This window comes from Acinetobacter sp. 826659 (assembly GCF_000588515.1).
GTDB classification, from domain to species: domain Bacteria; phylum Pseudomonadota; class Gammaproteobacteria; order Pseudomonadales; family Moraxellaceae; genus Acinetobacter; species Acinetobacter pittii.
Window position 1 is genome coordinate 1 of the sequence record NZ_JFYD01000009.1, and the last position, 57,671, is coordinate 57,671.

48 protein-coding genes (1 of these 48 running past the window's edge) are annotated in these 57,671 nt (G+C 40.1%); 22 read left to right on the forward strand and 26 right to left on the reverse strand.

Annotation, left to right across the window (positions count from 1 at the left end; translation table 11 throughout):
* On the reverse strand, positions 1-4,634 hold a 4,634-nt coding region (locus tag J663_RS16570; RefSeq protein ID WP_033851052.1), incomplete at its 3' end, for an RHS repeat protein.
* 503 nt (positions 4,635-5,137) lie between these two features.
* Here J663_RS16570 and J663_RS16575 point away from each other — a divergent pair.
* The gene (locus J663_RS16575; protein ID WP_033851053.1) at positions 5,138-5,764 is read left to right on the forward strand and encodes a glutathione S-transferase family protein; all 627 of its coding nucleotides are present in this window, start codon (positions 5,138-5,140) and stop codon (positions 5,762-5,764) included.
* 14 nt (positions 5,765-5,778) lie between these two features.
* Here the strand turns inward: J663_RS16575 and J663_RS16580 are convergent, their stop codons facing one another.
* The 5 genes from J663_RS16580 to J663_RS16600 form a co-directional block, all read right to left on the reverse strand.
* Positions 5,779-6,558 (reverse strand): Rossmann-like and DUF2520 domain-containing protein, encoded by a 780-nt coding sequence (locus J663_RS16580; RefSeq protein WP_033851055.1) that lies wholly within the window; start codon positions 6,556-6,558, stop codon positions 5,779-5,781.
* A 93-nt stretch (positions 6,559-6,651) separates the two neighbouring features.
* Positions 6,652-8,079: an OmpA family protein gene (locus J663_RS16585; protein ID WP_033851057.1), complete on the reverse strand. Its 1,428-nt coding sequence runs from the start codon at positions 8,077-8,079 to the stop codon at positions 6,652-6,654.
* 213 nt (positions 8,080-8,292) lie between these two features.
* The gene (locus tag J663_RS16590) at positions 8,293-9,528 is read right to left on the reverse strand and encodes a dihydroorotase (protein WP_005076972.1); all 1,236 of its coding nucleotides are present in this window, start codon (positions 9,526-9,528) and stop codon (positions 8,293-8,295) included.
* A 12-nt stretch (positions 9,529-9,540) separates the two neighbouring features.
* The gene (locus tag J663_RS16595) at positions 9,541-10,557 is read right to left on the reverse strand and encodes an aspartate carbamoyltransferase catalytic subunit (RefSeq protein ID WP_002121555.1); all 1,017 of its coding nucleotides are present in this window, start codon (positions 10,555-10,557) and stop codon (positions 9,541-9,543) included.
* 124 nt (positions 10,558-10,681) lie between these two features.
* Positions 10,682-11,029: a hypothetical protein gene (locus tag J663_RS16600; RefSeq protein ID WP_032056740.1), complete on the reverse strand. Its 348-nt coding sequence runs from the start codon at positions 11,027-11,029 to the stop codon at positions 10,682-10,684.
* Positions 11,030-11,268: 239 nt separating this feature from the next.
* On the opposite strand from J663_RS16600, the gene rlmKL reads away from it, so the two are divergent.
* On the forward strand, positions 11,269-13,479 hold the full coding sequence (gene rlmKL, locus J663_RS16605) for a bifunctional 23S rRNA (guanine(2069)-N(7))-methyltransferase RlmK/23S rRNA (guanine(2445)-N(2))-methyltransferase RlmL (protein WP_033851060.1): 2,211 nt from the start codon (positions 11,269-11,271) through the stop codon (positions 13,477-13,479).
* A gap of 18 nt (positions 13,480-13,497) precedes the next feature.
* Here the strand turns inward: rlmKL and J663_RS16610 are convergent, their stop codons facing one another.
* On the reverse strand, positions 13,498-13,914 hold the full coding sequence (locus tag J663_RS16610; protein ID WP_033851061.1) for a hypothetical protein: 417 nt from the start codon (positions 13,912-13,914) through the stop codon (positions 13,498-13,500).
* Positions 13,915-14,182: 268 nt separating this feature from the next.
* Between J663_RS16610 and J663_RS16615 the strand changes: the two genes are divergently transcribed.
* A complete protein-coding gene (locus tag J663_RS16615) occupies positions 14,183-14,677 on the forward strand; it encodes a CinA family protein (RefSeq protein WP_033851062.1) in 495 nt (164 codons plus the stop codon).
* Between the two features lie 50 nt (positions 14,678-14,727).
* On the opposite strand, the gene clpB is transcribed toward J663_RS16615, so the two are convergent.
* Positions 14,728-17,307, reverse strand: a complete 2,580-nt coding sequence (gene clpB / locus J663_RS16620) for an ATP-dependent chaperone ClpB (RefSeq protein ID WP_033851064.1) — start codon at positions 17,305-17,307, stop codon at positions 14,728-14,730.
* A 300-nt stretch (positions 17,308-17,607) separates the two neighbouring features.
* Between clpB and J663_RS16625 the strand changes: the two genes are divergently transcribed.
* Entirely contained in the window at positions 17,608-18,417 is an 810-nt protein-coding gene (locus tag J663_RS16625) for a M23 family metallopeptidase (protein ID WP_033851066.1), read from the forward strand.
* Here the strand turns inward: J663_RS16625 and J663_RS16630 are convergent.
* The 3 genes from J663_RS16630 to J663_RS19215 all read right to left on the reverse strand — a co-directional run bounded on the left by J663_RS16630 (position 18,414) and on the right by J663_RS19215 (position 19,555).
* Complete coding sequence (locus J663_RS16630) at positions 18,414-18,839, reverse strand: GNAT family N-acetyltransferase (RefSeq protein WP_033851068.1); 426 nt, start codon at positions 18,837-18,839, stop codon at positions 18,414-18,416. The genes J663_RS16625 and J663_RS16630 overlap by 4 nt on opposite strands.
* A 95-nt stretch (positions 18,840-18,934) precedes the next feature.
* Complete coding sequence (locus tag J663_RS16635) at positions 18,935-19,357, reverse strand: OsmC family protein (protein WP_002121528.1); 423 nt, start codon at positions 19,355-19,357, stop codon at positions 18,935-18,937.
* A 78-nt stretch (positions 19,358-19,435) separates the two neighbouring features.
* Complete coding sequence (locus J663_RS19215; RefSeq protein ID WP_002121587.1) at positions 19,436-19,555, reverse strand: hypothetical protein; 120 nt, start codon at positions 19,553-19,555, stop codon at positions 19,436-19,438.
* A gap of 240 nt (positions 19,556-19,795) precedes the next feature.
* Between J663_RS19215 and crp the strand changes: the two genes are divergently transcribed.
* Together crp and J663_RS16645 are read left to right on the forward strand one after the other, a co-directional pair.
* A complete protein-coding gene (crp, locus tag J663_RS16640) occupies positions 19,796-20,503 on the forward strand; it encodes a cAMP-activated global transcriptional regulator CRP (RefSeq protein ID WP_005070320.1) in 708 nt (235 codons plus the stop codon).
* 159 nt (positions 20,504-20,662) lie between these two features.
* Entirely contained in the window at positions 20,663-21,712 is a 1,050-nt protein-coding gene (locus tag J663_RS16645) for an NADP(H)-dependent aldo-keto reductase (protein ID WP_033851071.1), read from the forward strand.
* 54 nt (positions 21,713-21,766) lie between these two features.
* Here J663_RS16645 and J663_RS16650 read toward each other — a convergent pair whose 3' ends face one another.
* The 5 genes from J663_RS16650 to J663_RS16670 all read right to left on the reverse strand — a co-directional run bounded on the left by J663_RS16650 (position 21,767) and on the right by J663_RS16670 (position 26,982).
* On the reverse strand, positions 21,767-22,546 hold the full coding sequence (locus tag J663_RS16650) for a M48 family metallopeptidase (protein WP_002121572.1): 780 nt from the start codon (positions 22,544-22,546) through the stop codon (positions 21,767-21,769).
* Positions 22,547-22,661: 115 nt separating this feature from the next.
* Positions 22,662-22,979 carry a hypothetical protein gene (locus J663_RS16655; protein WP_033851074.1) on the reverse strand — a complete coding sequence of 106 codons (318 nt, stop codon included), beginning with the start codon at positions 22,977-22,979 and terminating at the stop codon, positions 22,662-22,664.
* Positions 22,980-23,101: 122 nt separating this feature from the next.
* On the reverse strand, positions 23,102-24,421 hold the full coding sequence (locus J663_RS16660) for an adenylosuccinate synthase (protein ID WP_002121613.1): 1,320 nt from the start codon (positions 24,419-24,421) through the stop codon (positions 23,102-23,104).
* Positions 24,422-24,484: 63 nt separating this feature from the next.
* Positions 24,485-25,651 carry an ATP phosphoribosyltransferase regulatory subunit gene (locus tag J663_RS16665; protein WP_014206187.1) on the reverse strand — a complete coding sequence of 389 codons (1,167 nt, stop codon included), beginning with the start codon at positions 25,649-25,651 and terminating at the stop codon, positions 24,485-24,487.
* A gap of 311 nt (positions 25,652-25,962) precedes the next feature.
* Positions 25,963-26,982, reverse strand: a complete 1,020-nt coding sequence (locus tag J663_RS16670; RefSeq protein WP_014206186.1) for a type I glyceraldehyde-3-phosphate dehydrogenase — start codon at positions 26,980-26,982, stop codon at positions 25,963-25,965.
* A 269-nt stretch (positions 26,983-27,251) separates the two neighbouring features.
* Here J663_RS16670 and alaS point away from each other — a divergent pair, with 269 nt between their 5' ends.
* The 3 genes from alaS to csrA all read left to right on the forward strand — a co-directional run bounded on the left by alaS (position 27,252) and on the right by csrA (position 31,735).
* Entirely contained in the window at positions 27,252-29,888 is a 2,637-nt protein-coding gene (gene alaS / locus J663_RS16675) for an alanine--tRNA ligase (RefSeq protein ID WP_033851076.1), read from the forward strand.
* Between the two features lie 65 nt (positions 29,889-29,953).
* Positions 29,954-31,234: an aspartate kinase gene (locus J663_RS16680; protein ID WP_002115333.1), complete on the forward strand. Its 1,281-nt coding sequence runs from the start codon at positions 29,954-29,956 to the stop codon at positions 31,232-31,234.
* A 246-nt stretch (positions 31,235-31,480) separates the two neighbouring features.
* Entirely contained in the window at positions 31,481-31,735 is a 255-nt protein-coding gene (csrA, locus tag J663_RS16685) for a carbon storage regulator CsrA (protein ID WP_031950299.1), read from the forward strand.
* Positions 31,736-31,802: 67 nt separating this feature from the next.
* Here csrA and rnhB read toward each other — a convergent pair whose 3' ends face one another.
* Together rnhB and J663_RS16695 are read right to left on the reverse strand one after the other, a co-directional pair.
* Positions 31,803-32,369: a ribonuclease HII gene (gene rnhB, locus J663_RS16690; protein WP_033851079.1), complete on the reverse strand. Its 567-nt coding sequence runs from the start codon at positions 32,367-32,369 to the stop codon at positions 31,803-31,805.
* Positions 32,370-32,439: 70 nt separating this feature from the next.
* Positions 32,440-32,829 (reverse strand): hypothetical protein, encoded by a 390-nt coding sequence (locus J663_RS16695; protein ID WP_033851081.1) that lies wholly within the window; start codon positions 32,827-32,829, stop codon positions 32,440-32,442.
* Positions 32,830-33,068: 239 nt separating this feature from the next.
* On the opposite strand from J663_RS16695, the gene J663_RS16700 reads away from it, so the two are divergent.
* The gene (locus J663_RS16700; RefSeq protein WP_005076999.1) at positions 33,069-33,626 is read left to right on the forward strand and encodes a cytochrome b; all 558 of its coding nucleotides are present in this window, start codon (positions 33,069-33,071) and stop codon (positions 33,624-33,626) included.
* 45 nt (positions 33,627-33,671) lie between these two features.
* Here the strand turns inward: J663_RS16700 and J663_RS16705 are convergent, their stop codons facing one another.
* From J663_RS16705 to J663_RS16715, 3 genes are all read right to left on the reverse strand, one after another.
* A complete protein-coding gene (locus tag J663_RS16705) occupies positions 33,672-34,670 on the reverse strand; it encodes an adenosine deaminase (RefSeq protein ID WP_017403116.1) in 999 nt (332 codons plus the stop codon).
* A 116-nt stretch (positions 34,671-34,786) separates the two neighbouring features.
* Positions 34,787-36,106, reverse strand: a complete 1,320-nt coding sequence (locus tag J663_RS16710; RefSeq protein ID WP_005070381.1) for an NCS2 family permease — start codon at positions 36,104-36,106, stop codon at positions 34,787-34,789.
* Positions 36,107-36,428: 322 nt separating this feature from the next.
* Positions 36,429-36,656: a hypothetical protein gene (locus tag J663_RS16715; RefSeq protein ID WP_002163179.1), complete on the reverse strand. Its 228-nt coding sequence runs from the start codon at positions 36,654-36,656 to the stop codon at positions 36,429-36,431.
* Between the two features lie 605 nt (positions 36,657-37,261).
* Between J663_RS16715 and J663_RS16720 the strand changes: the two genes are divergently transcribed.
* Positions 37,262-37,984, forward strand: coding sequence for a pirin family protein (locus J663_RS16720; RefSeq protein WP_033851083.1), 723 nt, complete (start codon positions 37,262-37,264; stop codon positions 37,982-37,984).
* A 78-nt stretch (positions 37,985-38,062) separates the two neighbouring features.
* On the opposite strand, the gene J663_RS16725 is transcribed toward J663_RS16720, so the two are convergent.
* Entirely contained in the window at positions 38,063-38,683 is a 621-nt protein-coding gene (locus J663_RS16725; protein WP_033851086.1) for a TetR/AcrR family transcriptional regulator, read from the reverse strand.
* 524 nt (positions 38,684-39,207) lie between these two features.
* Here J663_RS16725 and J663_RS16730 point away from each other — a divergent pair.
* The 4 genes from J663_RS16730 to J663_RS16745 all read left to right on the forward strand — a co-directional run bounded on the left by J663_RS16730 (position 39,208) and on the right by J663_RS16745 (position 43,604).
* Positions 39,208-40,167, forward strand: a complete 960-nt coding sequence (locus J663_RS16730; protein ID WP_033851088.1) for a metal-dependent hydrolase — start codon at positions 39,208-39,210, stop codon at positions 40,165-40,167.
* Between the two features lie 65 nt (positions 40,168-40,232).
* Positions 40,233-41,066 carry an SDR family NAD(P)-dependent oxidoreductase gene (locus J663_RS16735; protein ID WP_017386375.1) on the forward strand — a complete coding sequence of 278 codons (834 nt, stop codon included), beginning with the start codon at positions 40,233-40,235 and terminating at the stop codon, positions 41,064-41,066.
* A gap of 22 nt (positions 41,067-41,088) precedes the next feature.
* A complete protein-coding gene (locus J663_RS16740) occupies positions 41,089-42,612 on the forward strand; it encodes a flavin-containing monooxygenase (protein WP_033851090.1) in 1,524 nt (507 codons plus the stop codon).
* A 113-nt stretch (positions 42,613-42,725) separates the two neighbouring features.
* Positions 42,726-43,604, forward strand: coding sequence for a class I SAM-dependent methyltransferase (locus J663_RS16745; protein ID WP_033851092.1), 879 nt, complete (start codon positions 42,726-42,728; stop codon positions 43,602-43,604).
* A 57-nt stretch (positions 43,605-43,661) separates the two neighbouring features.
* Here the strand turns inward: J663_RS16745 and J663_RS16750 are convergent, their stop codons facing one another.
* Positions 43,662-44,582: a LysR family transcriptional regulator gene (locus J663_RS16750; protein ID WP_033851093.1), complete on the reverse strand. Its 921-nt coding sequence runs from the start codon at positions 44,580-44,582 to the stop codon at positions 43,662-43,664.
* A 238-nt stretch (positions 44,583-44,820) separates the two neighbouring features.
* Here J663_RS16750 and J663_RS16755 point away from each other — a divergent pair, with 238 nt between their 5' ends.
* From J663_RS16755 to ttdB, 3 genes are read left to right on the forward strand one after another with little or no spacing between them, the layout of a single operon-like run.
* On the forward strand, positions 44,821-46,119 hold the full coding sequence (locus J663_RS16755) for an MFS transporter (protein WP_033851095.1): 1,299 nt from the start codon (positions 44,821-44,823) through the stop codon (positions 46,117-46,119).
* 49 nt (positions 46,120-46,168) lie between these two features.
* The gene (gene ttdA / locus J663_RS16760; protein WP_000356537.1) at positions 46,169-47,068 is read left to right on the forward strand and encodes a L(+)-tartrate dehydratase subunit alpha; all 900 of its coding nucleotides are present in this window, start codon (positions 46,169-46,171) and stop codon (positions 47,066-47,068) included.
* Entirely contained in the window at positions 47,065-47,673 is a 609-nt protein-coding gene (gene ttdB, locus J663_RS16765) for a L(+)-tartrate dehydratase subunit beta (protein WP_000722967.1), read from the forward strand. Before ttdA ends, ttdB begins: the two co-directional genes overlap by 4 nt.
* 42 nt (positions 47,674-47,715) lie before the next feature.
* Here the strand turns inward: ttdB and J663_RS16770 are convergent, their stop codons facing one another.
* Entirely contained in the window at positions 47,716-48,729 is a 1,014-nt protein-coding gene (locus J663_RS16770) for an AraC family transcriptional regulator (RefSeq protein ID WP_033851098.1), read from the reverse strand.
* A 135-nt stretch (positions 48,730-48,864) separates the two neighbouring features.
* Here J663_RS16770 and J663_RS16775 point away from each other — a divergent pair, with 135 nt between their 5' ends.
* The 4 genes from J663_RS16775 to J663_RS16790 all read left to right on the forward strand — a co-directional run bounded on the left by J663_RS16775 (position 48,865) and on the right by J663_RS16790 (position 53,915).
* Complete coding sequence (locus J663_RS16775) at positions 48,865-50,352, forward strand: flavin-containing monooxygenase (protein ID WP_033851101.1); 1,488 nt, start codon at positions 48,865-48,867, stop codon at positions 50,350-50,352.
* 44 nt (positions 50,353-50,396) lie between these two features.
* The gene (locus tag J663_RS16780) at positions 50,397-51,251 is read left to right on the forward strand and encodes an SDR family NAD(P)-dependent oxidoreductase (protein ID WP_033851102.1); all 855 of its coding nucleotides are present in this window, start codon (positions 50,397-50,399) and stop codon (positions 51,249-51,251) included.
* Between the two features lie 72 nt (positions 51,252-51,323).
* Complete coding sequence (locus tag J663_RS16785) at positions 51,324-52,217, forward strand: alpha/beta hydrolase (protein ID WP_033851104.1); 894 nt, start codon at positions 51,324-51,326, stop codon at positions 52,215-52,217.
* 27 nt (positions 52,218-52,244) lie between these two features.
* Positions 52,245-53,915: a GMC family oxidoreductase gene (locus J663_RS16790; RefSeq protein ID WP_033851106.1), complete on the forward strand. Its 1,671-nt coding sequence runs from the start codon at positions 52,245-52,247 to the stop codon at positions 53,913-53,915.
* Positions 53,916-53,980: 65 nt separating this feature from the next.
* Here the strand turns inward: J663_RS16790 and J663_RS16795 are convergent, their stop codons facing one another.
* Positions 53,981-56,179 carry an OsmC domain/YcaO domain-containing protein gene (locus J663_RS16795; protein WP_033851107.1) on the reverse strand — a complete coding sequence of 733 codons (2,199 nt, stop codon included), beginning with the start codon at positions 56,177-56,179 and terminating at the stop codon, positions 53,981-53,983.
* A 252-nt stretch (positions 56,180-56,431) separates the two neighbouring features.
* A protein-coding gene (locus J663_RS16800) for an OprD family outer membrane porin (protein WP_033851108.1) crosses the window boundary here: on the reverse strand, positions 56,432-57,671 show its 3' portion. 41 nt of this gene lie beyond the right edge of the window; 1,240 of the gene's 1,281 nt are visible here — the last part of the coding sequence; its start codon lies beyond the right edge, outside the window; it ends in the stop codon at positions 56,432-56,434.

The window sequence follows — 57,671 nt, forward strand, 5'->3', positions numbered from 1 at the left end:
TTATATTGGGTTTCAGTCACTGCACCTTCGGCATCAACCCGGTAGATTTCCAGCCCATCTTTATTGTAAACAAAGCGGCTCAGGTTGGCCGTGGTTTTACTGACCGTTACATTGGCAGCAGTCACGATATCTTTGCTCGCCCAGCTACTGACATCTTGTAAGGCGGTATATTGATATTGGGCAATCACCTTGCCATTGAGATCATAAACCGATCCGCTGACAACGCCCAGGCTATTAATGGTATAGACCAGCTGGTTCATCGCGTTATAGACATACCAGCTGCTATTGCCCGCCTCATCAATCTTACGTGTGACATTACCATTGGCATCGTAACGATACTCAACCTTTAAGGCCAGTCCACCCGGGTCTTTCACCTCGGAAATCCGTCGTCCCAGCGCATCATAAGTATACACCGTGGTCAGGCCCTTATCGGTTACCTTGACCTGACGTCCGGTCTCATCATAGCTATAGCTGGTCAACAGTTTAAGGCCCTTGGCATCCTGAGTGACTGAGATCAGGTTCCCGGCCTTGTCATAGCCATACTGGGTTACCCGCTCATTGGCACTGCCTTTGGCCTCTATCACTTCAAGACGCTGGCCTAAACCATCATAGCTATAGCTGGTTTCCTGGCTCTCGGTCGCAGATAATGTAACAATCTGCGAGATGACCCGGTTGGCATTGTCATAGTAATAGCTGGTCTTTACTCCGACCGCATCGGTGCTTTCGCTTAATAACCCTGTTTTCTTGTCATATACATAATTGGTGGTCGCCGCTACCGCATTGGTCTCTTTGGTCTTTTGTCCATCATCATTATATAAATAAGTGCTTTTACCCTGATTGGCCTGTGTAACCTGCACCACATCACCAAACTCATTATATTGAGTGGTGGTCTGCAAACCTTCCGGGCTTTTAACCGTTAGGGTCTTCGCCTGATCATTATAGGTATAACTGGTCAGGTTATTGTTGCGATTAACAATAAGCTGACGCCCCCAGGCATCATAAGTGGTTTTGGTGACCCCTTGATCTGCTGAGGTCACTTGGATGATACGACCCTGATCCTGGCTGTAATCAAAGCGGGTAACATTACCATTGGCATCGGTTTCCGTGATCACACGGCCATAGGCATCGTACTGCTTAAGTGTGGTGTTTTTTAAGCCGGTGCTGTCTAAAATGGTACTCGTCAGCTCGCCTCGTTTGCTATAGGCATAGCTGCTTTGTAGTGTGGTTTTGGTGGCTCCTAACGTCACCTGCTGGGTCTGTTGTTCCAGCTCACCATACAGGTTATAAACTGATGCAATGCTATTAGAAAGCCCATCGGTCTTTTTACTGACTTTGCCCAGCTTGTCATATTCAAGTTTTTCAATGCGGTCCCTGGTCGCATCTTTAATCGCTGTCACTAAACTGCTAAAGGTCGTGGTCAGCTCACCCCCTTTGAGGTTCTTGCCGACACCCACCGCATTCGCCAACGCACTCGGGGCTGTAGTACCTGTAGCCAGATCGGTGGCTGTAGCCGCCAGGCTCTTGCTATATTGCGTGCTGCTGGCAACTTCACCAAACAGACTATAACCGGTTTCAACCACATTGCCTTCGGCATTGATCTGATGAGTCAGACGGCCTGCTTTGTCATAATAAAATGTGGTCAGTTGCCCTGCCGCACTCATGACCTGGGTTTTTCTGCCTGCTGCATCATAGAAGGATTTAACCGCATACTGGTTATAGACCTGTTCAACCTGATCAGCCGTCATCCCGCTCGTTAACTGATTGGCCGCTTCCCCCCTTAACACCTGGGTGACTTCACCAAAGGCGTTATAGCGGGTATAGGCAACACGTTCATTGGTTGTGTTCGCAGCCAGCGTCTCCTTAATGAGACGCCCCGCCTCATCATAGACATAGCTGGTAGTTCCCTGACGGGGATCAACCACTTTGATCAAACGCCCTTGCAGATCGTAAGATTTAGTGCTGTCTTGATAGGTGTTATCTGCAGGTAACTTAATAATATCTGCCCACACGCTGGTACTGCTCACAGTCGCGGTGGTGGCCAAGGCATACTGACGTGTGGTTACGCTATTGGTTTTTTGGTTATATAAATAGGCCGTGACGAATTTCTTTTCATCCACTGTCCCAATCAACTGGCCTTGCGCATCGTAAAAATAGAAACTGCTCAGTATCGTGTTATCTGTACCGGTTGGTTTGAGCTGTGCCAACGTCCCGGTCGCACGCAAGCTCTCGGTCGTGACTTTACTGTGACGGTTAACTAGGATTTTTTGGCCAGCACTGTTGTAAACCGTTTCAACCAGATAGCCCTCAGCATCTAGGGCAGCCACCTGCAGGTTGTCTTTATTATAGAAATAGCGGCTGATCCGGTCGCCAGCTTTAGTTTGAGTGATATTGCCATAGCTGTCATAGCTATATTCAGTGATTAAGCCATTGGCCTGTTTAACACTGATCAGCCGGCTACTGCTGTCATAACTCTTCTCCACCACCCGGTCCAGACCGGCAACTGCAGGACGGATCTCTTCGATGCGTTTTTTACTCACCACCCCATTGGCAAGCCATCCTGCACTACTCACCCCAGTGGCATAACGGATTTCTTTGGTCTGTAAATCATTCTTGTTATAGACATATTCAGTCAACAGACCTGAGCTGTCGACCACACCAGTTAAACGACCTTTCTTGTCGTAGAAATTAAATTGCTCATAACCGCTCGACTGCTTGCTATAAATCAGACGTCCCGCTTCATTATACAGATAACTAGTGGTACGATCCGGTAGATTGGTGGCGGTCTGTACAGTGCTGGTTAAACGACCATAACTGTCAAAGCTTTGAACCGTACTTAAACCCGCTGCGTTCGTTACGGTAATTTTACTAGATCCATAACTATAGCTGGTGGTGCCTGTACTTCCCACTTCTGAAAGCACACGCCCCATCCCGTCATAGGCAAACGACTGTACGCTCGATGCTGCCGTTACCCCGGCAGTGGTTCGGTCCGCACCACGACGGGTGATCTTCTGCAATAATAAACCACGCGCATCATAGACATAGTCGATCAGCTCGGCGGCATCATCCACAATCCCCAGGTTCTTGATTACCCCTGTCGTGGCATCTGCTGTAGCATCAATTGAACTGTAATGGATCTCTTTTTTTAAGTTGCCATAGACATCATATTCATAGCTGCTCAACTCTTTTTTTAGCTGTTTTTTTACCCAGGTATCTACAGCCGCATAGGTCATGGTACTGGTATATTTGGCCTGATAGTTGCCGCCTTTACTGACCAGCTGGCCTTTATCATTATAGATATATTCTACGACCGCACCTTCAGCGCTAATCACAAAGCGTAGGCGTTGGGCATCATACAGATACTGCGTGCTCTTGATCTCGCCTGTCGTTGGTAAGACCCAGTTCCCGCTGGCATCTTTCACCGCGAGCGTGAGATATTCGGTGACAGTGGCAAGCTGGGTATTATTGGTATAGCTATATTTAATCGCTTTACCGGTCGGGCCGTATTCTTCGGTTAAGTTGCCATTACTGTCATAGCGGTAAGTGAGCTTATTACTTTCATTATCCGTAATGGTCAGTACATTGCCATCTGCATCATAGCTAAAGCTTGATACCTCGGCATTGGCATTCTTGATGCTGGTTAACTGCCGATTGGCATCGTAACTATATTCCCATACCTCTTGTAAGCTATTGGTCACCGTGGTCTTGTTAGCAGTATAGCTAAAGGTGGTCGTTCCCTGGCTGTCCTTGACGCTTGTTACCCGGTAAACATTGTTTGCCGTATCCAGCTCATAGCCAAACTGTACACTACTGCCATCACTTTGCGTGATACTTGCAATACGCGAAGAGCTGCCATCATAAGCATAGGTAGTGGTATACACCTTTTGATCGGTAATCAGGTTATCACTTGGTGTGAGGTCAGTAATGACCTTAGTCAGGCGATTGGCCGTGTCATATTCATAATAGACATTCTGGCTGACTACCTCGCCGACTTTAGTATCAATTCTTTTAATACGATTACTGGTTCCATCATATTGATAGATCAGCTCATTTAAACTGGTATTATCCCGAATGGAAATCAGGCGGTCTGTGCTGTCATAGCTATATACCAGGTTGGTGCCCTTGTTATCCTGAATACCGGTCAAACGGCCTGTCTTTTTGACCGCATCATACGTATAGATTTCTCGAGCAAGCGTTTTTCCATCGGTGACGGTCCAGGTCGTGCCTGAAATGCCAAGCTTATCGTATGCCCCATCACCTTCTTTAGAAATATAATTATTGGCAGAGGAAAAGTTAAACGTTGTTTCATGACCATCTTCAGCAGTGACAATAATTTTACTGCCCGCTTCATTTAAGTTACCGACTAAAGTCAGTCGTCTGCTCCACTCCCCGCTCCACTGGGCATTATTATTTAATAAACCTTTAGAATTATAGGTCTGGACGGATTGAATATCCTGTCCTGTGGCTGACAGATTATAGCCCTGCTGGCGAATCACCAGATTCCCTTCGGCAATATTAATATAATCTTCTATCCGGGACTGCCCAAAGCTTGCATTTCCTTGTACCCCTCGTTTTCCAAGCTGGTTTAATGAGCTATTAAATAAACCTAAACCATTACCTGATACAATCGCAACCATGATGCAGCCTCTTCTTATTTTTTAAGTATTAAATTAAGAAAGTATTTAATATATGTAAGTTCTTCTAAAGAATTAATATTACAACTTGATTCTAATTTAGTTAAACCCCACATAAGTTCCATAGTCTAATGATTTTTAATAGCTTTTTAAATATATAATTAATATATTTTTTTATAGTCTATTTGATAGCTAATTTTTATAAAAAATATTAATATAACCTAATTTTTTTCTTTAATATTTATTCAATAAAGGAATTAAGTTTCTAAACTTTATCTCCAAACTCATTTATTAAAAGAGCAAACTTTCATTTAAAGACAACTGTTCTTTAATTAGTATGAAATATGAATTAAGGTATCAATCAGAAATAAAACTTTTAAGATTACTTTTTACTAAAAATTAAGATAAAACGTAAATACTGCCAAGTTAATAATTGCCAATCGAGCCAAATCTAGCTATTTATAGAAACTGATACTTGCCATACTAAAAATTGCTAAGGACAACACATGTTAAAAATTTTAGGACGTAATAATTCCATTAATGTTCGCAAAGTCTTATGGCTGTGTGAAGAACTAAATCTTGAATATGAAAGAGAAGATTGGGGTCGCGGCTTTCGCTCTGCTCAATCACCTGAATATTTACAATTAAACCCAAACGGGCAAATACCTGTTGTTATAGATGGTGATTTAGTGCTTTGGCAGTCCAACAGTATTATCCGTTATTTGGCAAATGCTTACGATAAAGAACATCAGCTTTACCCTACTCAAGCAAAAGAAAGATTTTTTGTTGACCAATGGATTGATTGGCAAGCGATCGAGCTGAATAACAGCTGGACTTATACAATTATGTCTCTGTTGAGACATTCACCAGATCATCAAGATCCAAACTTATTACAACAAGGTATTGATGACTGGAATCATCATATGCAGATTCTCGATCAACAACTCGAAAAAACTCAGGCCTATGTTGCAGGTACTGAGTTCACTCTAGCGGATATTCCAATTGGTCTATCGGTACAGCGCTGGAAAGCTACACCTTTTGACCATCCAACGCTTAAAAATGTCGACCAATATTTTGAACGTTTAAATCAACGTGCGGGCTTCTTAAAATGGGGTAATAACGGCGAACCTTAATTTTTGAATAAACTTTAATCCGAGTGATGGCGTTTCAAAATGCCATCACTTAAAAGTTGATACACCTGTTTTAAATCAACTCGATTTGCTTGAGCCAATAAGCCTTGATGCATTGCCAAGATATTCTGATCTCCCCTTACCGCAGGCCCAGTTTGCATTTGCTTTGGATCATTTTCAGTCGCTTTTTTTGCTGTTTCTATAATTAAAGGATAGAGCAAACTAAAGTCGACCTGCTCTTTATCTACTACCTGCTTTGCCATATCAAAACAATAGTTACTAAAATTACAAGCAAATACTGCTGCTAAATGCAAAGTTAAACGTTGTTTTGAGGTGTATTGATACACTCGACTGCTTAGGCTATTTGCTAAATCTGAAAGTAGTTCTTGATCAGTATCTGTTACCGCTTCAACAAATAATGGTGTGGCTTGCCAATCGACGTCTCTTTCAAGACTGAAAGTTTGCAAAGGATAAAATACCCCTGCTTTTTCATGCACATAACTGATGACTTCAATATCTGTACTACCAGAGGTGTGAACTATAAGTGTTTCAGGAAAGAATTCATGAACTTGTTTTACAAGATCTGCAATTGCACTGTCTGAAACCGCTAAAATGATAAGATCAGTTGATTGGAATTGTTGAAGTGACTGACATGCTTTTACCTGAAACTGCTCTGCAAACTTTTGAGTCTTCTCAAAATCACGCGCATAGACTTGTATGATGTGATGACCTTGAGCCAACAATACCTTTGCTAAATGAAAGGCAACTCGCCCACTTCCAACCAAACTGATTTTCATATCAATCCAACACTATTTGTTCCAACAAAAAAGCTTCTCAAAATGAGAAGCTTTTTTCAAATTAAAATATCTAATTTTTCATACATCAGAATATTATTGAGCTACTGAAAACTCGATACGACGGTTTTTAAAGCGTCCTTCTTCTGTCGTGTTCTCTGCAACAGGCTGATCAGAGCCATGACCTTGTGCAACTAATTTAGACCCGTCTACACCTTTAGATGTTAAATAGTCGACTACTGCTTGAGCACGGCGTTGTGATAAAGCCTTATTTGCTACTGCATTACCCGTCGAGTCAGTGTGACCACCCACATTTAATTTCACACCACTGACTTTATTTAAAAGTGTTGCAGCTTGATCAAGAATAGCTTTGTTGTCTGCTGGAATATCGCTTGAGCCACTCGCAAAGTTAATGATTTGCAAGTTAAGTGCTTTTACTAATGCATTTACATCGACATTATTCGGATCAATTGAGCCTAGAGCAGTTTGCGAAGCAGTTAAGCTATTGCTTACAGATTGCTCAGCTGTTTCTGGTGCAGTAGAAACAACTTCAGTGTGAGGAACAAGAGCTTTTACTTTTGCGGTTAATGCTGCTAACGCTGCTGCATCACCTGCTTTCAAAGTAATTTTGTCACCTATCCATTCTAAAGATACATTTGGCACACCTTTTAAGGCACCAAGCACGCCAGCAAGTGCATCTTTATCTGTAAATCCAGCTGCATATGTTTGACTAGTATCAACGTTACAATCTTGAGTTGATGAGAAAACCTGCTTAACTTGAGTTTGTAGGGTTGCTAAGAATCCTTGATCGCCAATACCTGCCTGACACTGGCTAACAGCACCTTTATCATCTGTGCTTAAGGTTAAACTCGCAGGTGCAGCTGCGGTAGTAGCCTCAACACCACTGGCAGCTGTTGGTTCAGGTGCTGGTACAGCTTCTTTATGCTGGCAAGAACGCCATAACCAAGCAATGATAAGACCCAAAATAATTAAGGCAATAATAGGGAGGAACCCACGAGATTTGCCTGTTTTTTCACTGGCTGCCGCTAATGGTGGGGCTGCTGAAGTTGCATGTGGAACTGAAGATAAACCTGCACCAAGTCCTAAAGGAGCTAATAGACCCACTGCCCATCCCGGCAAATGCGAACGAATAGTATCTGCATGCTGACGTAAATAATTTACAATACTCTGTTGATCATTTCCGGCAACGTCCGAAATTGCATTAAGGCTAGGTTTAATTGCACTGTTGAGTGTGCTTTCGATTTCATTATTTGGTGCTGTACCACTTAAATGAGTCAGTACAGTATTCTTGATTTGGTCATTATGAGAAAAAAGGTCTGATAACGAAGGAGCCAAACTGTTTTTTAATTGTCCAATAAGATCAGGTTTAGCAGCTAATAATGAAAGTAAAATTGGATAAAACTTAGATAAAGCATTCGATTTTTCGCCTAGGTATCCATCCTGATTATCTAATATTGTTGATGATACTTTTTCTTTAAGCAGTTCTATAGGGTTTATCGACATTGGTTATTCTCCCGAATTTTATACGTCGTAACCAGCAACTTTTGATTATTCAAATACTTCTCTTTGCTGATAGTTTTTTATTCTAATGTGCGCTCAATCTTTTGTTGTTTTTTAAATAATTTATATACAAATTTCCATCTAGTATTTACAAAACAGGCAGATCTTATTGATCTACCTGTTTATATTTTAAATTTACTTTAAATAACCGTTTTATCAGTTAGCAAAAGTTTGAAGTACTTTACCGGTAAGGTTTTGACCCAACAATGGAGTATTTTTCCCTTGTGATAAAATTGTGTCTTTGCTTACTGTCCAGTTTAATTCAGGATCTACTAATACCCATCCTGCTTCATCTTCCCAACGCGTAGTCATATTGGCAACCTGCGCAGGTACGCTAGTCACTTTTTCAACCCACTCTAAAGGTTCAAATAAACCTTCATTAATGAGCTGAATGCCTAAAGATACATAAGTATCAAAAGCAGTAATGCCCGGTTGAGTTTCAGCAAATGGTGCCATTTTTGCTGAACTGCTTAAAGGCTCATGATGCGTACAAATTGCATCAATCACCCCTTCTTTTAAGCCTTGACGCAAAAGTTCTTTATCTTGCTCAGAACGCAATGGTGGACGAACATGCGCAAGTGAATTGAAACCATCAGTTAAGTGTTCAGTTAAATGCAACTGATGCATTGCTACATCGGCAGTCACTGGTAAACCTTTTGCTTTTGCTGCGCGAATTAATTCAACCGATGCACCACAAGATAACAAACCAAAGTGAGCTTTTACGCCAGTTGCTTCAATCATAAGTAGATACTTTGCAATTGCTACAGTTTCAGCAATTGCAGGAATCATCGGCAAACCTTGGCGAGAAGCAATAAAACCTTCGTGTGCACATCCATCTTTAGCAATCTGTGGTTCTTCAGCATAAAACACAACCGTTAAACCAAGACCTGCTGCATATTCCAAGGTACGAATAACTACATCATCATTTTCAAAAGCAGCATTCGCATTAGAAACAGCAGTACAACCACCTTTTTTCAAGCCCGCCATATTTGCAGGTTGCTTACCATTTAAACCTTGGGTCTGAGCACCAATGATATGCATGTGAATGCCCCCATCATGCCATGCCTTTTCAATCAAGCCATGAATGAGAGCACCGTTGTCTTGTACAATTGGCTTTGAATCAGGTGGTGTAATAACATGCAAAATACCATTGGCACGTGCTGCCTTACCTTCCGATTTCAATGTCCCATGTTGCTGTTGACCTGGTTCACGCAAACGCGCGCACAAATCAACCATGGTTGGCATTAACCATTTGCCTTGGCCATCAATGGTTTGTTCAACTTGCTCTACTGGAGCAACCAACTTGCCATTTTCAATATATACAGTTTGTACGCTGTCTGTTTTTTGGATTGGGTCTAACACACGTACATTTTCAATTTTTACAATACTCATGTGATCCATTCCTTACAACGTAATCGCTTCAATTAAACCTTGCTCTTGGAGTTGGCCTTGCATCGATAACGCCAATACGGCCATACGAACTGCAATACCATTGGTTACTTGTTTTAAAATAACCGACTGATCTCCATCAGCAACACTTGAATCAATTTCTACACCACGGTTCATTGGTCCAGGATGCATCACAATGCAATCTGGTTTAGCTAAACCAAGACGTTCTTTGTTTAAACCATACATTCTGTAAAATTCAGACTGTGAAGATAACGCTGGAGAGTCAATACGTTCGTTTTGAATACGTAAGGCAATAATCACATCACAATCGGTAATACCTTCATCCATCTTGTTAAACAAACGAACGTGCTCGCCATATTCCGAAAAGCCCACTGGCAATAATGTATTCGGTGCAATCACACGAATGTCTTTACAACCTAGAGTTTGTAATGCAGCTACATCCGAACGTGCTACACGAGAGTGTTTGATGTCCCCGATAATAGCAACGCTTAAATCTTCAAATGGTTTTTTAGTTTCACGGCGAATAGTCAGCATATCAAGCATCGCTTGCGTTGGATGCGCATGACGTCCATCTCCTGCATTAATAATCGCGACCTTTGGACATACATCTTTAGCAATGAAATGTGCAGCACCCGAAGATGAATGGCGAACAACAAAGATATCCGCTGCCATTGCTTCAAGGTTCCAGAGCGTATCGCGCAGAGTTTCACCTTTTGAAGTACTTGAACGTGCAATATCAATGTTCAGTACATTGGCAGACAAACGTTTTGCTGCTGCTTCAAAAGTAGTACGAGTACGTGTGGAGTTTTCAAAGAAGAGATTCATAACCGTCAATCCCTCTAAGAGCGGACGGTTAATTAAATTATTATTATCGTCTAAAAAGCTTTGTGCGGTATCTAAAATCTTGGTGAGGTTTTCTTTTGAAAGTCCCTCAATCGTTAAAAAATGTTTTAAATTTCCGTCTTGATTGAGCTGAACCTGGCTCGGTTGATGCAACGCTGCAATATGCATAATGGATTCCTATGGGTCGAATCGCGAAAACGTGCATAGTGTAGCTGAATTCCGCTCTTTTCGCAGAAGAACTTTACAGAATAAGGCCCTAAATTGACCAGAAAATTTAGAACCTTATTGGCAATTACCTTAATGCACCAATGTAATGGTGCGGAACTTGTGCCCGATAAATATCCTCAGCGGTAATTTCCGACTCTTCATCGACTTTAACAACAGCGATTTTTTCTTTTTGAGAAGGCTCCTCTGGTATTGTATCAACCAACGATTTCAATCGCTCAACACTTCGTTTTAATTCGTCATCCTCTGATTCTAGTGCCAGCGCAATGACATATTTTGCATAATCTTTATTTTGGACAACGTACATTGCATCTATTACCCGCCCCGTCACCCTACGCATGCGTACATATATTTGTGTCGCTACTGAGAAAGCATCCGCATTAGCAATAAAACCATTCCCCATCATGTCTTTCATTTATAATTACCCCATCAATTTAAAATAATAAAATGGTTAAAAACTGGCTATGTTTGTTAATTAAATAACCATTGATAGGATTGAGTTAGCAAAATACATACCACTTTAATTGTTTTAATCTTTAAAAATCAGTTTATTGGTTGGATTATGATAGGTTGCAATAATTTAAAAACCTTTACACATCAAAATAAGTTAAACTTTGCATCGTTAATATTTATATGTTTTGGTCAATCGAGTTTATGAATACCTCTTTACGTTTAAACCACTATTGGATTACTTGTGCTGATGGTTTAGAAGCCCTCTTACAAGAAGAAATAGAACAGCTTGGCACCAAAGTGACAGAACGTAAAGCAGGACGTTTAATCATTGAAGGAACGCTTGAACATGCTTACCGTATCTGTATGTGGTCGCGTCTTGCTTCTCGTGTTTTACTTCCGATTCATACTTATGAACTTGAACATACACACGATGCACGTGATGTAGCAGAAGAGCTTTATGAAGGTGCGATTAGCTTTGACTGGTCACTTATTTTTGCACCACAAAGTACCTTCGCAATTCGCTTACATGCAGAACGTGAAATTAAGGTTAATACTCAATTTGCAACACTTCGAGCAAAAGATGGTGTTGTCGATTCTTTCATGGAAGCTGTAGGTCGTCGTCCGAGCATTGATACTAAACAACCAGAAATTACGTTATATGTTTTAGCAGGTAAAACTGAGCATACATATTGCCTAGATTTATCAGGTGATTCATTACATAAACGTGGTTACCGTCGTTATATGACGGATGCGCCAATTAAAGAAAACCTTGCTGCGGCAATTTTACAAAAAGCTCAGCTTCAGCAACGTAAGCCAGAGATTGTACTCGACCCGATGTGCGGTTCAGGTACATTTATTATTGAAGCATTAATGATTTTGACTGACCGTGCACCAGGCCTTGTTCGCCGTTTTGGTTTTAATGGTTGGCATGGTCATGACCGCGAGCTTTGGCTTTCACTCAAAGCTGAAGCAGCAGAACGTCATGAAAAGGCGCTTGAATTACCTTTACCTAAATTTTATGCCTACGATGCAGACTGGGAAGCTGTCAAAGCCACTCGTGAAAATATTATTGCGGCAGGCTTTGAAAAAGTATTAGGTCAAATTCAGATTGAAGAACGTACTTTAGCGGACTGGCCTGATTTTTCAGCTGAAGGCAAAACTGCATTTATTGTGACTAACCCTCCATATGGTGAACGTTTAGGTGATAAAGCATCTAACCGCTCTCTTTATTTAGGTTTATCTGCACTTCTAAAAAAACATTCCCAAAATCAATATGCAGAAATTATGGCAGCGAAAATTAAAAAAGCCGATGTTTTAGCGTTTGAAGCGCCTGAAACCTTACGTTTAATGAATGGTAAGTTACCGATTTACATTCGCTTTGGTTCAATTAAGCCTGAAAAAGTAACTCAGCCATTCTTAGCAACTTGGCAAGCTCAACCTATTGAAATGGAAGAAGCTCAAGATTTTGCTAACCGTTTGCAAAAAAATATGATCGCCTTGAAAAAATGGGCAACGAAAGAAAATGTTTATTGCTTACGTTTGTATGATGCAGACTTACCTGACTTTAATGTCGCTGTTGACTTATACGGCGATCGCTTACATGTTCAGGAATATGCACCACCAAAAACGATCGATCCTGAAAAAGCAAAAAAACGTTTTAATTTAGCACTCGCTGCAATTCGTGCTGTTACTGGTTTAAACCGCGATGCTATCTTCATTAAGACACGTGCGCGCCAAACAGGTACTAATCAATATACGAAACAAAGCACAGCTTCAAAACGTTTTATCGTTCAGGAAGGTAAAGCTAAAATTTTAGTTAACCTGACAGATTACCTAGATACAGGTTTATTCCTCGACCACCGTCAAATGCGTTTACGTATTGCCCAAGAAGCTCGTGGTAAGCACTTCTTGAACTTATATAGCTACACCTCTACAGCAAGCTTACATGCTGCTTTAGGCGGTGCTGCAAGCACGACAAGTGTAGACTTATCTAATACCTACTTAAGCTGGTCAAAAGAAAACTTCGTTTTAAATGGCCTGACTGTAGATCACGCAGATGAACAGCACATGTTCTTTGCGAGCGACTGTTTTGAGTGGTTAAAAGAAGGTCACGAACAATATGACCTTATTTTTATCGATCCACCGACATTCTCAAACTCTAAAAAGTTCTATGGTACTTTCGACGTCCAACGTGACCATGTTTCACTCATTAAACGTGCAATGAATCGTTTAAACAGTGAAGGAACGCTCTATTTCTCAAACAACTATCGTGGTTTTGAAATGGATGAAGAGATCGAAGCTATTTTTCAGGTTGAAGAAATCACTTCTGAAACCATTGGCCCTGATTTTAAACGTAATCAAAAAATCCACCGTGCATGGAAAATCCAGCATCCTGGCCTAGATCAATATTAATAAGACTAGGGGTTATTATTACTTCACGGTAATAATAACCTCACCATGAACATTTTTTGATTCAAAATCATATTTGGTAAAGCGGTCTGCTCTTTCGGGTAATGCCATCATTTCCAGTTTTTTCTTTTCCTTACTATCAATCACATGATTTTGTTTTTGTTCTTGATAAGGTGAAAGTACACTTGTTCTGAGGGCATCCCATCGAACTTGTTGTAAATAATTATCCCCTAACACCTGACGTGCTTGTTGTTGTTCTATCATTGGTTTCTTAGCATCGTCTTGAGCTTTCGCAATAATTACTGGTAAAGCTGCATTTACTGCCCCTGTTTGCGTTGCTAAGGCCCCTTCACTTAGAGGCTGCGCAGCCCATACGTTAATTGGGATCAGTGTAATACAACCTAAAATACACAGCGCAGATCCTTGTTTATTGTTCATTGCATTTATCCTAAATTGTTATTGTTCGTTATATCGAACAAAATTAACAATTTTTTAAACATGTCGCAATGTTATAAATAGACTTCCCGACAATTAACATTGATCATTTTAAAACCTGAAATATTTCACAAGCATTTAGTGAATATTCAAGTTGTTTTATAGATTTTTATCTCAGACTTGTACGACACTGCTAAATCACTTACTGTAATTTTATAATTTATCTGTAAATTGATTTTATTTATAAATAAACACCATTCGAGGTGAAATAATGCTTCAGCAGTGCTGCCAACTATTAGAAGATCGCCAGCTCAAAATTGCTTTTATTGAGAGTGCGAGTTCGGGTTATTTAACAAGTCAGTTTTCTATTCACAAAAATAGTGGTGCAGATATTTTACTAGGTGGCTTAGTTAGCTACGACCCAAGCATTAAAATTAGTATTTTAAATATCGATCCAAAGTTAATAGAGACTTACACAGCAGAGTCACCGCAAGTTACAGAAGAAATGTGTAGGCTGGGTCAAAGCTTATTTCAACAAACTGATATTATTGTCAGTTGTACTGGGCTATTAAAATCTGGAGGAAGTGAAACCCGAGAAAAACCTGTGGGCACCTTTTTTATTTGCATTTCTTACCAACAGCATATTTATCATTATCGTTATTTTTTATCTGGTCACTCAGAACAAAAGTTAAAGACATTAACTCAGAAAGTTTCAGATGCCATAATTGCTTTACTCACATCAACCATAAAAACTGATTCAACATAAAAAAAGAGAATATGTTTCCATATTCTCTTTTCGGTTTTAGCAGAAAAAGCTTAACTGAGTTTCATTTTATCGAAGACTAAATGCCCATTTTCGCCTTTAACTAGAATAGTATCACCTGCGACAAAATCACCCGACAAGATTTTTTGTGCTAATGTGTTTTCAATCTGTTGTTGAATCGCACGTTTTAATGGACGCGCGCCATAGACAGGATCGAAACCAGCATCAATCAATAAATCAAAAGCGGTATCATCTACAGTTAGACTCATGTCACGATCAACAAGACGCGAACGTAATCGATCCAACTGAATATCGGCAATACCACGAATTTGTGCTTTTTTGAGTGAATGGAAAATCACAAGCTCATCAATCCGGTTAATAAATTCCGGACGGAAATGCTGACTTACCGCATTCATTACAATGGTACGCACTTCATCGTCTGTTGCACCCTCACCTAGCTCACGTACATCTTGTGAACCTAAGTTCGAAGTCATCACAATTACCGTATTTTTAAAGTCTACTACTCGACCTTGTGAATCGGTTAAGCGGCCATCGTCCAATACTTGGAGCAAGATATTGAAGACATCTGGATGTGCTTTTTCAACCTCATCAAACAACACCACGCTATATGGCTTACGGCGAACAGCTTCAGTTAAAACACCACCTTCTTCATAACCGACATATCCTGGAGGCGCACCAACTAAACGGCTAACAGAGTGTTTTTCCATGAATTCACTCATGTCGATACGAATCATCGCATCATCACTGTCAAACAAGAAGTTAGCTAAAGCTTTAGTCAACTCTGTTTTACCAACACCTGTTGGACCCAAGAACAAGAATGATCCACTAGGACGATTCGGGTCAGACAAACCGGCACGTGAACGGCGGACAGCATTCGATACCGCAACAACTGCTTCATCTTGCCCAACTACGCGGTCATGTAAAAACTCCTCCATATTAAGAAGTTTTTCACGTTCGCCTTGCATCATTTTAGCAACCGGAATACCTGTTGCAGCACTAACAACTTCAGCAATTTCATTTTCAGTTACTTTAGTACGAATGAGTTTTGGCTCTTCGTTCTCCTCTGCAACTTCATCTTGCTCCAGTTGTTTTTGCAACTCTGGAATTACGCCATACTGTAAACGTGCTGCCTCAGCCAAATCACCTTCACGCTGAGCTTTCTCAAAAGCAATACGCGCTTTATCAAGTTCCACCTGAGCCTGTTTAGTACCTTCTACCAAAGTTTTTTCAGACTTCCAGATTTCTTCAAGATCGTTGTATTCTTTCTCGACTTCAGCAATCTGTTTTTCAAGATGAGTGACTTCAGCTTTACTGCCGACATCTTCATCTTTTTTCACAGCTTCCAATTGCATTTTCAACTGGATTAAACGGCGATCGAGCTTATCAAGTGCTTCAGGTTTAGAGTCAATCTCCATTTTAATACGAGAAGCTGCCTCATCAATCAAATCAATTGCCTTGTCTGGTAATTGACGATCAGTGATGTAACGATGAGACATTTTCGCCGCAGCAATAATCGCAGAGTCTAAAATTTGCACACCATGGTGAGTGGCATATTTTTCTTTGAGTCCACGTAAAATTGCAATCGTATCTTCAACACTTGGCTCATCAACTAGCACTTTTTGGAAACGACGCTCTAAAGCTGCATCTTTTTCAATATATTGACGATATTCATCTAAGGTCGTCGCACCCACACAGCGCAATTCACCACGAGCCAACGCAGGTTTTAACATATTACCTGCATCCATCGCGCCATCACCTTTACCTGCGCCTACGAGTGTATGTAACTCATCAATAAACAGGATGATTTCGCCTTCGTGTTTTGCCAAGTCTTTTAAAACAGCTTTTAAACGTTCTTCAAACTCACCACGATATTTAGCCCCAGCCAATAATGAACCTAAATCGAGGGATAAAACACGTTTATTTTTCAATCCCTCTGGCACTTCACCATTCACAATACGCTGTGCCAAACCTTCAACAATAGCGGTTTTACCAACGCCCGGTTCACCAATAAGAACAGGGTTGTTTTTGGTACGACGCGATAACACCTGAATGGTACGACGAATTTCATCATCACGCCCAATGACAGGATCAAGTTTTCCAGATAAAGCACGCTCTGTTAAATCAATCGTATATTTATTAAGTGAGTCACGTTGGTCTTCGTGATTATTACTCATGACTTTGTCATCACCTCGAATATGTTCAATTACTTTGCGTAAACTGTCGGGAGTTACGCCTACGGCACTTAAAATATTTTTAGTTTCGCCTGTCTCTGCCAAACCTAATAAAACCCAGTCAGTTGATAAAAATTCATCACCTGCCTTTTGCGCATATCTGTCTGCCAGATTAAGTGCTTTAACCGCTTCTGGGTTTAAGTTGACATCACCCGTTGGATTGGCAATTGTCGGCGCATCTTTTATAGCCTGTTCAAGTTTTTGTTTAAGTTCAGGTAACCGTGCACCTGCTTGTTGCAACAAACTAATATTTGATGGCTCTTCTAACAAGGTAGACAAAATATGAATACCTGCGATAGCGGTATGGTCTTTACCCATCGCTAAAGATTGAGCATCTGAGAGGGCTTGCTGCAAGCGGTTTGTAAATTTCTCAAAACGCATTCTTGTTATTCCTCACAACAAATTTGTACTTGTCTAATAGATGGGAACACTTCTTCGAATTTCAAATAAATTTTTATATATTTTTCATAATGTTATAAAAATAACAGTGAGTAAAACTCCATTATAATATGGGATTATTTTGTATATATTTCAAGTACAGTTCAGCTACATTTTATTAAAATGCTTGAATATTTAGATTCATGCTTATTCTTACTACGCTTTTCACAAAGTCTTCATTGAGAATTTAGTAATTAAGCTTTAGTTTATCTTGCTAGTTTCCTACTCGTTTTGAAATGAAAAATGCACTTTAAACATATTATATTAACAACAACTTGTCTTTTTACTTCGGCACTAGCAATCGCTCAGCTCCCACAAGACTCCAGACGACCTGGTGGAATTGCAGTTGTTCCTCTAAGTACAGATATTACTCAGGTCACATTTCAACAGAAACCTGTTTTAATTAGTAAAGAAGGTCAGCAGCGTTATGCCGTGCTTGGTATTCCTTTATCTACTCCAATCGGAAATATTCAACTGGACACAAATAAAGCCCCGATTCAAATAGAAGTTAAGTCTTATCCTTACGCTGAGCAACGCATTAAAGTCACTAACCAAGATTATGTGAACCCCAACCAAAGTCAATTAGACCGTTACGCTCAAGAAGCAAAAGAACAAAATGATGTGTATACCTCATTTACACAGAGCTCGTGGCAAACCCTACCCACATTTATACGCCCGACTTCAGGGAAATTTAGCAACTCTTTTGGAAGAAAGCGCTTTTTCAATGGCGAGGAACGCGCGCCTCACTCAGGTTTAGATATTCCTGCGCCAGTAGGACAAAAAGTTGTTGCTCCGGCAGATGGTGTTGTTATCCAAACTGGATCTTATTTTTTTAATGGACAAACCGTGTTGATTGATCATGGCCAAGGCTTAGTCAGCATGTTCTGCCATTTAAGCGCAATTAAAGTAGAGAAAGGCCAACATATCCGCCAAGGAGAAACGTTAGGTTTAGTAGGCAAAACAGGACGCGTGACAGGCCCTCATCTGCATTGGGGCATGAGCCTTAATAATGCTCGGGTAGATCCTCAGCTTTTTCTAAATATAGCTCGTTAATTTAAAGCTTTACGAAAATACTTTGGCGCTTCGACATAGCCTTCTCTTAGGTAAAATTGATGTGCCAAAAGTCTTTGCATTCCTGAATGCAGTTCCATTCGATCACACCCTCGGCGTCTGGCTTGTTGCTCAGCCTCCTTTACGAGTAAATGCCCTACACCTTTGCTACGCATATTCTCATCAACACACAGATAGCATATTTTGGCAAAGTCACCTTGTAAGGCAATTTGCGGAATAAAGTAGAGAGATAAAAAACCATAAATTTTACCCCTCTCTTCAGCAATCAAAATTTGTGAATTAGAGTCATTATGGAGTATCTCAAATTTTTCTTGAATAAGAGCAAAAGGCTGTGGGTATCCCATCTGTTTAAGTAGATCACATATAGCTTGAGTATCTTTTGATTTAGCAGAACGAATATTCATCTTTCTTTTCCCTATTATTTTTTAGTTATTTTTGACAATAAAAAAGCCAACTCTAATGTCAGCTTTTTTTAATTTCTAGTTAGCAAAAAAATGCCTTATTCCGCTTCAATAATTTCGAAGTCATGTGTAATTTCAACACCACCGTCAGAAAGCATTTTACTTGCTGAACAATATTTCTCGGCAGACAATTCAACTGCTTTTGCAACCTGCTTTTCTTTCACAGCTTTACCAGTTACCACAAAATGTAAGTGGATTTTAGTAAACACAGCCGGAATTGCGTCAGCGCGCTCAGCTTTTAAATTACATACAACATTCGTCACATCTTGGCGAGATTTCTTTAAAATAGTCACAATATCAAACGAAGCACACCCACCAAGTCCCATTAATATCAATTCCATAGGACGTGGACCACGGTTTTCACCACCATACTCAGGTGAGCCGTCCATGATGACACTATGCCCACTATCCGATTTCGCTTCAAAAGCAACATTCTCTAGCCAATGTACACTTGTTTGCATTGCAACTACCCAAAAAAAATTATAAATTTAAGCAGGGTCTGTTGACATTTCATCTATGGATTGCGTTATAGCTAAAAATTAATCCAAATAAGACGCAAAACCCAGACAATGGCAATCCTTTGTCCAGTTTTGTAATAAAGTTTGTGAAATTTCAGCCATAATCTGAGTTGCAATTAAAGCAGCGCAGGCATAGCGCAAGACCAAGTTATTTTGTACGTTCCGTTGTTAAGATCTATTTATTTAGAATGGCTAAATTTCATAGTTCTTATTTGGTACGTCTAAAAGAATTGTCTTATGTTGCAACCATCTGTGAAATGTCAACAGGCCCTTGTTTTGTACACTAACATAAAATGAGTTGATAAGGAATTTCATCTCTTCTGTGTAATAGCTCATCTCGAGCTTGTGTGAATTGTTTACCCTATTCGGAACATATTAAGCATGACTTCAAATTTTTCACAACTCAGCACAGATGCTTTATCTCCGGGGCAACTACCTGAATCCGTTAAAGCATTGTTAAAACGTGCTCACATCAACAGATATCCAAAACGAACCACAATTGTTGATGCCGGAACAGAGTCAAAATCTTTATATTTAATTTTAAAAGGCTCAGTTTCAATTATTTTGCGTGAAGATGACGAACGTGAAATTGTTGTTGCGTATTTAAATCCGGGCGATTTCTTTGGGGAAATGGGGCTTTTCGAACCGAACCCTCAACGTACAGCCGAAGTTCGTACTCGTGATGTCTGTGAAATTGCAGAGATCTCTTATGACAACTTCCACGAACTTAGCAAACAATATCCAGACTTAAGCTATGCTGTTTTTGCACAATTAGTTCGCCGTCTAAAAAATACGACTCGTAAAATGACAGATCTTGCGTTCATTGATGTGTCTGGTCGTATTGCACGTTGCTTAATCGATCTATCTTCTCAACCAGAAGCAATGATTTTGCCGAATGGTCGTCAAATTCGTATTACTCGTCAAGAAATTGGCCGTATTGTTGGATGTTCACGTGAGATGGTTGGTCGTGTACTCAAAACCTTAGAAGATCAAGGTATGATCCAAACTGATGGTAAAGCCATTCTTATTTTTGATGCATCATTAGAAGAAAACACTGTTTCTGATGATGACTACGATGATGAAGAATAATATTCATTAAATTTTTAATAAAAAGCAAACTTCGGTTTGCTTTTTTTATATGCAACAATGAGTTAATACACAAAACTTACAAACTATTCTAATTTTATGATTTAAGTTGAATACATATTCTCCGTTAGGCTAACTCAAAATTTCCAAGGATTCCGCTGTATGCAATTTAACCCACTTAGTCGCACAGGCCTTAAACTTCCAGAAATTTGTTTAGGCACCATGACATTTGGTGAGCAAAACTCCCAACAAGAAGCTTTTGAACAACTCAATTACGCCTTGGCCCATGGTTTATATTTTTGGGATACGGCAGAAATGTATTCCGTTCCACCAAAACCTGAAACTTATGGCGCAACTGAAACGATTATTGGTAATTGGTTTGCCCAGCATGGACAACGTGACAAAGTCTTTCTTGCATCTAAAATTGCAGGTCCGGGCTTTGGAGGAACACACATCCGAGAAGGCAATACACGCTTTAACAGCGACCATATTGCTAAAGCTCTAGATGGATCACTTAAACGCCTCCAAACGGACTATATCGACCTTTATCAACTGCATTGGCCTGAACGTCATACCAACTTTTTTGGTACGCTCGCTTATGGCAATCAGCAAGCTGAAAATGATTACGACACAACACCTCTAGAAGAAACATTACTCGCTCTACAAGAAGAGATTAACCGTGGGCGCATTCGCTATATTGGTTTATCAAATGAAACCCCGTGGGGCACCATGAAATTTTTACATTTGGCCGAAAAGCTAGGTGTCAGTAAATTTGTAAGTGTTCAAAACCCATATAGCCTGCTTAACCGTACTTATGAAATAGGTATGTCAGAGATTGCTAAATATGAAGATGTCGGCTTGCTCGCCTACTCTCCTCTGGCTTTTGGTTACTTAACTGGCAAGTTTAGAAATGGTGCTCGTCCTGATAATGCTCGTGTAACACTATTTCCGCGTTTTAGCCGCTACAGCAACCCTCAAAGCGAATGGGCGACTGAACAATACGCACAGCTAGCAGAAAAGCATGGACTAAGCTTGACTCAGATGGCCTTAGCTTTTATTAAACAACAATTCTTTGTGACCAGCACAATTATTGGTGCCACTAATTTAGATCAACTTAAAGAAAATATTCAGGCATTTGAGATTGAACTACCAAGTGAAGTTCTAAAAGGTATTGAGGCCATCCATACCCAACAGCCCAACCCTGCTCCTTAAATAAAAAACGGATGCTTAAGCATCCGTTTTCTTTATCTATATAAAATTTACATCTTATTTGCGGCTATTATAAACTGCCATTGCCGCAGGTAAGTTTTTACGCATATCACCAATACGTTGTGAGTTAGATGGGTGAGTAGACAAGAATGATGAACCACCGCCACCTTCAAGCTTATTCATTTTTTCCCAAAGTGTAATCGCTGCATTTGGATTATAGCCTGCACGTGCCATCAACATTAAACCACCTTGGTCAGCACGACTTTCCAAGCTACGAGAATATGGTAAGCCCACACCCACTTGTGTACCTAACTGAGCGGCAGCAGTACCAAGCTGGCCTACATTATTACCCGCATAGCTTAAACCGATGCCTAGAGCTAAATCAGTTAAAGCTTGTGCACCAATTTTACTTTTTGCATGCTCTTCTAAAGCATGTGTCATTTCATGTCCCATAACAGCTGCAATTTCAGCATCTGTCAGGTTCAATTTATTCACAATACCTGTATAGAACACTACTTTGCCACCAGGTGCAACGTAAGCATTAATCGTATCTGATTTCAACACCGCTAACTGCCAGCTAAATGGTTGACCAGTCTGATTCATCTGGTTGGCATATGGTTTTAAACGGTTGAATACAGCATTAATACGGTTATATGTACTAGAGCTTGTATCGAGAGCACCCTTACCACGTGCTTCCTGCACCATCTTATTAAAACCTTGAGCAGATTGAGCATTTAAGGTTGCAGTATCTGCCCCAGCCATGTCCGCTACTGTTGCACAGCCAGAAATGGTCATCACACTTGCAGCACACAAGCTTAAAAAGAGTTTTTTATTCATAACACGGATCACCTAAATCGATAAAAAGCTGTTTATTCTTTTGCACTTATTATAAGAAATACCACTGATGCTTTGAATGTCTCATTTCTCCATGATCATAGTATTTATGTAACGATCAAGTAGATAAAGTCATCAAATAAATCCAGAAAATTAAACAGATTACATTTAAACCCAAATAAACATGACTTAAGGTTTTAACTTTCTCTTCAAGATTAGGACTTTCCCTTTTCCAGAGTAAATAACTATTTTGTATGAGTACAACAGGAATTAACACACATGCGAACAAAACCGACAAGCCCATAAAAGCGGTCATAAAGAAATCTTCATGATATTCCTGTCCATAAATAACCAACATCGCCAGCGTGGGTGAACCACCAATAGCAAATAAAAAAGAATAAAAAATTGTTTTTGAAATAGTTGGTTGCAGCTTCATCCTGAGCCCATCCTTCCTTATCTATATATAACGTTTTAATCTGAATCTAATAAAACGAAAACTGCACTTTAGTCGGGTATAAAAAAGGCCCCCTTTCAGGAGGCCTTTTTAATCTTTGCTAATTAAGCAGAGAATGGATGACGTAAAACAATTGTTTCTGCACGATCTGGACCAGTTGAAACGATATCAATCGGACATTCGATTAATTGTTCAATACGCTTAACATAAGCCAAAGCATTTGCTGGTAATTGATCGATACTCGTTAAACCAACAGTCGACTCGCTCCAACCAGGCATAGTTTCATAGATTGGCTTCAAGCATTCAAAAGAAACCGCATCTGAAGAACCTACACAACCTGAATCTGTATTTTCATAACCCACACAGATTTTCACTTCTTCTAAACCATCTAAAACGTCAAGTTTAGTTAAGCAAATACCTGAAAGAGAGTTTACATCTACAGAACGGCGAAGAATTTCAGCATCAAACCAACCACAACGACGTTGACGGCCAGTAGAAGCACCAAATTCATGACCAACTGTACCTAGGTGTTTACCAATTGGGTCACCAGAATCAGCAGCTGCATCGTAAACCAATTCAGTTGGGAATGGACCAGCACCTACACGTGTTGTATAAGCTTTAGTAATACCTAATACATAATCAAGATGTAAAGGTCCCATACCTGAACCAGAGCTTACGCCACCAGCAGTTGTATTTGAACTTGTAACATACGGATAAGTACCGTGGTCGATGTCTAGAAGTGAGCCTTGAGCTCCTTCAAACATTACAGCCTTACCTTCTTTGCGATAGTCATGCAACACTTTAGTCACATCAATCACTAATGGAGCAAGCACTTCACGCCATTGGTTGCAAAGAGCCAATACATCTTCAAATTTAACAGCTTCTACACCGTAGAACTGAGTTAATTGAAAGTTATGTAACTCAAGCATTTCTTGAAGTTTTTCTTCTAATGCTGCACCACCACGAACAAGGTCAGCAACACGCACTGCACGGCGAGCTACTTTATCTTCGTATGCAGGACCAATACCACGACCTGTAGTACCGATTTTAGCATTACCACGTTTCTTCTCACGTGCCTGATCAAGTGCAATGTGGTTAGGCAAAATGAGTGGACAGTTTGGAGAAATACGTAGACGTTCTTTAACAGGAACACCTTCCGCTTCCAAAATTCCCATTTCTTCAATTAACGCGGCTGGTGAAAGTACTACACCATTACCAATTAAGCACAATACGTTTTCACGTAAAATGCCTGATGGAATGAGGTGCAATACAGTCTTTTTACCACCTACGACAAGAGTATGACCTGCGTTATGTCCGCCTTGATAACGTACTACCGCAGCCGCCTGATCTGTGAGCAGGTCGACGATTTTACCTTTACCTTCGTCGCCCCATTGGGTACCAAGTACCACAACATTTTTGCCCATAATAGCCTCATTACATCATGCTGTTAAAATTGGAAACCACCAGTAAAAATTTACCGTTGGCGATTAAATCTTTTCAATATTCCATTGTCCATTTTGCGACACGAGTTGATGGGTCGCATATGGAATAGAACTTAAATCATCATTACCTAACAATTGAACCACACGTAAACCTTGAGCACGTGCATTCGAAATTGCTGAGAGTAAATCCTGTTCTGAGCCTTTTGGAGCAACAACAGTTTCGATTTCCGCGAACTGATTTGCACCTAAGGCATATAAATCACAACTAAAGCCAGTAGCAGGACGTGCGCGGCCAAAGTGCTCACCAATACCATCATAACGGCCACCCTGTGCTAAAGGCGCAGCTCGATTCGGTGCATAGACCGCATACATTAAGCCAGTGTGATAGTGATAACTACGTAGCTCTACAACATCAATACCGATATTGAGATTTGGCCAACGGCCTTTAATTTGCGCAAGTGTCGTTTTAAGTGCATCTAACGCTGATTTAAACTCAGCATCTTGTAAGATGTTTGCACTTAAATTCGCCTGCAATGCTTCTAGATCACTAGAATAGCGGCCAAGTGCATAGAAATCAGAACCCATATTGAGGTTTTGAGTAAATTCAGCTAACTCTGGTAACGCTTTTCTTTGATAAAGATCTGAAAGCTCATGCTCTTCATTTTTTGACAGTCCAGCACATTTTACTAAACTGCGGAACAACCCTACATGACCCAAATCTAAATGCGCGCCTTGTAAAGTATAGATGTTCTCGATCAACCCCAGCATAACATCGACCATTTCGACATCAGCTTCGATACTGTCATGCCCGTATAACTCTGCACCTAATTGTAGAGGTGCACGTGTGGCATTGAAATTTTGTGGTTTAGTATGTAATACAGTCCCTGAATAACAGTAACGTGCAACGCCTTCAACTGGTCTTACATGTGCATCGATACGTGCAACTTGCGGCGTCATATCAGCACGAACACCGAGTAAACGGCCTGAGAGCTGATCAATGACCTTAAAAGTTACTAAATCTAAGTCTTGATTTGATTCTGATAATGAAGACAACGATTCGATGTATTCGATAAATGGTGTATATACCAATTGATAACCTCGTACCGCGAGGAAATCTAAAGCTTCACGGCGAAGTTTTTCAATGACTTGCGCCTGTTCCGGCAATACATCTGCTACCCCGTCAGGCAGCAACCATGTCTCTGAAATGGTCATATTTCAAGCCTAAAATCTGATCAACGTGGAACGACCCCACATAAAAAAATCGGGAACACACCCGATTTCTCTTAGTGTAGCATGATACTTTGTGCCATGCACCTGACAATTTGCATAAATCTTTCTTAATAAACTCTAAAGTCAAAAAGAAGATTCCATGAAATAATAATAATATTCAATACTTTATTCTCATTCACTCATATCATAGACAAAAGTTCTTCGACCAAAGAATGGGCCAATATCTGAGCTATCTCCTTGTTGCCAGTTAACCAGATTTAATCTTTGAATAGCTTTCTTAAGGTATTTTAAATTTAGAAAGAATCACACAAATCTAATAATCGGTTTGCATAGCCCCATTCATTATCGTACCAAGCGAATACTTTAGCTTGATGGCCAACGACCATCGTCTGAGTTAAATCAACGATGAGTGAATAAGGTGAATGATTGAAATCACTCGAAACTAATGGCTCATCTGTTACCGCCATAATTTCTGCATAGTCTGTTTGAGATGCTTTAATTAGTATTTCATTAATGTGATGCACAGTAATTGGAGATTGCGCGATAAAAGTTAAGTCAATTGCCGCCACATTAATAGTTGGTACACGAATTGAATAACCATCAATACGGTCTTCCATTTTAGGCATAACACGCTTTAATGCGCCGAGTGCACTAGATGTGGTCGGGATAATATTTTGCCCTGAAGCTCTAGCACGACGTAAATCACGATGTGCGTGGTCAAGAACAGATTGATCTGCTGTCACTGCATGAATTTCTGTCATAAGCGCAGTTTCAATACCGAAAGCATCATCAATGATTTTGACTAATGGAACTAAAGCCTGCGTAGTACATGAAACGCTTGATATGATCTGATCAGTCACTTTGACTTCATTATGGTTCACACCATAAACAATAGCTGCATCGACATGATCAAAAGGTGCTGCTCCAATAATGACCCGCTTCGCCCCTGCTTGTAGATGACGTGTTGCATCCGCGTGAGAACGGAACAGTCCTGTACACTCAAGTACCACATCAATATCTAAACTAGACCATGGTAAAAGTTCAGGTTGTTTCTGCTTTAAAACCTCAACTTTTAGCGTTCGTTGATTTGACTGAATATTCAAAAAAACTTTTTCATTTTCAATCAATATATCTACATTGCCATTGAAACGGCCGTGCGTAGAATCATATTTAAATAAATGCACTAATGTCTGGACATCTGCTATATCGTTAATCGCCACGATTTCAAAATGAAATTGTTTTGGGCTTTCGAACCAGGCGCGTAAAACATTACGTCCAATCCGACCAAACCCATTAATGGCGATACGTTGCATGACCTATCCTTATCAACAAAACTACAAACTAAAGAAGGCATATAGTAAAGCACGTCAAGGCCAATTGAATATAGATTTTTAGCCAAATCACAGTTTTGTAAGATATTCCTTTTAAAATCGTTGGTTCGGTGGGGTTTTTCCGCTACAATTTAGCGTTTTTAAAAAATAAGCCCCGTATCACATGCAAGGTTTGGCATAAAACAAACAGGCATTGATACATTTAGCCAAATTCGAAAATATGGAGTGACTTGGTTGTGAGTACTCGTTTAATGACATCTGCTGAAATTCGTGAAGCATTTTTGCGCTACTTTGAAACGCAAGGGCATACACGTGTCGCGTCGAGTTCTCTTGTTCCTGCCAACGACCCAACTTTATTATTTACAAATGCTGGGATGAACCAGTTTAAAGACTGCTTTTTAGGTCTTGAGAAACGTGACTATGTGCGTGCAACTACATCTCAAAAATGTGTACGCGCTGGCGGTAAACACAATGACTTAGACAACGTTGGCTACACTGCACGTCACCATACATTCTTTGAAATGTTAGGTAATTTCTCATTCGGTGATTATTTCAAACGCGATGCGCTTAAATTCGCATGGGAATTTTTAACCAGCGAAGAATGGCTTGCTTTACCAAAAGATAAACTTTATGCCACGGTTTACCACACCGATGACGAAGCTTACGACATCTGGAACAAAGAAATCGGTTTAGCGCCAGAACGTATTATCCGTATTGGTGATAATAAAGGCGAAAAATACGCATCTGATAACTTCTGGGCAATGGGTGATACTGGTCCATGTGGTCCATGTTCTGAAATTTTCTTTGACCATGGTGATCACATTTGGGGTGGTTTACCAGGCTCACCTGAAGAAGACGGTGACCGTTTCATTGAAATCTGGAACAACGTTTTCATGCAGTTTAACCGTACTGCTGATGGCGTGCTTCACCCTCTTCCTGCTCCGTCTGTTGATACAGGTATGGGCTTAGAGCGTATCTCTGCTGTATTGCAACATGTTAATTCAAACTATGATATTGACCTGTTCCAACACCTATTAAAAGCTGCTGCCAATATTATCGGTATTGAAGACCAAGGTCAGCCTTCTTTACGTGTTGTTGCAGACCATGCGCGTTCATGCTGTTTTCTCATTGCTGATGGTGTAAACCCAAGTAATGAAGGTCGTGGTTATGTACTTCGCCGTATTATCCGCCGCGCTGTGCGTCACGGTAATAAACTTGGTGCAACAGGTACGTTCTTCTACAAAATGTTGCAACCTTTAATTGAAGTTATGGGTGATGCATATCCAGAACTTGCAGCTCGTAAAGACGTGATTGAAGCAACTTTAATTCGTGAAGAAGAACAGTTTGCTAAAACACTTGAGCAAGGCTTAAAACTTCTCGAAGGTGAACTTGCTCAGTTAAAAGACAAAACTATTCCTGGTGCGACTGTATTTAAGCTTTACGACACTTACGGCTTCCCGACCGACTTAACTGCTGATATTGCACGTGAACGTGACTTTATTATTGATGAAGCTGGTTTTGAAGTAGAAATGGCAGCACAGCGTCAACGTGCTCGTGATGCTGGTAAGTTTGCCGTTGATTACAACAACATTGTAAAAGTTGAAGGCGAAACTCAGTTTGATGGTTACATCAACACCACTGGTCAAGGTCAAATTGTAGCGATCTATAAAGATGGCGTACAAGTTGACGAAGTTTCTGAAGGTGATGAAGCGCTTATCGTTTTAAACCAAACTCCTTTCTATGCTGAAAGTGGTGGTCAGATTGGTGATACTGGTATCTTCAAAAACGAAACTGGTATTTTTGAAGTTCAAGATACTAAAAAGTCAGGCGGTGCCTTTGTTCATCAAGGTATTGTGACCGTTGGTAGCCTTAAAGCAGATCAAAACGTTGAAGCGATTGTTAAAGCAGACATTCGTGAAGCAACTGCACGTAACCACTCTGCAACTCACTTATTACATGCTGCCCTTCGTCAAATCTTAGGTTCACATGTACAACAAAAAGGTTCTTTAGTTGCAAGCGATATCTTACGTTTCGACTTTGCTAATGACCAACCTGTAACTTTTGAACAGTTACAACAAGTTGAGCGCTTAGTGAATGCAGAAATTATTGCAAATAGTGCTGTAACAACCGAACTTCTTGATATCGAGGCTGCAAAAGCTAAAGGTGCCATGATGTTGTTCGGTGAAAAATATGGTGATGAAGTACGTGTACTTTCTATGGGTTCAATTATTGATGAGAAAAACTTCTCAATTGAACTTTGTGGTGGTATCCACGTTAAACGTACAGGTGATATTGGTTTATTCAAAATCACTTCTGAAGGTGGTGTAGCTGCTGGTGTACGTCGTATTGAAGCTGTTACAGGTACTAAAGCGCTAGATGTAGTACAAAAAACTGATGCTGATATCCAGCACATTAATAGCTTATTAAAAGCACAGAAAGACCAAACTGTTGAGCGTGTACAAGCCAATGTTGAATTGGTTTCTGCATTACAAAAGCAGATTGAACAGCTCAATCAGAAATTGGCAAACTTCCAAGCGTCAGAATTGATTGATCAGGTACAAACCATTGCTGGTCGTCAAACGCTTATTACCACTGTTCAAGGTGTAGATGCAAAATCACTTCGCAACTTACACGACAGTGTTAAATCGAAATTAGAGAATGCAGTTATTGTGTTAGCTGGTGTAGAGGGTGACAAAGTTAGCTTACTTGCTTCAGTTGCATCACAATACACTGCAACTCTAAAAGCAGGTGACATCATCAAACATCTAGCAACCGAGTTAGGTGGTAAAGGTGGTGGTAAACCTGACTTAGCACAAGGTGGCGCGCCACTTAACGAGAAGTTTGGACAAGTTATCGCAGCATTACCTGCATGGCTTGAACAAAAATAAGACTTCACTTTTTGTGTAACTGACCCTGAAAAGCCTCTCAGGGTCATGGCTTATATGGAACAACTATGGCATTAATCGTTCAAAAATATGGCGGTACTTCTATGGGTACCCCCGAGCGCATTTTAAATGTTGCTCGTCGTGTGAAGCGTTGGCATGATCACGGTCACAAGGTTGTTGTGGTCGTATCTGCAATGAGTGGTGAAACAAACCGCTTACTTGCTCTCGCTAAAGCCATTACCGAAACACCTGACCCACGTGAGTTAGACCAAATGGTTTCAACCGGTGAACAGGTGACGATTTCCATGTTAGCTATGGCACTTAATTCGATTGGTGTGGAAGCTAAATCCTATACCGGACGTCAAGTCGGTATTAAAACTGACAGTGCATTTACCAAGGCGCGTATCGAGTCTATTGATACAGATGTCATGACCAATGACCTAGATGCAGGCCGTGTTATTGTGGTTGCTGGTTTCCAAGGCTTTGATGCTAATGGAAATACCACAACACTAGGTCGAGGTGGTTCAGATACTTCTGGTGTTGCTCTTGCTGCTGCTTTAAAAGCTGACGAATGCCAGATTTACACTGATGTAGATGGTGTTTACACCACTGACCCTCGCGTTGCTCCTAAAGCCAAAAAAATCGACCGTATTTCTTTTGAAGAAATGCTAGAAATGGCATCATTAGGTTCTAAAGTTTTACAAATTCGCTCAGTAGAGTTTGCCGGGAAATATCAAGTTCCTTTACGTGTATTATCAAGCTTTGATAATGACGACGACGGCGTTTTTGACGACGAATTTAAAGAAAATGTTGGTACACTCATTACTACTGAGGCAGAAGATACTATGGAACAGCCAATTATTGCAGGTATTGCTTTTAACCGTGACGAAGCAAAATTAACGATTTTAGGTGTACCTGATGAACCAGGCATTGCTTCTAAAATCTTATCACCAGTAAGTGATGCCAATATCGAAGTCGATATGATAGTGCAAAATGTTGAAGAAGATGGCACAACAGATTTCACATTCACAGTAAACCGTGTTGATTTAGCGAAAGCTGAAAAAATCTTAAACGAAACTGCTAAAAATATTGGTGCACGTGAAGTTTCAACACGTGATGACATCGTTAAAGTATCTATCGTAGGTGTAGGTATGCGTTCACACGCAGGTGTAGCGAGCAAAATGTTCACTGCCCTTGCTGATGAAGGTATCAACATTCTTATGATTTCAACTTCTGAAATTAAAGTTTCTGTGATTATCGACGAGAAATATCTTGAACTTGCTGTTCGCTGCTTACATACCGCTTTTGGTTTAGATCGTGAACATGGTGAAAGCAGCGCCCGCGCTTAATTTTACCAACCGGTCAAGAATTCATTAAAAAATGTTTACTTGTCCGACAATAATCAAAGAAAACACAGAGCCGCTATAGTTTTTTTTATAGCGGCTCTGTTATATTAAACGGAAAGTTTTTTGGCAGAGATTATCAAAATATGACTTTGTTCTCATATTTCTGTTAGAATCTGACTGAAAACTGAGGTTGAGCTTTTTATTTGGGTACCAATATTGCAGTTTTAAGCGTTTAGCAAGGAGATAAACATGCTGATTCTGCCCCGCCGTGTCGGGGAAACATTAATGATTGGGGATCAAGTCAGTGTTACTGTGCTTGGCGTCAAAGGAAACCAAGTTCGTATTGGTGTGAATGCACCAAAAGAGGTTTCTGTTCATCGCGAAGAAATTTATCAACGTATTCAACATGAACGTGCAATGCATGAACACCTTCAACATCTTGATCAAGATTATCAAGTTTCTTATGAAGATGATAATTATGCACAGAAAAACTTCAATCGTTAGTATGAAGTTGTTCTCTCCCTAATTAAAGCGACTTTATAGTCGCTTTAAATTTTTTAAGTGTTTGTATTTATAGACCTAAAGCACGTTTAACAGGTGCGTAACTACGGCGATGCTGATCAATCACGCCATGCACGGCAATCGCTTCAAAATGTGCTTTGGTTGGATATCCTTTATGTTTGGCAAAACCAAATAACGGATATTGCTGATCTAATTCCTCCATTTGTCGATCTCGTGTCACTTTTGCCAAGATACTTGCTGCACTAATTTCAGCATGGCTTGCATCTCCACCAATAATGGCTTCACAAGGAATAATAATTCCTTTCGGAATTTGATTACCATCGACAATCACTTTTTGAGGCTGAGTTTTCAAGCCATCTACAGCGCGTTGCATAGCCAAAAAAGTCGCCTGTAAAATATTTAGCTCATCAATTTCAGCATGAGTTGCTTCAGCAATTGACCAAGCTAAGGCTTTTTCTTGTATTTCAATAAACAACTTTTCACGTTTCTTTTCAGTTAATTTTTTAGAATCATTTAATCCTAAAATTGGATTATTCGGATCTAAAATAACGGCTGCTGCCACAACCGAACCTACTAAAGGCCCCCGTCCCGCCTCATCTACACCAGCAATAAACATCAACTCACTACCTTTAAACAAAAGAGGCTGATCAATAATAATCAGCCTTCTTTAACACATAATTTATTAATTACTTTTGTAAAGCTTCTGCCACACAAGCATTTACAGTTTTAGAAACCACTTGGTTTACGATTGTAGCACGTGTATTTACATCAAGTGCAGCTGCAGCTAATTCTACTGCTGTCACACTGTTTGGAGCCTTTTCGCTCACACAACCACATACATTGGTTTGGATGCTATCACGTTGCTCAGCAGTCATATATTTTGTTGCTTTTTTCCAAGCCGCAACATTATTAATCTCTGTAATACATTTCGCATTTACAGCAACCTTTAACGCAGCAACGCCTAATTGTTGAGTTGTGGTTTGTGCAGAAGCAGCACCTGTACCAGTACCTGTAGTTGTTGCGCATGCTGTTAAAGCTAAAACAACTGGTGCTAGAGCGAGCATCAATTTTTTCATCATTTTTTCCTTTGATTGAACCTTGGCAGCGCGTATTGTGCCTAAACTCGACTTTAGAAGAAACAAATAATTTGATGCATTTATGCAAACTATTTTCACGGGTTAAACTCAGCTCATCAAATGCTTTTTTTGGAGTAAAACGTTCTGTTTTTAGCACGCTCTGTCACATTTAAAACATTTCTCAAAATCTGTGCTTTCCCCTAAAATCACAAATCAAAACGACAAAAAAAGGGTCTTTTATGCCTGCTGCTTCCTCTCAGTATTACACCCGTACCGCACAAATTCTGCATTGGGTGATGGCAATTATTTTCATCGTCGCATGGGTTATTGGCTTTTATAGTGGAAATTTTTTAAGCTATGACGTTGATGGCAGCTTTAAAGGTGATGTGATTACGTTGCACAAGAACATTGCAACCACCATTATTTTTTTAGTCATTATCCGGATTTTATGGCGCTATACACATCCAGCTCCAAAACTACCTGATACCATGTCACCGATGATGAAAACTCTGGCACACGTGGGTCATCTATTCCTTTATGTGATTTTGGTGGCTTTACCTGTCACTGGTTGCTTGTTTAGTTGGAGTGCTGGTCACCCTGCTCCTGTTTTATATTTGTTTGAAATTCCGCGTTTAGTGCAAGATAACCCAGAGCTTTTAGCTGTTGTTAAACCATTACATATTTATATTTCTTGGTTTGCCGGTTTTCTCATTGTTGGGCATGTACTAGCAGCTTTAAAACATCACTTTATTGATAAAGACAATATTTTAAATAGTATGACTAAACAACCTAAATAAACCTGATGTATAAAAAAACCGCCTGAGATAGGCGGTTTTTTTTATTTAGATTTTTTGGATTTCTGCAATCCACTTTTGTTTCTCTTCATCTGAAATGAAAGAAGCTTCAAAAGAATTAATTGCGAGTTGCTTCAACTCATCATTGTTTAAGTCTAATGCTTGCTGGATGGCAAAGAAATTATCATTCATATATCCACCGAAATATGAAGGATCATCTGAGTTAACCGTCACATGTACGCCTTTTTGTAAAAGGCGGCGGATATTATGATCTTTCATATCCTTAACAACACATAGCTTTAAGTTACTTAAAGGACAAACCGTTAATGGCATTTTTTCATTAATTAAACGCGTCATTAACTGTTCATCTTCTTCAGAACGCACACCATGATCAATACGATTCACTTTAAGTAGATCTAAAGCTTCCCATACATATTCAGGCGGGCCTTCTTCGCCAGCGTGAGCCACGATTAAGAAGCCTTCTTCACGCGCCTTAGCAAAAACACGTTCAAATTTAGCTGGCGGATGCCCTACTTCACTTGAATCAAGGCCAACTGCAATAATGTCTTGTTTAAATGGTAAAGCTTGCTCAAGTGTTTCAAATGCAGCTTCTTCACTTAAATGACGTAAGAAACACATAATCAGTTGAGAGCTAATACCAAACTTAGCTTTGGCATCTGCACAAGCGCGTTTTAAACCATTAATCACTGTTGAGAATGCAACGCCACGGTCAGTGTGGGTTTGCGGGTCAAAGAACATTTCTGTGTGAACGACATGATCTTCGGCACATTTCTCAAAATAAGCCCATGCTAAATCATAGAAGTCTTGTTCATGTACAAGAACATTCGCCCCAGCATAGTAAATATCTAAGAATGATTGAAGATTATGAAAGTTATAAGCTTGCTTTACTTCTTCAACAGATTTGTAAGGAATCTGAATCTGATTGCGCTGGGCAATTGCAAACATTAATTCAGGTTCGAAAGTCCCTTCAATATGCACATGCAATTCGGCTTTTGGTAAGGCGCGAATCAGCTCGACTTGATTCATATTAACTCCACGTCTAAAGAAAAAAGGGTGTGGTCAAAATCACACCCTTTTATAATTTTCTTCTTATTGAAAACTATGTCTAAGATAGCTCAAGAAGAAAATTATAAAAAATCATATTAACCGCCAAACGCGATAAATTTAAATACCCAAAGCGCAGCAATAATCCATACCATGTACGGTACAGTTTTTGCCTTACCCGTGAATAATTTAACTAATGCATAGCTAATAAAGCCCATTGCAATACCATCAGCAATTGAATAGGTGAATGGCATAAATACAATGGTTAAAAATGCTGGAACAGCTTCAGTAATATCATCCCAATCAATGTGAGTGATTCCTTGTATCATCAACACACCAATGAACAATAAAGCTGGCGCCGTTGCAAAACCTGGTACAGATTGAGCAAGAGGTGCTAAAAATAAACAGCAGATAAATAAGACTGCAACTACAACAGCAGTTAAACCAGTACGTCCGCCTGCTGCTACACCTGAAGCTGATTCGATATATGGTGTAGTTGAAGATGTACCTAATGCTGCACCTGCAACGATTGCAGTAGAGTCTGCAAATAATGCTTTCTTCAAACGAGGTAATTTACCGTCTTGTAAAAGACCAGCACGGTGTGAAACACCAACCAAAGTCCCTGTACTGTCAAATAAATCGACAATAAAGAATACGAAAATGACGCCGACCATACTTGCTGTAAATAGACCTTCAAAGTCCATTTGCATGAATGTTGGTGCAATTGAAGGAATTTGACCCACTACACCCTTAAATTCATTTAAACCTAAAGCAGTAGCGATGGCCGTAACCACTAAAATACTAATAATGATTGCACCACGAACTTTTAATTGGTGTAAAACCACAATCATTAAAAATCCGAATAGCGCTAATAATACTGTAGGCTGTTTAATATCGCCCAAACCGACTAATGTCGCTTGGTTATCAACAATGATTCCAGCATTTTTTAGTGCAATCAGTGCTAGGAACAAACCAATACCACCGCCGATTGCAAACTTAAGTGACATTGGAATCGCATTAACAATCGCTTCACGAATTTTAAAGAAGCTAATTGCAAGAAAGACAAGGCCTGAAACAAAAACAGCGGCTAAAGCTGTTTGCCATGGCACGCCCATCCCCATACAAACCGAGTAGGTAAAGTAAGCGTTTAAACCCATACCAGGGGCCAGTGCGATTGGATAATTAGCAATGATCCCCATTACTAAACATCCGATTGCTGCTGCCAAACAGGTTGCAACGAATACGGCACCATGATCCATGCCGGTTTCAGATAAAATGAGTGGATTGACAATAATGATGTAACACATCGTTAAGAATGTAGTTACACCAGCAAGAACTTCAGTTCGGAAAGTGGTTTTATTGTCGCTTAGCTTAAATAAACGCTCTAACCAGCCTGCCGAAGAATTGGGCGCCGCCATAAGTAGCCTCTATGCAAAATCTGAACTGTGGAATATTTACGTCTATGTAGGTCGCTGAACAATATTGTTTTTCTGTTCAGTCCTATAAACAAGAATCTCAAATTTAAGAAGCAACAAATATGCCACTCATTTGATTTCTAGCTTTATACATAGCAAACAACCACAGCCCCTCTTGAAACACAAAAAAGCTGCATAACCCCTATGCAGCTTTTTTACTATACGTTCAATAAGTTTAACAGATTCAACAGAAACATGATCAAAATTTATGAAAAGATATGACCAATGACACTGTAAAAAGTTAGAAATTTATAGCTCGTTATTGCTAGAAAATAATTTTTTTCTCGCCTATATATTGTTGCATATGAAAAGAAGCTAAATTGCTGTGATGAGCATGATTCGGATTTCGTTCGATACTTTGCAGGTTTTTTTCAGCTTCTTGTATGATCTGCATTAGCTCTTGATGTCTTTTATTTTGAGTATCTAAATAAGCCCAATACCCTAATACAAAGACGATACCCACACACAACACTATTAATACTTTATTGATCATTATTATTATCTCTATGTTTTTAATGTTAATGATCTTAACAAAAAATTATAGCTTTGTGAATATTTTCACATTTATTTACAATAACACACTCTTATTCAAATTATTGAAAATAAAAGTTATTTTAAAAATATCATTAAAAAAACTACTAAATACTAAACTTTTCCATTGAAAAGTAACTTTATTTAATAAGAGCTTATTTTAGTTATTTTTAATATTATCTTTTTATCGGTTTTAACTCTTAAGTTATTTTAAAGACAGAGTATAGACAAATGTGTATATGGCTTGAAATTTGTTTTTATTTGCTAAGCTTTAAATGAAATAAAAAGGAGCTATTTTCGTTAATGTACTTTTCTTTAAAATTGTTTCTTTAGCGACTAATTTCTATGTTGCATGTTTAGCTTTAAAAGTAAAAATTCATCTCAAAGAAATCTTCATCTTATTTAAAAAATATTTTTCTCCTTTGACTCTATTGGTTGACTAGCAAAATTACCTCCAAATTTTATCGTTCTATAAATCGCACCAAGCTTTCTATTTTCATAGCTTCACTCCAATAAACGCTACGATAAACTGTACTCAGATAAAAAATTAAATCAGGAGAATACATCATGTTTGATATGCGTTTATCTCACGAGCGTGGTGCAGCACATCATGGTTGGTTACAATCAAAACATAGCTTTTCATTTGCTAACTATTGGGATCCTAAACAAGTTGGTTTTTCGGATCTACTTGTAATTAATGATGATAACGTTGCTCCATCTAAAGGCTTTGGTACTCACCCTCACCGTAATATGGAAATTATTTCCTATGTACTTGAAGGTGCATTAGAGCATAAAGACTCGATGGGTACAGGCTCTGTGATTGTGCCGGGTGACATTCAGCTGATGAGTGCAGGTCGTGGCGTTGCTCATAGTGAATTTAACCATTCAGCTCAAGAAGGCGTTCATTTCTTGCAAATTTGGGTTATTCCAAATGAAGTGAATACAGAGCCAGGCTATCAACAAGTTCATATTGATGAAGCAGACAAACGCGGTAAATTGCATTTGATCATCTCACCAAAAGGTGGCGAGAAAACTTTATCGATCAAACAAGACATTAATATTTACTCAGGTCTTTTTGATGGTGAAGAAACTGCTGACTTTGTGATTCCTGATGGTCGATATGTGTACCTACACGTTGCTAAAGGTCGTGTTGATGTAAATGGTAAAACCTTTAACACCGGCGATGCTGCACGTATTCGTGAAGGTGGAAGCTTATCGTTTACCAAGGGTGATAACGCCGAAATTTTGATTTTCGATATGCGTCCTGAAGAAGTTCCAACCATGCCATAAGATCAATTAAGCCCTCACATAAACTTTTATGTGAGGGCTTTTTATCGTTACTTGGACTTATAAAAATTCTAACTCTGCTCAGTGCTCTTCTGAACGAGCCATCTCTGTATTGATATAGCTCATAATCATCGTGGTTAGGCCCTGCACCATTTCATCAAAACTAATATAAGGGTTTGGCAAAATAAGATGCCGTGCGACATTAAAAATTCCACTATTGATACAAATATAGGTAATTACAGGCAAATTATTGATTTTTAGGTATTTTGGATTATGCATCATATATTTCATGATGACTTCCATTAAAGCCTGTTCAATTTTGGGAATGTATTTGTCGTACTGTAATTCCCCTGCATAGCGCAAAACAGTCAAATAACGGTCATTATTTTTCTTTAATAAATCACTAAAAGTATAAAAAATCATTTCGATGACAGGCTCTAACTCCAGCTGTAAAATTGTCGGTGGAAGCTCTGTAATCATGTCCAGAATTTCGCGAACAAAAAAGTGATTCATTGCATCATAAATTTCTTCTTTATTTTTAAAATATTCGTATAAAGACCCGACACTCACTCCTGCAATTTCTGCAATATGACGTGTAGTGGTTCCACTCGGTCCATGAAGTGCCACGGCAATAAAACCTGCTTCAATAATCGTGTCGACAGTGACTTTAGCTCGAGTTTGACGTGGTTTACGCGTAGTCATACGATCTAATTAATAATCCGAACATAAAGTCAGATTAGCATGTAATCTAACTCGGTAGAAATAAAAAAACAAAATCCGAATAGTTGTCAAACTTAAGTGAAAAAACTGAGAAAAATAGATCTCAATTTATCAATCAATTGATGTTTTAATTCATTATTTCCAGAGATTAGAAATAAATTTAATTTATTATTTTTCAAAAAGATAAAACCAATTTATTTAGAAAAATTATTACAAGAAATGTCTATAAAATACTTTTATATATTTAAGAATTTACCCGAATTGAATCCGAACATAATGTCAGATTAATATGAAAAAATTAAAGAAGAGTCATTCAGCAGCTCTTGTCTGCCTCGGTTCTTCTTCCGTTATTCAGCCAAATAATCAAACAAATAACGGAGCAACAACACCGTAGTCAATGCAGAGAATCATCTGTTTTTGAAAATGGAATTTTACAGTGCTTTGTTGATCATTGAGTTTATTGATTTTCATCAAAATGCACCACTACTTTGCCTCAGGGTGTCGCCATGATCTCGACCGCAGTTAAAAAATCATTCAACAAACTTAAATTTCAGCGTGAAATTGAGCTACCAGATTTTGCTAGCAAAAGTTCAATTCCAATCAGACATTTAAATATTGGTTTTGATGGTAAAGAAATTGATGTCAGATTCTATATGGACAATCAATTTGCTACTTTGTTTTTTGCCACACTTTCGGTGTTTTTAACTTACGGCGAAGATCTGGTGATTGAAACCGCTCGCCATCACCGTGAATTTATCAAAGATCCAATATTAAAGCAGCGAGTAACGTCGTTGATTGGCCAAGAAGCAATTCATTCTAAATTGCACAATGAATATAACGATGCCCTTCAAGATGCTGAATATCCTGTCGCGCTATATCGTTTTCTTGGCTCAAACTTCTTTAAGTATGTTTTCTTAAAGTTTCCACAGCCACTCAAATTATCAATGATGGCAGGTATTGAGCATTTTACTGCGGTACTTGCTGAATACATGATGAAGCACGAAAAGAACTTCTATTATTCAGATGACGAAAAAAGCCGTGCATTGTGGATGTGGCATATGCTTGAAGAGTCTGAGCATAAAGATATTGCCTATGATGTATATCAACTTTTAAATGGTAGCTATGCACTACGCGCGTCTGGTTTCTTCCTCGCGCTATTTACCATTTTAGGTTTAATTCCTGCAACTACATTATTTGTGCCTGTGTTAAGAAAGCCACAAGAGATGCTGACTTTGAAATTCTGGAAAGATGCTCGTCGTGGTGTCGGCTTAATCTTTGGTCCAAAAGACGGAGTTTTCGGCAGTACGATTGGTCAAATTCTTGACTACTTACGCCCAGACTTTCATCCAAATGATCATGATACAACTGAATATCTTGAGTATTACAAAAAGAAATTGCTGACCAAAGGCGGCGCAATTGCTCCTTACTTTGTTAAAGAATTTACCCCACCGGTACGCATGTCTTAATCGTCCTGCATTTCCAGCTATCAAAGAGGTAGCTGGTATCTCTTCAAGCTATTTATGGATGAATCATGATTTTATTTGGCAAAAAGAAAGTTAAACCAAGCCAAAAAGCTTATGCCGTAGTGACGGGTGCAGGCAGTGGGATTGGTCGAAGTTTTGCAATTGAACTTGCGAAACGTGGTGGCAGCGTAGTGTGTGCAGATATTAATCTCGAAGCTGCTGAAGAAACAGTAAAACTTCTTGAACAAGAAGGTGCAAAAGCTTTTGCTATGCGCTGTGATGTGGGTAATGCTGAACAGGTTAACCATCTCGCTGAAACTGCTGAAATCTTACTTGGGCACCCTGTGACTCTTGTCATTAATAATGCTGGTGTGGGTTTAGGCGGTAAATTTGACGAACTCAGCCTAGAAGACTGGAACTGGGTCATGAATATTAACCTATGGGGAGTTATTCATGGTTGTCACGCATTTGTTCCCAAGTTTAAAAAGTTAGGTTACGGCGCGATTATTAATGTGGCATCTGCGGCATCTTACACGGCTGCACCAGAAATGACTGCTTATAACGTGACTAAAGCAGGTGTGCGTGCGCTTTCAGAAACGCTTTCTGCCGAACTGCGTAAGTTTAACATTAAGGTGAACGTGCTCTGCCCGACGCTGGTACCTACCAATATCATTAAAAATGGTCGAATTCCCGGACGCTATTCAAAGCTGGCAGACCATGCACTGATGAACTATGCGCTGACCACAAGTGATGATGTTGCAAGATTAACCCTTAATCGCCTTGATCAGGATGAGATGTATACCATTCCTCAAATTGATGCGAAGTTATTCTGGCTAATGAAACGTGCATCCCCAAGCTTGTATACCAAGTTCCTTGGTACATCGTACAAATTATTTAAATAAGAAATTTATAGGTAGTACACATATGACTGCGCAAATGAAAACAAATGCATCAGAAAAAAAAGCTGTAAAATCACAAAGCCATATTTTCGATACTTTTATTGTGGGTGCGGGCATTTCAGGGATCGCTGCTGCTATTCGCCTAGATCAAGTTGGTTATACCAATTATAAAATTATTGAAAAAGCTAGCCGCGTGGGTGGAACATGGCGTGAGAACACCTATCCGGGTTGTGGTTGCGATGTACCTTCTGCTCTTTATTCTTACTCATTTGCACCAAGTGCAAAATGGAGCCATTTATTTGCACGCCAACCAGAAATCTTAAGTTATCTGGAAGATGTGAGTAACGAGTTTAATATTGCATCTAAAATTGAGTTTAACAACGAGTTGCTTAACGCAGCATGGGATGACTCACGTCATGTGTGGGTACTTGATACCACTACTGGGCAATATTTATCTAAAACCGTTATTTTTGCCACAGGTCCAATTACTGAAGCTCAAATTCCACGTCTTGAGGGCTTAGAAACATTTAAAGGCGAAATGTTCCATTCAGCAAAATGGAACCATGATTATGATTTAACTGGTAAACGCATTGCCGTGATTGGTACTGGTGCATCTGCTATTCAGTTTGTGCCACAAATTCAACCAAAAGCGAAAGAACTGTTTGTGTTCCAACGTACAGCACCTTGGGTATTACCAAAACCAGATACAGACTTGGGCGAGTTTAGTAAATCAGTCATTGCTAAATATCCGGCTATTCAGGCGAGCTGGCGTAAAAGTGTAGCGTTAACACTGAATGCAATTAACTTTGGTTTACGTAACCCTCTTGCGCTAAAACCAGTAAATGTATTGGGTAAGCAATTACTTAAATTGCAAATTAATGACCCAGTGCTACGTAAAAACGTAACGCCGAACTTTGACATTGGTTGTAAACGTATTTTATTCGCTAACAACTACTACCCTGCACTACAAGCACCGAACACCACACTCATTCCTCATGGTTTAGTGAAAGTTGAAGGCAACACAGTGGTTGCTGCCAATGGTGAACGCCACGAAGTTGATGTGATTATTTGGGGTACAGGTTTTGAAGTATCTCACCCACCAATTGGTAAACGTGTCCACAATGAAAAAGGTCAATGTTTACAAGATATATGGAAAGATAGTTCACCAGAGGCTTATTTAGGAACCAACATTGAAAATGTACCGAATGCATTTTTAGTTTTGGGTCCAAACGTATTGGTCTATGATTCTTTCATTGGTTTAGCAGAGGCACAGCTCGACTATATCGTAGATGGCTTATTGAAAATTAAAAACAAAGGAATTAGCAAGTTAAATGTTAAATCTGATGTGATTAAAAAGCATAACGATTTAGTGCAAAAGCACTTACAAACAACTGTATTTAATAGCGGCGGCTGTAAGAGTTACTACCTTGATGCCAACGGGCGTAACTTTGCTGCATGGCCTTGGTCATTGAAAAAACTTAAACAGCGTTTGAAAAAAGTAGATTTGAAAGATTATGAAGTGACGTATCAAACGACAAAAACTCACTAATTTGTATTTTCGATCAAATCAGTTGTAAGAAATAGGCAGTGTATTTTAGTTTTTCATGAAATACACTGCCTTCTTCGTTGAATATCTTCAAGAAATAAAAAAACAGGATAAAGATGAAAGAAGGACAATCAAGCCGTACTGCTGAAGCCGCTGCTGCATTACGGGCCAATCATTTTCAAAATACACAGAACCCTGTATTTTCAGATCCTTATGCTTTTGAACTAACCAGTAAAGGCTGGAAAAAACTTCTCTCTAATTCACTGATTGTTAAAGTGATGAATTCTGCAGTTTTAAACCGTACTTTAGGTCTACTTACTGGACAAGTGGTCGGTCGCTCTCGCTATGCCGAAGATTTACTTGTTCAGGCAGTTCAACACAATATTGAGCAATATGTATTAGTGGGTGCTGGCCTAGACTCTTTTGCACTACGTGAATCACACCATTCCCCTGCTTTGAAAATTTTTGAAGTGGATCACCCAGATCCCCAAGCAGCCAAACAAGCCAAGCTAAAAAAGTTAGGAAATATTCCTACTACCGTTGAATTTGTTGCGATTAATTTTGAAAAAGAGTCTATTTCGGAAGCTCTGATCAGAAGTGTCTATGATTCATCCGCTCCTGCATTTTTTTCGTGGTTAGGCACAACGCACTATTTAAATCCGCAAACGACATTACAAACTTTAAAAAGTATTGCTGAATTTGCTGCAAACGGTAGCGAAGTGGTACTCGACTATTCGACCGATTTTCAGGAATTAAACGGTATTGAGCGACTTGGAAGTATGGGGGTTGCGCAGTTTACTCATTTGCTGAAAGAGCCTTTATTGGGCCAATTTAAACCAATAGATTTACATCATGCAGTGGAGCAGATGGGATTTGAAGTGGTCGAAGACTTATCAGGTGAAGCCATTACTGAACGATATTTTAATGCACGAACCGATGAAATTCGCCACACCTCAGCAACACGGTTATTGCATTTGCGTTTAAATAGAAAATGATGTTGAAAGCCAACTTAGACCTTAAGTTGGCTTTTTTAATTGAGGTTAATACCATCGTTACCAACTTGAATGAGGCTCTGGCCCATCGACATGCTGATTTAAAAATTGGCGTAAATGATCTAAAAAGTGCGCAACTTTAGGCGACAGATTCAGTCTCTCTAAATACACCGCATAGACATCTGCTGGTGGTGTTTCATAGTCCGCTAGCACTTGAACTAATCTACCACTTCTTAAATATTTTGCTACGTCCCACTCTGCTCGCATCAAAATACCATAGCCTTCTAAGGCCCAATTTAATGCGACTGCACCATCATTGGTACTCAGTTGCCCATGAACTTTAACGGTTTCAACTTGTTTGCCATGACTTAACCGCCAATTACCATAAGCAGAATCATTTTGCCGAATCACAATACACTGATGCTGTGTTAAATCATGAGGTGTGAGTGGTTGCCCTGCCGTTTTTAAATAGCTAGGTGATGCACATAATAAACGGCGGTTGGCTGTCAATTTTTTTGCAATTAGACGTGAATCGGGTATTTCGCCAAAGCGGATTGAGACATCAATGGCTTCATCTGGCAGATTAATCGGGCGGTCTGTTAAATGCAGTTGGACATCGACATCAGGATAGATTTTGGCAAACGTAGAAATCGCTGGAGCAATATAAGAACGACCAAAGCCTAAAGGAGCATTCACACGCAATACCCCTTTGGGCGCTGCCCGACTACTTGAAACCAAACGCTCCATTTCATCGATCTCTTTTAAAATACGAACTGCATTTTCAAAGTAGACCTCACCTTCACTGGTTAAACTAATTCGCCGTGTTGTTCTATTTAAAAGTCTTACGCCTAAACGCTCTTCAAGTTGAGTTAAACGTCTAGAAACCGCAGGTGGAGTCAAGTTTAACTCTCGTGCCGTCGCGACAAGACTTCCTTGTTTGACCAATAAACAAAAGAAAGCTAATTCCGTATCTGCATTCATGATTATTAAGTTTTTTGCAATAGTGATTTAACTTTATATCGATTCATCAGTTTTTTAAAGGGTTTAACATCCATTTCAATGTTTCCCGACATAAGCCATCTCTTATTTAAGAGCATAACAATGTCCGCAGAAGGAATGCTGTGGATCAACGGGAAAAAGCCATCTAGCCGAATCAATAGCGGTAAAGAAAGCGAAAACTACCAATCAGGATTGGTAGTCATGAATATGGAGTCATGACATGGAAATGGATATTGAAAAGCGAACGTTACGTCGAATTACTTGGAGAATCGTACCGTTTATTATGTTGTTATACCTTATAGCCTATATCGACCGCGTCAATATTGGTTTTGCCGCACTCACCATGAAAGAAGACTTAGGCTTTACCGCCTCGGTTCTCGGTTTTGGTGCAGGAATTTTCTTTTTGGGCTATTTCTTATTTGAAGTCCCATCCAACATTATTTTGCATAAAGTCGGTGCCCGTATCTGGATTGCTCGAGTCATGGTGACATGGGGTTTGATTGCAGCCGGTATGGCCTTTGTAGAAAGCTCAACTAGCTTTTACGTTATGCGATTTTTACTCGGTGTTGCCGAGGCTGGCTTCTTTCCCGGCATTATTTTGTACTTAACTTACTGGTTTCCTGCTCGCCATCGCGCTGGGGTGATTGCTTTATTCATGGCAGCCGCTCCGATTGCTACCGCGGTGGGTTCACCAATCTCTGCCGCATTACTTGAAATGCATGGAATTTGGGGGCTCGCTGGTTGGCAGTGGATGTTCATTATTGAGGCAATACCAGCAATCATCTTAGGCGTTGTTGTTTTTAAATATATGACGGATCGCCCTGAACAAGCTACTTGGTTAAGACAGGATGAACGTGAATGGCTTGTAAAAACCATGAAGGAAGAGGATGTAGGGAAAAATGCACCACAGCATCACAGCATTCTTCGCGGTCTTGCCAACCCACGAGTACTTGCTCTTGCATTGATTTATTTCGGAACGTCGGCTGGGCTTTATACACTCGGCATCTGGGCGCCACAAATTATTAAACAGCTTGGCGTAACTTCTATGACTGTGGGGCTTTTAAATGCCATTCCACCAATTGTTTCTGTCATTGCCATGGTTTTATGGTCTCGACACTCTGACCGCACCAATGAACGTACATGGCATGTTGCTCTCGCATGTTTAACCGCAGCAGTTGGTCTCGCAATTGCAGCAGGCACACACAATGTCATTGGATTAATTGCAGCACTTACCATTGTGAATGTCGGTATTAGCTGTGCCAAGCCACCGCTATGGAGCATGCCAACCATGTTCTTGTCAGGATCAGCCGCAGCAGCAGGCATTGCCACGATTAACTCAATCGGAAATTTGGGTGGGTTTGCCGGCCCTGCCATGATTGGCTGGATTAAAGATCAAACTGGAGATTTCACAGGTGGACTCTATTTTGTTGCCGGTCTACTCATTATCTCGACCTTACTAACACTAGTGCTGAGCTTCTCCCAAAAAGTGAAAGTAAACACTGCCAAAGCCACCCAATAACCCTATTTACATCAATTAGATCTGAACAAGTTTCTTCAAGGAGCACAACATGGACAAAGATATTGCAGTCCAGTCCCTTACGGACACCATGGCCAAATTTACGGCTTATATTGGAAAACGCTTACCCAAAGATGTGAAAAGCAAGTTAATTGAACTGCGTACTTTAGAAACCAATCCATTGGCTAAATCAGTTTATGACTCGATGGAAGAAAATCAGCAAGCTGCAGATAAACTCAACCGCCCAAGCTGCCAAGACACGGGTGTTATTCAATATTTTGTTGAAGCAGGTGCTAACTTCCCTTTGCTTGGTGAACTTCAAGATATTTTGAGCGAAGCGACTGCCGAAGCAACACGCATAGGCCCCTTACGTCACAACGCTGTTGAAACCTTCGATGAAAAAAATACCGGTACAAATACAGGTACCCAAATTCCATGGTTAGATTGGCGTATTGTGCCTGAACTCGACACTTGTACCATTGATGTCTATATGGCTGGTGGCGGATGTACCTTACCAGGTGCAGCAAAAGTTTTAATGCCAGGTCAAGGCTATGAAGGCGTTGCTGAATTTGTGATGGATGTTATTACCGAACGCGGTGTTAATGCCTGCCCACCCTTACTGGTTGGTGTTGGCGTATCGACTTCAGTTGAAACAGCGGCTCGCCTTTCTAAGCTCGCCATTATGCGTCCGGTTGACTCAACAAGTGAGAACCCACGCGCTGCCTTGATGGAGCAACTGTTAGAACAAGGTCTTAATGAAATTGGTATTGGTCCTCAGGGACTCACAGGCAATAACAGTGTTATGGGAGTCAATATTGAATCTTCTGCACGCCACCCATCAACAATTGGGGTTGCCGTAAATACAGGTTGCTGGGCACATCGCCGTGGCAAAATTAAGATTAATCCAGATATGTCGTATGAAATCTTGTCTCATGAAGGAGTTGTACTATGAAAAAAATTCTGACAACTCCTATTAAAGATGAAGATCTTTTAGACCTTAAAGTCGGTGATGTGGTTTATCTGACTGGTCGTTTAGTGACTTGTCGCGACGTTGCCCATCGCAGACTGATCGAACAAGGTCGTGAACTGCCAGTTAATCTTGAAGGCGGAGCGATTTTTCATGCTGGCCCTATTGTGCGCAAAAAAGGTGAAAACGACTTCGAGATGGTTTCGATTGGCCCAACAACCAGTATGCGGATGGAGAAATTCGAGCGGGAATTTATTAAGCAAACTGGCGTTAAGCTTATTGTAGGTAAAGGTGGCATGGGACCAGAAACAGCTGCTGGATGTCAGGAAAATATTGCCGTTCATGCGATTTTCCCAGGAGGCTGTGCAGTACTCGCAGCAACTTTAGTTGAAGAGATCGAAGGCGCTGAATGGCAAGACCTAGGTATGCCAGAAACCCTTTGGATAAATCGTGTAAGAGAATTTGGTCCGCTCATTATTTCTATCGACACCAAAGGCAACAACCTGATTCAACAAAACAAAGTTGAATTTCAGGCCAAGAAAGCCCCGATTTTAGAAAAAATCAGTAAGCAACTAAGCTTTATTAAATAAACCGCTCCTTAATGAAAGGAAAGCAAAAGCGCCTTTCATTTTTTATTTTTGTACTAAACGCATGGCATGAGGTGTTTTCCCATGCCATCTTTTATAAGCATGAATAAAACTGGCAGGTTCGGCATAACCTAACCACTCGGCAATTTGCTCAACCGAAGCTTTTGGTAATGCCAAATATTGCTCAGCTAGAACTTGCCTGACCTCTTCACGAATTTGTATAAAAGTCATTCCCTCTAATGCCAAGTGACGGCGTAGGGTCCGCATATTTAAATGCAATCGGTCAGCGACTATTTCCATAGAAGGCATTTCCCCTCGCAAATTCATAAGTTGCTGTTGCACTAAGGTTGTAAATTTATTTTGTGATTGGCGTTTTTCTAATATTTGGCGGCACTGTTCTTCGGCTGTATGTAGCACCAAATCATTTGCCATAAGTAGCTTTTGATCTACTTTTTGCGGGTCAAGAATTACAAAGCTTTTCGCTACACCAAATTCTGGCATCACACCAAATAAGTTCTGATAAGGCTCGGCATCACCTTTGAGTTGGAAAGAAAAAGCCAAATACTGGCAAAAATTGTCCTGCACCAAATCTCGCTGTACCGTAATGAGTGCAGCGGCATCGCGTTCAATAATGAATTGACGAACTGATAAGGGAATATCTTGCTCATCAATTTCGATACGGATTCCTTGCGATGTATCAGATACATCAAAGCGGGTAAAAGCAAAGGTTAAGGTAAAATAGGTCAATGCCAAATCTAGTGCTTCACGAATGCTCGCACTACTCATCAGAGCCATACCTAATGGCCCAAATGTGGTGAAATGATAACGTGTGCCCACTTCTAAGCCTAATGTCGGTCTGCCTCCTAGTTGCTCAACCAAGTTATGAATCAGCTGTAATTCCTGATGGCCTGTCACCACCATATTAGGGTCGAGTAATTGTTGTTGGCTAAGCCCTGTCCCTTGCAAAATCGTCTGATAAGAAATGCCTGATTCCACCGCAAAATCAGCCATTAACCGAACACTATGTACACTGCGTTCAAAAGCCCATGCATACTTCACTGTATTGCTCAGAATGTCCTCGAATCACAATATTTTGTCCTCATCCATCCTCTAAATCAAGCAAATAAACGTCTATTCTGCATACAGGAAGTTGCGATTTTTTCGCTCACTGTTTTTAAGGATTTAGAGCAGCCCATGTTTAATTTGTCGTCTAATTCAAATAAAAATATACGCATCGCCATTATTGGCACTGGCTTTGGTGGTCTAGGACTTGCCATTCGTCTCAAACAAGCAGGTTTTGAACAATTTACACTCTTTGAAAAAGCTAGCGATGTTGGTGGTGTCTGGCGTGACAATACTTATCCGGGTGCTGCATGCGATGTGCCTTCTCATCTGTATTCTTTTTCTTTTGAGCAAGAGCTAGGCTGGAAAAATCGCTACGGAACATCTCAAGAGATTTATCAATATTTACGCCATTGTGCGGATAAATATGATATTCGTCCACATGTTCAATTTAATACTGAAATAGCTAGTGCCGAATTTGATGCTCTGCAAGGTGTATGGCACATTCAAAGCACGACTGGCGAACAATTTGAAGCTGAGTTTCTAGTCGGTGCGGTAGGCCAACTCAACCGCCCTGCTTATCCAAAACTTAAAGGTATTGAAAACTTTAAGGGTAAGGCATTTCACTCAGCGCGTTGGGACCATGACTATGACTTAACTGGCAAACGTGTTGCAGTAATCGGTACAGGTGCAAGTGCAATTCAGTTCGTACCTGAGATTGCTAAACAGGTTGCTCATCTCGATGTTTATCAACGCTCGGCGCCGTATGTTATTCCAAAACCGGATCGGGTTTACCAGCCTTTAGAGAAAAAAGCTTTCCGCAAACTGCCAATTTTGCAAAGTCTGGACCGTGCTTTGCAATATGGACATCATGAAATTCGCCTACTTGCTTTTACAACTTCTTTAAATGAAATGCCTTTGGTGGAATATTTATTCCAGCGCCACATCCGTAAAGTCGTTAAAGATGGGAAGTTGCGCCACCGCTTAATGCCGGATTATCCAATTGGTTGTAAACGTATTTTAATCTCTAACCACTGGTATGAAACACTGACCCAGCCTCATGTCGATGTGATTAATACGGGCATTCAAGAAATTACTGAAAACGGTATTTTAGATACTGAAGGAAATCTGCGTGAAGTCGACACCATTATTTATGGTACGGGCTTTGCCGCAACCGAATTTATGGCGCCAATGCAGATTACAGGTCTTGATGGCCGCACCTTAAAAGACACATGGAAAGATGGTGCAGAAGCTTATCTCGGTTTAACTGTGAGCGGCTTTCCAAACTTCTTTATGCTTTATGGTCCAAATACCAATCTTGGGCATAACTCAATTGTGTATATGATCGAAAGCCAAGTTAATTATATTTTAGATGCCATTCAAATAACCCTACAAAACAAACTTCTGTTCACTAATGTTCGTGCAGAAGTTCAACATGAGTTTAATCAAAGCATTCAAGAAAAAATGAAAAAAACTGTCTGGGCACAAGGTTGTACCAGTTGGTATCAGACTGCTGATGGCAAAAACACCAATAACTGGCCAGGTTTTACCCTTGAATATCGTCAACGTACTCGTCGCTTCGATGTTGAAAACTACACTCAGGTTTCAGCTATTTCTTAAACAAGCTTCACCATAGGAAATGAGAAAAATAAACGGAGAATTTTATGAAGTCTTTTAAAAATAAAGTCGCAGCTGTGACAGGTGCGGGTTCTGGTATTGGACAAGCACTTGCCATTGCATTGGCCAAACAAGGTTGCCATCTGGCACTTTCTGACATTAGTGAAGCTGGGTTAGCCAAAACAGCTGAGCTGTTGGCACCCTATTCTGTCAAAGTAACCACACAAAAAGTCGATGTAGCTAAACGTGATGAAGTTGCAACTTGGGCAAAGGCAGTTGTAGATGAACATGGCCAAGTTAACCTGATTTTTAATAATGCTGGTGTCGCAATTGGTAGTACGGCTGAAGGTGTGAGCTATGAAGACCTTGAATGGCTGATTGGTATTAATTTTTGGGGTGTAGTTTATGGGACCAAAGAGTTTTTACCTTACTTAAAGCAAAGTGGTGACGGGCATATTATTAATATTTCCAGTATGTTTGGCTTAACAGCTCAACCAACTCAAAGTGCTTATAACGCCAGTAAATTTGCCGTTCGTGGCTTTACTGAATCATTGCGCCAAGAACTTGATCTGCAAAATGCTGGTGTGAGTGCGACCTGTGTGCATCCGGGTGGTATTCGTACCAATATTGCCAAAGCTGCCCGCATGAATAACAGCGTCCAGTCTTTAGGAATGGACCCGCTAAAAAGTCAGGATGCTTTCGATAAATTACTTCGCACCCCTGCTGATGATGCAGCTCAACAAATTTTAGAGGCTGTTCGTAAGGACCGCCGCCGTTTACTTATTGGAGCCGATGCAAAAGCTGTTGATGTGATTCAGCGTATTCTTCCACAGGGTTATCAAAAGATTTTTGCAACCGCGACTGCTTGGCAAACCCGTCTACTCAACAAATCAGCAAAATAAAAATAGTGGTCAGCATGCTCTTAATCTTAAGAGATGCTGACTGATATTAAATGCTTAGTATGAGTCCTTATTATGAAGCAGCTTCTTGCATGGACTATTCGTACCACACTACGTCCAGCTTTATCCCCTAAAACACCACTAAAGCTACAACGTTTTTGTAGCGATGCAGCCAGTGCAATTGTGCTTGGGCCACGTGGCTATAAAACAAAAAAGCAAACCATCGCTCAAGTACCGACAGTCCATATTCAGCCCAAAACGACTCAATCAGGACGCGGCATTTTGTATTTACATGGCGGAGGCTATGTGGTGGGTAGCTCAAAAAGTCACACCAAGCTTGCTGCTCAAATCGGACATGCAGCTCAAGCACAAGTCTGGTTACCTGAATATCGCCTAGCCCCTGAGCACCCAAGCCCTGCTGCTATTGAAGACGCCGTTGCTGTCTATAAAGCTTTACTTGCTCAAGGACAAGACCCGAAAAAACTCGTGATTGCTGGCGATTCTGCTGGCGGTGGACTGAGTTTAAGTGCTGTAATTGCGATACGAAATGCAGGATTACCGTTACCAACAGCATTAGTTTTACTTTCACCTTGGGTTGACTTAAGCCTCTCTGGAAGCACGATTAAAACTCATGCTGCTCAAGATGCGATGCTGTCAGAAGACTGGTTAGCTTGGTGTGCAAAAAACTATTGCGGACAAAAATCGGCAACCGATCCAACCTGTTCTCCACTCTATGCCGACTTAACAGGATTACCTACTATTCTAATTCATGTCGGTACCGAAGAAGTTTTATTAGACGATGCAAAACGTCTCGCCGAACAAACCGAAAAGTATGGTATTCCGACGAATTTGAAGGTTTATGACCGAGTCGGACATGTTTTTCAATTCCACGCGGGTATACTAAATGAATCTAATGACTCGATTGAGCGCATTGGGCAATTCATTGATAAACATACACAGTCAATATAAAAATATCGCCAGAGAGGAGTCCTCGGCATGACAACAAACAATTATGACTATGATTACCTCATTATTGGTTCAGGCTTTGGTGGTAGTGTTTCTGCTTGCCGTCTAACCGAAAAAGGCTACTCTGTTGCTGTAATGGAAATGGGGCGACGCTGGGAAGCTAAAGATTTTGCTAAAAATAACTGGAATACCCGTCGCTGGATTTGGCGCCCAGGCATGAAACTTTTCGGTTATTTCAACATGCGTTTTTTTCGCCATGTCACCATTATTTGCGGTAATGCTGTAGGCGGCGGCTCAATCACCTATGCCAATACCTTACTGGTTCCACCTGAACATATTTGGGATGAAGGTACATGGGCAGATGCCGCGGACTGGAAAAATGAAATGCCGCAGCACTATGCTGAAGCAGAACGCATGCTTGGTGTGACGGATAATAAAATTTTCGGCCCTGCCGATCATATGCTAAAAAAAATGGGTGAAGCAGTCGGTGTTGGTCATACATTTAAACCCACTCGTGTTGCCACTTTCTTTCCACCCGAAGGTGAAGAAGGTGGCAAGACCTATCCTGACCCGTACTTTAACGGCGATGGTCCAGACCGCGGAACCTGTACGGCATGTGGCGGTTGTATGACAGGTTGTAAACACAACGCAAAAAATACCTTAGATAAAAACTATTTGTACTTTGCCGAAAAAAATGGCGCCAAGGTTTACGAAGAAACCAAAGTCGTTGACGTTAAACCACTCAATGGTAAAGCCGATGGCAGCGATGGCTATGAAGTTACGACTGAATGTTCGAGCTCATGGTTTAACAAACAACGTCGTACATGGCGTGTTCGTAACGTGATTTTCTCTGCATCTTCTTTGGGTACGCAAGAAATGTTATTCCGTTTAAAACAGTCCGGTTCTCTGCCAAATATTTCTGATGATTTGGGTAATCGGGTACGTACCAATGCCGAGTCGATTTTAGGTGTTCGCTTTTTTGGTAAAGATGTCGACATGAGTAAAGGTGTTGCCATTGGTTCAAGTATTTACATTGACCATGACACTCACATTGAAGCGACGCGTTACCAAACTGGTTCAGATGCCATGGGCCTCATGTGTACTTACATGGCGAAAGGTAAACCGGGTTGGACACGTATATTCTTTTGGTTATGGGCACTTATTTGCCATCCATTTATTTTCCTTCGCATGAGTAATCCGGTCAGTTTTGCACGCCAAACCTTAATTTTCTTGGTGATGCAAACAGCAGATGCCTCCATCAACATGCGCTTGAAACGTAATTGGTTCTGGCCTTTTGGTAAGGTGTTATCGAGCGAAGGTAAAAAGCTACCTGTGTATATTCCACAGGCCAATGCATTTACCGAAAAAGTTGCCAAAATGTTTAATGGTCACCCGATGACGACCATTACCGAAATTTTGTTTAACGTACCTTTTACAGCCCACTGTATGGGTGGTTGTGCAATTGCTTCAAGTCCAGAACGTGGCGTGGTAGATGGACAAAACCGCGTGTTTAACTATAAAAACTTATATGTTGTAGATGGTTCAATGTTAGGTGCAAATTTGGGCGTTAATCCAAGTCTCACCATTACAGCTCTTGCAGAACGCGCAATGTCTTATATTCCGGCTAAACATACTTTGGATGAGCAACAAGGTTATAGAGCAGATGCAGAAACCATAGAGATCACTAAAGCTTCTGCCTAAAATAGAAATTTGTTTTATAAAAAAAAGCCTATTAAAAAATAGGCTTTTTTCTTTCGCTTTCTAAATTACATCGCCACGGCTTTAGCACGAGCTGCATGCAATTTTTTATAGCTCTCAATCAGACGTAAATGGCGATCAAGTCCTTCTAGTTTCATGCTTGTTGGTGTTAAACCATAGAAACGAACGCTACCATCGACAGAACCTAATACCGCATCCATTCGCGTGTCACCAAACATACGACGGAAATTCATAAGGTAGTCTTCAAGCTCTAGTTCTTCATCTAACATCACTTCAAGCACCACGTTCATGCACTGATAGAACAAGCCACGCTCAACGGTGTTGGTGTTATATTGCAAGTAAGTTTCTACAAGCTCTTTTGCTTCTTCAAACTGTTGTAAAGCCACATAAATTAGCAATTTCAGTTCTAAAATGGTGAGCTGTCCCCAAACTGTATTGTCATCAAACTCGATGCCAATGAGTGTGGTGATTTCAGTGTAATCGTCTAGCTCACATTCCTCTAAACGCTCAACCAATGCCTCAAGCTGTTCATCATCCAAACGATGTAGATTTAGAATGTCTTCACGGAATGAAAGTGCCTTATTGGTGTTGTCCCAAATCAAATCTTCAACGAGATAAATTTCCGAATAATCTGGTACTAAAATACGGCAAGCGGTCGCACCTAAATGCTCATAGACTGCCATATATACTTCTTTGCCCATCTCTTCGAGAATGCCGAACAATGTTGCAGCTTCTTCTGCATTCGACTCTTCGCCTTCGCCAGAAAAATCCCATTCAACAAAGTCATAGTCAGATTTAGAACTAAAGAAGCGCCAAGATACCAAACCGCTTGAGTCAATAAAGTGCTCAACAAAGTTGTTCGGCTCAGTGACCGCATTACTTTGGAAAGTCGGTTGAGGTAAATCATTTAAGCCTTCAAAACTACGGCCTTGAAGTAATTCAGTCAGACTACGTTCCAACGCAACTTCAAAACTTGGATGCGCACCGAAAGATGCAAACACCCCACCCGTACGCGGGTTCATTAAAGTCACACACATTACTGGGAACTGACCACCTAGCGATGCATCTTTAACTAATACTGGGAAGCCTTGCTCTTCTAGACCTTTAATACCAGCAACAATACTTGGGTATTTTGCTAATACGTCTTCAGGAACATCTGGAAGTGCAATTTCACCTTCTAAAATTTCACGTTTAACAGCACGTTCAAAAATTTCTGACAAGCATTGAACTTGGGCTTCTGCCAGAGTGTTGCCTGCACTCATACCATTACTTAAGTACAAGTTTTCAATTAAATTTGATGGGAAATAGACGACTTCACCGTCCGATTGGCGCACAAAAGGTAGCGAGCAAATGCCGCGCTCTACATTGCCTGAGTTGGTGTCATATAAATGTGTGCCAAGCAACTCATCATCTGGGTTATAAATCTCAAGACAATATTCATCTAAGATTTCTTTAGGTAATTCACCATTTGGACCCGGTTTAAACCATTTTTCATCTGGATAATGCACAAATTCAGCATTGGCAATATCTTCACCCCAGAACTGGTCGTTATAGAAGAAGTTACAGTTTAAACGCTCAATAAACTCGCCTAATGCAGACGCTAAAGCGCTTTCTTTGGTGGCACCTTTACCATTGGTAAAACACATCGGAGACTGTGCATCACGAATGTGTAATGACCATACATTTGGAACAATATTACGCCAAGATGCAATTTCAATCTTCATGCCCAAATTTGCCAAAATAGCTGACATATTGGCAATCGTTTCTTCTAACGGTAGGTCTTTACCTTGAATATAGGTATGACTTTCTGAAGTTAGGCTTGGCAATAACAATGCTTGCGCATCTGCGTCGATGCTTTCAACTTCTTCAATAATAAATTCGGGACCCGTTTGAATCACTTTTTTAACAGTACAACGGTCAATCGAACGTAAAATACCTTGACGATCTTTCTCTGAAATATCGGCTGGGAATTCAATTTGAATTTTAAATGTTTGCTTGTAGCGGTTTTCAGGATCAACAATATTATTTTGCGATAAACGAATGTTATCGGTTGGGATATCTCGAGCGGCACAATACACTTTTACAAAGTACGCTGCACACAATGCTGACGACGCTAAAAAATAGTCAAATGGGCCCGGTGCCGAACCGTCACCCTTGTAGCGAATTGGTTGATCGGCAATTACCGTAAAGTCATCGAACTTAGCTTCCTGTCGAAGATTGTCGAGATAATTAACCTTGATTTCCATGCTGGCACCTAAATATTTTTATGTGTCAGCACAGACACATAAAATTCTAAATATTGAAAAATAAGCCGAATCACAGCGAAGAAATTGACTTAAAAAAATGAGAGATTAAAGCCATGTGTTTAATGAGAGACTCAATTGGCTTTAATAAGATTGGCGGTATTATAGAGGGATTTTGTGCAGTTGATAACTAAAGTTAAAACATTGCTGCTCACAATGTTTTAACTGGTCTTTAATTTACTTAAATATTAATCATTAAAATTTAAAAGTGTAATCGACATTTAAACGTGTTTCATTTGCCGAATGGAATGTCATATTACTTGGCATATCATTGCGATAGTGAGAAAAACGGGCTCGCATTCCCAAACCTTTTAACTTACCTTCAGGAATTTTATAACCCAAATCAAATTCCATCGACTCTTCTTTAAAACGCTGATCGCCATATTGCAACAAATCAATGTCTTCACCTTTTGCGTAGCGAGTCATAAAACGCAGTCCGTTTAATGAAACATCACCTACCCGCACATTTTTAAAGTCATATTCATAACGAATCGAATAGACTTTTTCATCTTTATTTGAATAGTCCGAACTCATAAAATCAAGTACGACTGGACTTTCAGTTCCCGACAAAAATGGCAGACCAGTCGAGCCAAACGACTGCATGTAGCCCAAAGAAATCGTATGATTTTGATAGTTCAAACCAAATAAGCCACTAATATGGCGGTTATCAACCTCCCCTATTTTTTTACTTCCAGTTTCTTCACTATTAAAAAAACGCACGTCGCTTAAAAAATTAAGTTGATCATTTAAAGGTTGTTTGCCGTTAAAGCCTAAAAACTGTTGCTGGTAAATGTCTTTCAGTTCTGCATGATAAGCACGCAAACGGTAGTCCTTTAGCTGATAGCTTCCACCTAATGTATAAAAAGAATCGGTAGTTGCCGCTTTGTCAAAACGATGGTTGATATTGTCTGTTCCAACATCGGTATAACGAATGGAATCGCGCTGCCGCACTTCGTCGACATAAAAACCTTCGAGTTGAAGATTGGGAATTTCATTTGAAACAAAGCGAATACCGCGATAAGTCTGAGGGAGCAAACGCGCTGGCGATGAAAATATGGTTGGTAATTGTGGAACTAAATCTCCCATAAAAAGCTCATTTTTTCTAAATTTAGCCTTTCCTGTAATACCTATTTTCCCATAATAATCATCACGCGAGTTATCGGTATTCACTGGTAATAAACCACTACGTGAATAGTCATCAGCTTGGCTTCCCATTAGGTTAAAACCTGCCATTGCCAGTACATCAACACCAAACCCAACTGTTCCTTCGGTATAACCAGACTGTCCTTTAAAAATTATACCCTGCGCCCAATCTCTACCTGCTGTATAGGGATATGGATCCTTTTTATAGTCTCGGTCAAAGTAAAAATTACGTAGTGTTAGCTCAGCTTTACTGTCTGCAAGAAATTCGGCATGCACAACTTGACTAAATAAT

Excerpts from the sequence above, each read along its gene's own strand:
- J663_RS16575 (WP_033851053.1), top strand. The coding sequence starts at position 5,138 with ATGTTAAAAATTTTAGGACGTAATAATTCCATTAATGTTCGCAAAGTC.
- J663_RS16580 (WP_033851055.1), bottom strand. The coding sequence starts at position 6,558 with ATGAAAATCAGTTTGGTTGGAAGTGGGCGAGTTGCCTTTCATTTAGCA.
- J663_RS16585 (WP_033851057.1), bottom strand. The coding sequence starts at position 8,079 with ATGTCGATAAACCCTATAGAACTGCTTAAAGAAAAAGTATCATCAACA.
- J663_RS16590 (WP_005076972.1), bottom strand. The coding sequence starts at position 9,528 with ATGAGTATTGTAAAAATTGAAAATGTACGTGTGTTAGACCCAATCCAA.
- J663_RS16595 (WP_002121555.1), bottom strand. The coding sequence starts at position 10,557 with ATGCATATTGCAGCGTTGCATCAACCGAGCCAGGTTCAGCTCAATCAA.
- J663_RS16600 (WP_032056740.1), bottom strand. The coding sequence starts at position 11,029 with ATGAAAGACATGATGGGGAATGGTTTTATTGCTAATGCGGATGCTTTC.
- rlmKL (WP_033851060.1), top strand. The coding sequence starts at position 11,269 with ATGAATACCTCTTTACGTTTAAACCACTATTGGATTACTTGTGCTGAT.
- J663_RS16610 (WP_033851061.1), bottom strand. The coding sequence starts at position 13,914 with ATGAACAATAAACAAGGATCTGCGCTGTGTATTTTAGGTTGTATTACA.
- J663_RS16615 (WP_033851062.1), top strand. The coding sequence starts at position 14,183 with ATGCTTCAGCAGTGCTGCCAACTATTAGAAGATCGCCAGCTCAAAATT.
- clpB (WP_033851064.1), bottom strand. The coding sequence starts at position 17,307 with ATGCGTTTTGAGAAATTTACAAACCGCTTGCAGCAAGCCCTCTCAGAT.
- J663_RS16625 (WP_033851066.1), top strand. The coding sequence starts at position 17,608 with ATGCACTTTAAACATATTATATTAACAACAACTTGTCTTTTTACTTCG.
- J663_RS16630 (WP_033851068.1), bottom strand. The coding sequence starts at position 18,839 with ATGAATATTCGTTCTGCTAAATCAAAAGATACTCAAGCTATATGTGAT.
- J663_RS16635 (WP_002121528.1), bottom strand. The coding sequence starts at position 19,357 with ATGCAAACAAGTGTACATTGGCTAGAGAATGTTGCTTTTGAAGCGAAA.
- crp (WP_005070320.1), top strand. The coding sequence starts at position 19,796 with ATGACTTCAAATTTTTCACAACTCAGCACAGATGCTTTATCTCCGGGG.
- J663_RS16645 (WP_033851071.1), top strand. The coding sequence starts at position 20,663 with ATGCAATTTAACCCACTTAGTCGCACAGGCCTTAAACTTCCAGAAATT.
- J663_RS16650 (WP_002121572.1), bottom strand. The coding sequence starts at position 22,546 with ATGAATAAAAAACTCTTTTTAAGCTTGTGTGCTGCAAGTGTGATGACC.
- J663_RS16655 (WP_033851074.1), bottom strand. The coding sequence starts at position 22,979 with ATGAAGCTGCAACCAACTATTTCAAAAACAATTTTTTATTCTTTTTTA.
- J663_RS16660 (WP_002121613.1), bottom strand. The coding sequence starts at position 24,421 with ATGGGCAAAAATGTTGTGGTACTTGGTACCCAATGGGGCGACGAAGGT.
- J663_RS16665 (WP_014206187.1), bottom strand. The coding sequence starts at position 25,651 with ATGACCATTTCAGAGACATGGTTGCTGCCTGACGGGGTAGCAGATGTA.
- J663_RS16670 (WP_014206186.1), bottom strand. The coding sequence starts at position 26,982 with ATGCAACGTATCGCCATTAATGGGTTTGGTCGGATTGGACGTAATGTT.
- alaS (WP_033851076.1), top strand. The coding sequence starts at position 27,252 with ATGACATCTGCTGAAATTCGTGAAGCATTTTTGCGCTACTTTGAAACG.
- J663_RS16680 (WP_002115333.1), top strand. The coding sequence starts at position 29,954 with ATGGCATTAATCGTTCAAAAATATGGCGGTACTTCTATGGGTACCCCC.
- csrA (WP_031950299.1), top strand. The coding sequence starts at position 31,481 with ATGCTGATTCTGCCCCGCCGTGTCGGGGAAACATTAATGATTGGGGAT.
- rnhB (WP_033851079.1), bottom strand. The coding sequence starts at position 32,369 with ATGTTTATTGCTGGTGTAGATGAGGCGGGACGGGGGCCTTTAGTAGGT.
- J663_RS16695 (WP_033851081.1), bottom strand. The coding sequence starts at position 32,829 with ATGAAAAAATTGATGCTCGCTCTAGCACCAGTTGTTTTAGCTTTAACA.
- J663_RS16700 (WP_005076999.1), top strand. The coding sequence starts at position 33,069 with ATGCCTGCTGCTTCCTCTCAGTATTACACCCGTACCGCACAAATTCTG.
- J663_RS16705 (WP_017403116.1), bottom strand. The coding sequence starts at position 34,670 with ATGAATCAAGTCGAGCTGATTCGCGCCTTACCAAAAGCCGAATTGCAT.
- J663_RS16710 (WP_005070381.1), bottom strand. The coding sequence starts at position 36,106 with ATGGCGGCGCCCAATTCTTCGGCAGGCTGGTTAGAGCGTTTATTTAAG.
- J663_RS16715 (WP_002163179.1), bottom strand. The coding sequence starts at position 36,656 with ATGATCAATAAAGTATTAATAGTGTTGTGTGTGGGTATCGTCTTTGTA.
- J663_RS16720 (WP_033851083.1), top strand. The coding sequence starts at position 37,262 with ATGTTTGATATGCGTTTATCTCACGAGCGTGGTGCAGCACATCATGGT.
- J663_RS16725 (WP_033851086.1), bottom strand. The coding sequence starts at position 38,683 with ATGACTACGCGTAAACCACGTCAAACTCGAGCTAAAGTCACTGTCGAC.
- J663_RS16730 (WP_033851088.1), top strand. The coding sequence starts at position 39,208 with ATGATCTCGACCGCAGTTAAAAAATCATTCAACAAACTTAAATTTCAG.
- J663_RS16735 (WP_017386375.1), top strand. The coding sequence starts at position 40,233 with ATGATTTTATTTGGCAAAAAGAAAGTTAAACCAAGCCAAAAAGCTTAT.
- J663_RS16740 (WP_033851090.1), top strand. The coding sequence starts at position 41,089 with ATGACTGCGCAAATGAAAACAAATGCATCAGAAAAAAAAGCTGTAAAA.
- J663_RS16745 (WP_033851092.1), top strand. The coding sequence starts at position 42,726 with ATGAAAGAAGGACAATCAAGCCGTACTGCTGAAGCCGCTGCTGCATTA.
- J663_RS16750 (WP_033851093.1), bottom strand. The coding sequence starts at position 44,582 with ATGAATGCAGATACGGAATTAGCTTTCTTTTGTTTATTGGTCAAACAA.
- J663_RS16755 (WP_033851095.1), top strand. The coding sequence starts at position 44,821 with ATGGAAATGGATATTGAAAAGCGAACGTTACGTCGAATTACTTGGAGA.
- ttdA (WP_000356537.1), top strand. The coding sequence starts at position 46,169 with ATGGACAAAGATATTGCAGTCCAGTCCCTTACGGACACCATGGCCAAA.
- ttdB (WP_000722967.1), top strand. The coding sequence starts at position 47,065 with ATGAAAAAAATTCTGACAACTCCTATTAAAGATGAAGATCTTTTAGAC.
- J663_RS16775 (WP_033851101.1), top strand. The coding sequence starts at position 48,865 with ATGTTTAATTTGTCGTCTAATTCAAATAAAAATATACGCATCGCCATT.
- J663_RS16780 (WP_033851102.1), top strand. The coding sequence starts at position 50,397 with ATGAAGTCTTTTAAAAATAAAGTCGCAGCTGTGACAGGTGCGGGTTCT.
- J663_RS16785 (WP_033851104.1), top strand. The coding sequence starts at position 51,324 with ATGAAGCAGCTTCTTGCATGGACTATTCGTACCACACTACGTCCAGCT.
- J663_RS16790 (WP_033851106.1), top strand. The coding sequence starts at position 52,245 with ATGACAACAAACAATTATGACTATGATTACCTCATTATTGGTTCAGGC.
- J663_RS16795 (WP_033851107.1), bottom strand. The coding sequence starts at position 56,179 with ATGGAAATCAAGGTTAATTATCTCGACAATCTTCGACAGGAAGCTAAG.